51 protein-coding genes are annotated in these 56923 nt (G+C 64.3%); 23 read left to right on the forward strand and 28 right to left on the reverse strand.

What is annotated here, in order from left to right; genetic code table 11:
• Positions 1-259: 259 nt before the first annotated feature.
• The 9 genes from F3J45_RS18080 to F3J45_RS18120 form a co-directional block, all read right to left on the reverse strand.
• Positions 260-1453: an efflux RND transporter periplasmic adaptor subunit gene (locus tag F3J45_RS18080; RefSeq protein ID WP_167065632.1), complete on the reverse strand. Its 1194-nt coding sequence runs from the start codon at positions 1451-1453 to the stop codon at positions 260-262.
• 16 nt (positions 1454-1469) lie between these two features.
• Positions 1470-2915 carry a TolC family protein gene (locus tag F3J45_RS18085; protein ID WP_167065635.1) on the reverse strand — a complete coding sequence of 482 codons (1446 nt, stop codon included), beginning with the start codon at positions 2913-2915 and terminating at the stop codon, positions 1470-1472.
• 10 nt (positions 2916-2925) lie between these two features.
• A complete protein-coding gene (locus F3J45_RS18090) occupies positions 2926-4095 on the reverse strand; it encodes an ABC transporter permease (protein WP_167065638.1) in 1170 nt (389 codons plus the stop codon).
• Positions 4088-4753 carry an ABC transporter ATP-binding protein gene (locus F3J45_RS18095; protein ID WP_167065641.1) on the reverse strand — a complete coding sequence of 222 codons (666 nt, stop codon included), beginning with the start codon at positions 4751-4753 and terminating at the stop codon, positions 4088-4090. Before F3J45_RS18095 ends, F3J45_RS18090 begins: the two co-directional genes overlap by 8 nt.
• Complete coding sequence (locus tag F3J45_RS18100) at positions 4750-5535, reverse strand: hypothetical protein (RefSeq protein ID WP_167065644.1); 786 nt, start codon at positions 5533-5535, stop codon at positions 4750-4752. The genes F3J45_RS18095 and F3J45_RS18100 overlap by 4 nt, the downstream gene beginning before the upstream one ends.
• Positions 5536-5630: 95 nt before the next feature.
• Positions 5631-6071, reverse strand: coding sequence for a hypothetical protein (locus F3J45_RS18105; protein ID WP_167065647.1), 441 nt, complete (start codon positions 6069-6071; stop codon positions 5631-5633).
• A 150-nt stretch (positions 6072-6221) separates the two neighbouring features.
• The gene (locus F3J45_RS18110) at positions 6222-6506 is read right to left on the reverse strand and encodes an ATP-binding cassette domain-containing protein (protein ID WP_370526407.1); all 285 of its coding nucleotides are present in this window, start codon (positions 6504-6506) and stop codon (positions 6222-6224) included.
• The gene (locus tag F3J45_RS18115) at positions 6503-7294 is read right to left on the reverse strand and encodes a hypothetical protein (protein WP_167065649.1); all 792 of its coding nucleotides are present in this window, start codon (positions 7292-7294) and stop codon (positions 6503-6505) included. The genes F3J45_RS18110 and F3J45_RS18115 overlap by 4 nt, the downstream gene beginning before the upstream one ends.
• Positions 7295-7377: 83 nt before the next feature.
• The gene (locus F3J45_RS18120; RefSeq protein WP_240164648.1) at positions 7378-7806 is read right to left on the reverse strand and encodes a hypothetical protein; all 429 of its coding nucleotides are present in this window, start codon (positions 7804-7806) and stop codon (positions 7378-7380) included.
• 946 nt (positions 7807-8752) lie between these two features.
• On the opposite strand from F3J45_RS18120, the gene F3J45_RS18125 reads away from it, so the two are divergent.
• The 14 genes from F3J45_RS18125 (at position 8753) to F3J45_RS18190 (ending at position 26438) form a co-directional block, all read left to right on the forward strand.
• Positions 8753-10069: a nucleotide sugar dehydrogenase gene (locus F3J45_RS18125; RefSeq protein ID WP_167065654.1), complete on the forward strand. Its 1317-nt coding sequence runs from the start codon at positions 8753-8755 to the stop codon at positions 10067-10069.
• 74 nt (positions 10070-10143) lie between these two features.
• Positions 10144-11625: a mannuronan synthase gene (gene alg8, locus F3J45_RS18130; RefSeq protein WP_205300577.1), complete on the forward strand. Its 1482-nt coding sequence runs from the start codon at positions 10144-10146 to the stop codon at positions 11623-11625.
• Positions 11626-11662: 37 nt separating this feature from the next.
• On the forward strand, positions 11663-12829 hold the full coding sequence (locus tag F3J45_RS18135; protein ID WP_167065660.1) for a PilZ domain-containing protein: 1167 nt from the start codon (positions 11663-11665) through the stop codon (positions 12827-12829).
• Between the two features lie 90 nt (positions 12830-12919).
• Positions 12920-14362 (forward strand): alginate biosynthesis TPR repeat lipoprotein AlgK, encoded by a 1443-nt coding sequence (gene algK, locus F3J45_RS18140; protein ID WP_205300578.1) that lies wholly within the window; start codon positions 12920-12922, stop codon positions 14360-14362.
• A complete protein-coding gene (locus tag F3J45_RS18145; RefSeq protein ID WP_167065666.1) occupies positions 14359-15837 on the forward strand; it encodes an alginate export family protein in 1479 nt (492 codons plus the stop codon). Before algK ends, F3J45_RS18145 begins: the two co-directional genes overlap by 4 nt.
• Before the next feature lie 16 nt (positions 15838-15853).
• Complete coding sequence (algG, locus tag F3J45_RS18150) at positions 15854-17413, forward strand: mannuronan 5-epimerase AlgG (RefSeq protein WP_167065669.1); 1560 nt, start codon at positions 15854-15856, stop codon at positions 17411-17413.
• A 13-nt stretch (positions 17414-17426) separates the two neighbouring features.
• Positions 17427-18869 carry an alginate O-acetyltransferase gene (locus tag F3J45_RS18155; RefSeq protein ID WP_167065673.1) on the forward strand — a complete coding sequence of 481 codons (1443 nt, stop codon included), beginning with the start codon at positions 17427-17429 and terminating at the stop codon, positions 18867-18869.
• A gap of 8 nt (positions 18870-18877) precedes the next feature.
• Positions 18878-19969 carry a mannuronate-specific alginate lyase gene (locus F3J45_RS18160; RefSeq protein ID WP_167065676.1) on the forward strand — a complete coding sequence of 364 codons (1092 nt, stop codon included), beginning with the start codon at positions 18878-18880 and terminating at the stop codon, positions 19967-19969.
• 188 nt (positions 19970-20157) lie between these two features.
• On the forward strand, positions 20158-21615 hold the full coding sequence (locus F3J45_RS18165; protein ID WP_167065679.1) for an MBOAT family protein: 1458 nt from the start codon (positions 20158-20160) through the stop codon (positions 21613-21615).
• A gap of 10 nt (positions 21616-21625) precedes the next feature.
• Positions 21626-22783 (forward strand): alginate O-acetyltransferase, encoded by a 1158-nt coding sequence (locus F3J45_RS18170; RefSeq protein ID WP_167065683.1) that lies wholly within the window; start codon positions 21626-21628, stop codon positions 22781-22783.
• 20 nt (positions 22784-22803) lie between these two features.
• Positions 22804-23451: an alginate O-acetyltransferase AlgF gene (locus F3J45_RS18175; protein ID WP_167065686.1), complete on the forward strand. Its 648-nt coding sequence runs from the start codon at positions 22804-22806 to the stop codon at positions 23449-23451.
• Positions 23452-23483: 32 nt separating this feature from the next.
• Complete coding sequence (locus F3J45_RS18180; RefSeq protein ID WP_205300579.1) at positions 23484-24941, forward strand: mannose-1-phosphate guanylyltransferase/mannose-6-phosphate isomerase; 1458 nt, start codon at positions 23484-23486, stop codon at positions 24939-24941.
• 144 nt (positions 24942-25085) lie between these two features.
• The gene (locus tag F3J45_RS18185; RefSeq protein ID WP_167065689.1) at positions 25086-25550 is read left to right on the forward strand and encodes a multidrug transporter; all 465 of its coding nucleotides are present in this window, start codon (positions 25086-25088) and stop codon (positions 25548-25550) included.
• 75 nt (positions 25551-25625) lie between these two features.
• The gene (locus F3J45_RS18190) at positions 25626-26438 is read left to right on the forward strand and encodes an SDR family oxidoreductase (RefSeq protein WP_167065692.1); all 813 of its coding nucleotides are present in this window, start codon (positions 25626-25628) and stop codon (positions 26436-26438) included.
• A 111-nt stretch (positions 26439-26549) separates the two neighbouring features.
• Here F3J45_RS18190 and F3J45_RS18195 read toward each other — a convergent pair whose 3' ends face one another.
• The 5 genes from F3J45_RS18195 to F3J45_RS18215 all read right to left on the reverse strand — a co-directional run bounded on the left by F3J45_RS18195 (position 26550) and on the right by F3J45_RS18215 (position 32665).
• Positions 26550-27344, reverse strand: coding sequence for an SDR family NAD(P)-dependent oxidoreductase (locus F3J45_RS18195; protein WP_167065695.1), 795 nt, complete (start codon positions 27342-27344; stop codon positions 26550-26552).
• Positions 27345-27513: 169 nt separating this feature from the next.
• The gene (locus F3J45_RS18200; protein ID WP_167065698.1) at positions 27514-28953 is read right to left on the reverse strand and encodes an efflux transporter outer membrane subunit; all 1440 of its coding nucleotides are present in this window, start codon (positions 28951-28953) and stop codon (positions 27514-27516) included.
• Positions 28950-30011 (reverse strand): HlyD family secretion protein, encoded by a 1062-nt coding sequence (locus tag F3J45_RS18205; protein ID WP_167065701.1) that lies wholly within the window; start codon positions 30009-30011, stop codon positions 28950-28952. The genes F3J45_RS18200 and F3J45_RS18205 overlap by 4 nt, the downstream gene beginning before the upstream one ends.
• A 27-nt stretch (positions 30012-30038) precedes the next feature.
• On the reverse strand, positions 30039-31580 hold the full coding sequence (locus F3J45_RS18210; RefSeq protein WP_167065703.1) for an MFS transporter: 1542 nt from the start codon (positions 31578-31580) through the stop codon (positions 30039-30041).
• A 176-nt stretch (positions 31581-31756) separates the two neighbouring features.
• Complete coding sequence (locus tag F3J45_RS18215) at positions 31757-32665, reverse strand: LysR family transcriptional regulator (RefSeq protein WP_167065705.1); 909 nt, start codon at positions 32663-32665, stop codon at positions 31757-31759.
• A gap of 234 nt (positions 32666-32899) precedes the next feature.
• Between F3J45_RS18215 and F3J45_RS18220 the strand changes: the two genes are divergently transcribed.
• From F3J45_RS18220 to F3J45_RS18230, 3 genes are all read left to right on the forward strand, one after another.
• Positions 32900-33346 (forward strand): universal stress protein, encoded by a 447-nt coding sequence (locus tag F3J45_RS18220; protein ID WP_167065707.1) that lies wholly within the window; start codon positions 32900-32902, stop codon positions 33344-33346.
• Between the two features lie 94 nt (positions 33347-33440).
• The gene (locus tag F3J45_RS18225) at positions 33441-33767 is read left to right on the forward strand and encodes a type II toxin-antitoxin system PrlF family antitoxin (RefSeq protein ID WP_167065709.1); all 327 of its coding nucleotides are present in this window, start codon (positions 33441-33443) and stop codon (positions 33765-33767) included.
• On the forward strand, positions 33764-34246 hold the full coding sequence (locus F3J45_RS18230) for a type II toxin-antitoxin system YhaV family toxin (protein WP_167065711.1): 483 nt from the start codon (positions 33764-33766) through the stop codon (positions 34244-34246). Before F3J45_RS18225 ends, F3J45_RS18230 begins: the two co-directional genes overlap by 4 nt.
• Before the next feature lie 6 nt (positions 34247-34252).
• On the opposite strand, the gene F3J45_RS18235 is transcribed toward F3J45_RS18230, so the two are convergent.
• The 4 genes from F3J45_RS18235 to F3J45_RS18250 are packed head-to-tail and all read right to left on the reverse strand — an operon-like array spanning position 34253 to position 39032.
• Positions 34253-35113, reverse strand: coding sequence for an HlyD family secretion protein (locus F3J45_RS18235; RefSeq protein ID WP_167065713.1), 861 nt, complete (start codon positions 35111-35113; stop codon positions 34253-34255).
• 10 nt (positions 35114-35123) lie between these two features.
• Positions 35124-35324 carry a DUF1656 domain-containing protein gene (locus F3J45_RS18240; protein WP_008097766.1) on the reverse strand — a complete coding sequence of 67 codons (201 nt, stop codon included), beginning with the start codon at positions 35322-35324 and terminating at the stop codon, positions 35124-35126.
• 4 nt (positions 35325-35328) lie between these two features.
• Positions 35329-37506, reverse strand: a complete 2178-nt coding sequence (locus tag F3J45_RS18245) for an FUSC family protein (RefSeq protein WP_167065716.1) — start codon at positions 37504-37506, stop codon at positions 35329-35331.
• Positions 37503-39032 (reverse strand): efflux transporter outer membrane subunit, encoded by a 1530-nt coding sequence (locus F3J45_RS18250; protein ID WP_167065718.1) that lies wholly within the window; start codon positions 39030-39032, stop codon positions 37503-37505. The genes F3J45_RS18245 and F3J45_RS18250 overlap by 4 nt, the downstream gene beginning before the upstream one ends.
• Positions 39033-39223: 191 nt before the next feature.
• Between F3J45_RS18250 and F3J45_RS18255 the strand changes: the two genes are divergently transcribed.
• Complete coding sequence (locus tag F3J45_RS18255) at positions 39224-40171, forward strand: LysR family transcriptional regulator (RefSeq protein ID WP_167065721.1); 948 nt, start codon at positions 39224-39226, stop codon at positions 40169-40171.
• 80 nt (positions 40172-40251) lie between these two features.
• Entirely contained in the window at positions 40252-41226 is a 975-nt protein-coding gene (locus F3J45_RS18260) for a D-glycerate dehydrogenase (RefSeq protein ID WP_167065724.1), read from the forward strand.
• A 120-nt stretch (positions 41227-41346) separates the two neighbouring features.
• Here the strand turns inward: F3J45_RS18260 and F3J45_RS18265 are convergent, their stop codons facing one another.
• From F3J45_RS18265 to F3J45_RS18280, 4 genes are all read right to left on the reverse strand, one after another.
• Positions 41347-42282, reverse strand: coding sequence for a glycosyltransferase family 2 protein (locus F3J45_RS18265; protein WP_167065727.1), 936 nt, complete (start codon positions 42280-42282; stop codon positions 41347-41349).
• Positions 42279-42647: a GtrA family protein gene (locus F3J45_RS18270; protein ID WP_167065730.1), complete on the reverse strand. Its 369-nt coding sequence runs from the start codon at positions 42645-42647 to the stop codon at positions 42279-42281. Before F3J45_RS18270 ends, F3J45_RS18265 begins: the two co-directional genes overlap by 4 nt.
• Positions 42644-44071 (reverse strand): glucosyltransferase domain-containing protein, encoded by a 1428-nt coding sequence (locus F3J45_RS18275; protein ID WP_167065733.1) that lies wholly within the window; start codon positions 44069-44071, stop codon positions 42644-42646. The genes F3J45_RS18270 and F3J45_RS18275 overlap by 4 nt, the downstream gene beginning before the upstream one ends.
• A gap of 159 nt (positions 44072-44230) precedes the next feature.
• Positions 44231-45130: a DMT family transporter gene (locus F3J45_RS18280; protein ID WP_167065736.1), complete on the reverse strand. Its 900-nt coding sequence runs from the start codon at positions 45128-45130 to the stop codon at positions 44231-44233.
• 263 nt (positions 45131-45393) lie between these two features.
• Here F3J45_RS18280 and F3J45_RS18285 point away from each other — a divergent pair, with 263 nt between their 5' ends.
• On the forward strand, positions 45394-46269 hold the full coding sequence (locus tag F3J45_RS18285) for an AraC family transcriptional regulator (protein WP_167065740.1): 876 nt from the start codon (positions 45394-45396) through the stop codon (positions 46267-46269).
• Positions 46270-46406: 137 nt separating this feature from the next.
• Here F3J45_RS18285 and F3J45_RS18290 read toward each other — a convergent pair whose 3' ends face one another.
• The 6 genes from F3J45_RS18290 to F3J45_RS18315 form a co-directional block, all read right to left on the reverse strand.
• Complete coding sequence (locus tag F3J45_RS18290; RefSeq protein WP_167065743.1) at positions 46407-48797, reverse strand: TonB-dependent receptor; 2391 nt, start codon at positions 48795-48797, stop codon at positions 46407-46409.
• Between the two features lie 199 nt (positions 48798-48996).
• Positions 48997-49977 (reverse strand): FecR family protein, encoded by a 981-nt coding sequence (locus F3J45_RS18295; RefSeq protein WP_167065746.1) that lies wholly within the window; start codon positions 49975-49977, stop codon positions 48997-48999.
• Complete coding sequence (locus tag F3J45_RS18300; protein ID WP_167065749.1) at positions 49974-50531, reverse strand: sigma-70 family RNA polymerase sigma factor; 558 nt, start codon at positions 50529-50531, stop codon at positions 49974-49976. Before F3J45_RS18300 ends, F3J45_RS18295 begins: the two co-directional genes overlap by 4 nt.
• Positions 50524-50850 carry a DUF3325 domain-containing protein gene (locus F3J45_RS18305; protein ID WP_167065751.1) on the reverse strand — a complete coding sequence of 109 codons (327 nt, stop codon included), beginning with the start codon at positions 50848-50850 and terminating at the stop codon, positions 50524-50526. Before F3J45_RS18305 ends, F3J45_RS18300 begins: the two co-directional genes overlap by 8 nt.
• Positions 50850-52421, reverse strand: coding sequence for a PepSY domain-containing protein (locus tag F3J45_RS18310; RefSeq protein WP_167065754.1), 1572 nt, complete (start codon positions 52419-52421; stop codon positions 50850-50852). Before F3J45_RS18310 ends, F3J45_RS18305 begins: the two co-directional genes overlap by 1 nt.
• Positions 52418-52723, reverse strand: a complete 306-nt coding sequence (locus F3J45_RS18315) for a DUF3649 domain-containing protein (protein WP_167065757.1) — start codon at positions 52721-52723, stop codon at positions 52418-52420. Before F3J45_RS18315 ends, F3J45_RS18310 begins: the two co-directional genes overlap by 4 nt.
• 160 nt (positions 52724-52883) lie before the next feature.
• Between F3J45_RS18315 and F3J45_RS18320 the strand changes: the two genes are divergently transcribed.
• The 3 genes from F3J45_RS18320 to fecA all read left to right on the forward strand — a co-directional run bounded on the left by F3J45_RS18320 (position 52884) and on the right by fecA (position 56716).
• Positions 52884-53378 (forward strand): sigma-70 family RNA polymerase sigma factor, encoded by a 495-nt coding sequence (locus F3J45_RS18320; protein ID WP_167065760.1) that lies wholly within the window; start codon positions 52884-52886, stop codon positions 53376-53378.
• Positions 53375-54304 (forward strand): FecR domain-containing protein, encoded by a 930-nt coding sequence (locus tag F3J45_RS18325; RefSeq protein ID WP_167065763.1) that lies wholly within the window; start codon positions 53375-53377, stop codon positions 54302-54304. Before F3J45_RS18320 ends, F3J45_RS18325 begins: the two co-directional genes overlap by 4 nt.
• A gap of 81 nt (positions 54305-54385) precedes the next feature.
• Positions 54386-56716: a TonB-dependent Fe(3+) dicitrate receptor FecA gene (gene fecA, locus F3J45_RS18330; protein ID WP_167065766.1), complete on the forward strand. Its 2331-nt coding sequence runs from the start codon at positions 54386-54388 to the stop codon at positions 56714-56716.
• Positions 56717-56923 lie beyond the last annotated feature (207 nt).

Genomic DNA, 56923 nt, shown 5'->3' on the forward strand with positions numbered 1-56923 from the left:
GCCAAAAGCCAAGACCGCCAGCTCCGGGCTTTGCTGCGCAAAGCCCGGAAACTGGGGTATCAACTTGTCGCTGCCTGAGTGCCTTAAAAATCAGTGGGTTGCATTTTGTTTGATGAGAGCGGGCTTGCCCCGCGAACACCGGCGAAGCCGGTGCCATACACCGCGGTGCCTTCTTCGCGGGGCAAGCCCGCTCCTACAGACATTTCCATTCAATCGGCCGTTGGAACGAGCGCTTCCTGCGCAAGGCCTGGGTTTGCACTCACGGTAACAGCACGAAGCCTGCCTTCAGGCCAACCGCTTCCACCCCTTCAAGCACCGCCAGGCCGGGGGTCACCTCAACCTGGCGTGGCAGTTGCTCGATGTGCTCACGAAACAGCACATACGCCTTGCCTGCCTCATCGCGCTGCAGCGCCTCGACAGGCACCACCACTGCCTGCTCGCGCCGGGCCACCACTGCGGTCAACTCCGCGCGCATGCCCAGGCGCAACGGCAACTCACCGGGCTTTTCAGGCAAGCGCAGCCCCACCAGCACGTCGTACCAGGCCACAGGCCCTGTGTCGCTGCGAGCCTGCTGGCCAATCTGCTCGATCTGCCCCGCGAGCACCTGCCCGGCGATGACGACTTCAACTTCAAGCCCCTCGCGCACCTTATCCACATCTTGCTCTTGCACCTTCGCCGCCACGTTCAACTGCTCAAGATCGACAAGCACCATCATCGGCATGCCTCGGCTCATCGCCTGCCCGACCTGCACGGGCCGTGAACCCTGGGCCGCGTCGCTGGCCACGCCCTCCAGCACGCCGGTAAAGGGCGCACGGACCACCCTGCGCGCTCGCATCATCATCAACCCGCTCCAGCGCGCCTCGGCGTTGGCCAGCTCCATCTCGGCAATCCGCAGGGCATCGCCTTGGCCGCGTGCGCGGGTCAGCAGCAGTTCCTGCTCGGCATCCCGCAACGCCTGGCGCTGCGCCTGCAACATGAGTTCGAGGCTATCCACTTCCATGCGCGCGACAATACCGCGCTCGAACAGGCGCCGGGTTTCAGCCAGGCTTGCCGCGCTGGCAGCTACCGCCGCACGGGCGGCACCCAGGGCGCGAACGCTCTGCGACACCTGCGGCCCGCTTTGCCATGCACGCAACTGGCGCAACTGCTCGCGGGCCTTCAAACGCTCGGCTTCAGCTTCGCGCAGCTGAATATCCAGCTGGGCGGTGTCCAGCGTGAACAAGGGCTGGCCCGCTACCACCTGCTGCCCATCCTTCACGAGCACAGCAGCCACCACCCCGTCGAACGGTGCATGCAAGGTTTCCTCCCGCGCCGCCTGCAACCTGCCCACCAGCCCAAGGCGGCTTTCGAGCAACTGCGGTTCAACGCGCACCCAGCGCTGTGGGCTGGCGGGCGAAACCTCGGGCCAGGCTTGCCAGAACAGCGCCAGCAGCAGGCCGGCTGCGACCAACAACGATAACCACCGCCACCTAGTCATTGAGTGCCACCTGCCAGCGTTCGAGCGTTGCGCCCAGCACCTGGTCCAGCATCACTTGCGCCTCCAGGTAATCGAGGGTGGCATCGAGCAGCGCACCCTGCGCGTAACGCAGGTCGCTTTCGAAACTCAACACCTGAAAGTTGCTGGAGCGCCCGGTCGCCAGCTTTTCTCGCTCGATGGCCAGTTTGCGCTGGGACAAATCCTGGGCACGCTCGGCAATTTGCAGTTGCCGCCAGCGCACCTGGATATCCCATACAGCGCTGGTGACCTCACGCTGCAACTGCTGCCGGGATTCGGCCTGGCTCAGGCGCTGCTGCTCCATGCCGACTTGCGCTCGCAGCAAGGTTTGACGCCGGCTGAGGTCGCCAATCGGTATTTCCAGCTCCACCGCCACGTAGTGTTCCCACGCCAGCGCATGCCCGGGCCGCTCGCGCAACTGGCTAGCCCCGCCGACCAGCGACAGATCCCACCACTGCGCGTTCTGCGCTACCCGCAGTTCAAGGGCGGCCTGTTCACCTGCCACCAACTGCATCAAATACGCCGGCTGCAAGGCTTGTGCCTGCGTCAGGGCCTGGTCGGCGTCGATCTGCAGTTGCGCGACATGCAACGACTCCACCGCCTTGAGGGGCGTTGACAGGTCCAGTGCCAACAGCTGTGCCAGCGCCAGGCGGCTCTGCTGCAACTGGTTGCGGCTGCCCTCGCGCGCCAGTTCCTGGCTGGCGACTTCGGCTTCGGCCTGGACGATATCGAACGCTGCCATGCGCCCGGCTGCGATCAGCGCCCGGTTGACATCCACCAGTTGCCGGGCACGCAGCAACCCATCATCGGCAATACGCAGTTGCTCCTGGGCGCGCAGCAGGTTGCGGTACAGGTTGATGGTGCGGGTGATGACCTGCGCCACGTTGTCCTTGAGGGCGAGCCGGTTAAGCTGTTCGCTGAGTTGGGCCTGGCGCAAGGGGGCATCGGCAATACCGCGCCCAGCGCCGCGTAGCAACGGCTGGATGATCGCCAGGTTAGCGCCATCGCTGTAACGTCGCCCTGCCCCATTGGCACGGGTATGCGCGTAAGCCCAATCCAGGCTCAGGCGGGTGCCGTAGGGTGTTAGCAGGCTGGCTGACGGGCTCAGTTGCCCTTGCCGATAGCGGTCGGCGTGGTTGCGGTTGGCCAGGTAGCGGCCCTTGAGCGCCAGTTGCGGGGCGAAGGCATCACGGGCGACGCGCAGGTCGAATTTCTGTGCGATGCGCTCAAGGTACGCGCTACGGATTGCCCGGTTGTCGCGCAGCGCCAAGGCGACGGCGTCACCCAGTTCCAATGCCACGGGCTCGCCACCTGGCACCGACCGTGCGCTGACGGGCGCAACCCGTTGCACAGTCGCATGGGAGCGGTGCTGCGCGTTGTCGGCCATGGCCAAGCCCGCTACCGTTAAAGCCCAGGCCATCGCCAAGCACCTAGTCATCCCGCAGCGCCACTACCGGTTGCAGCCGCGCCGCCGCCCGCGCGGGCTGCAAGCCGAAGAACAGCCCGAGCAGCAACGAGGTTCCCATGCTCAGCGGCACAGACCCTGCCGAGAAGGAAAAACCCCAACCGGACGTGATCGCCAACAACCAGGCGGCCGCCAAGCCCAGCATCACCCCCAACAGCGCACCGGCCACCGACAGCAACAACGCTTCGAGCAGGAACAGCCAGGCGATATCGCGCCCTCGTGCGCCCAACGCCAGGCGCACGCCGATCTCCCGGCGGCGCTGGGCCACGTTCATCACCATGACGTTCATGACCCCGACCCCGCCGAGCACCAAGGCGATGGCGGCGGTGCCGGCCAGCATCCAGGCCATGACTCGCGATTGCCCGGCCATGCTTTCCAGCATCTGGCGGGGCAGTTGCACATCCACTTCATGCCGTGGAAGCTGGGCCTGGAGGTAATCGCGCAGCGCACTGGCGGCTTGGCTCAAGGTCGCAGCATCCGTGCCACGGGCGATGAAAGTCGCAACCTGCGGAGCAGGATTGAGCCGCTGCATACCGGCCAGCGGCATAAGCAGCAGGTTGTCGAAATTGACTGGCAGCATGGGGTTGTAGCCCTGCGGCGCCAGCACGCCCACCACGTCGAACACGTAGGCCCCCACCTGCAGGCGGTCGCCGCTGCTGGCCCGCAACTCATGGGCCAGCGCTGCGCCCAGCACTGCATGTGGGGCTCTGTCGTCGAACTGGGACAGTAACCGGCCATTGCCCAGTTCCAGCTTGAGCACTTCGTTCAGTTGCGCGGAGCTGCCGGTCACCATCGTTTCGACACCCAGCGCGTTGAGCTGAACGGTCACGATGCTGGACGCCAAAGGGGCCAGCGCAAGCACTCCCGGCGGCAGCGTAGCCAGGTCCAGGCGCACGGCGCCGCTGCCTTCATCGGCGCCCTCCAGGTTGACGACCATCAGCTCGCTGCCCATCCCTTGGAACATCCGCTGAGTGTGTTGCGTGGCGCTGTGGCCGATATTGATCAACGCCACCAACGCGGCGCAGCCCACGGCTATGCCAAGTAACGCGAGCCAGGCCCGGGTGCCGAGTTGGCTCACACTGCCCTGCGCTTCCCTCAGCCGTTGCGGCCAACGAGGCCCGTAGGCATCAGGCATCGAACACCTCACCTTGGCTGACCTGCAGGCGCCGATCCATGCGCAGGGCGATGGTCGGGTCATGGGTGACCATGAGCAATGTCATGCCTTGATCGCGGTTCAATGACATCAACAGCGCGATGATCCCTTGCGCGGTTTCGCCATCCAGATTTCCGGTAGGCTCGTCGGCCAACAGGATGCGCGGCTCGGTAACCAGCGCCCGGGCGATGGCCACACGCTGGCGCTGGCCACCGGACAACTCGGCAGGCAGGTGAAAGGCCCGGTGAGCCAGGCCCACCTGTTCCAGGCAGGCGCTCGCGGCCTGCCGCGCTGCCTCCTTGGGCATGCCTCGGTAGCTCAACGGCAGCGCGACATTGTCCAGGGCAGTAAGGCGCGGCAGCAGGTTGAAACTCTGGAACACGAAGCCGAGTAGGCAATTGCGGGTGATGGCTCGCTGGTCACCAGTGGCATGGGCCATGTCTTTGCCGTCTAGTGCAAGATTGCCAGTACTGGGCCGGTCGAGCAGGCCGATCAGGTTCAGCAACGTGCTTTTACCAGAGCCCGATGCCCCGACCAGGGCACAGGCCTGGCCAGGGGCTACGTTGAACGAGACGTCGCGCAGAATGGCCTGGCCGTTCAACACACGACCGATACCGGCCAGGGAAACGATAGGCGTCATGACTTTTCGGTTCCTGGCTCCGCTTCGTCTGTTGCCTGAGCGGGATCAGGTTGGGTCAGATCCTCCTTACCCCATTCATTGGCGAGCATGTCCACTAGTGACGTGTTGAATTCTGGCCATTCAACTTCATGCATGGACAGTTGCATCATGATGTTGGCTTCGTAATTTCCATACTCGGCCACTTCTATAGGCGGCAATGAATTGTAATAGGTGAGAATCTCACGCAGCCCATTATCACTACGGCCAGTTTGCTGGTGCTCGGCATTCATTCTTCGAATCATGTCTTGCGCCCATGCATTATGCAGATCCGTCTTCACCGATCGTGCAGCCCGCCTTTCATTGACTGTGAAGGCACCGCTTTCGTCGTGAACGATTAAGCTAAGTTGCTCACGACTAAAACCTTCAAAGGGGTTAGGGCCTTTGCCTTTGGAAAAATCATTAGCCTGGCGGGCACGCTCCAGCCACTCCTGGTCTTCAGTATCAGGCAGTTGGGAGTCATAAAAATCCTTAGCCCAATAGTAAGATGAACCGCCAAGCCTATCGAGAATCTTGGACGCCAAATCGGCCAATTCCTTGCGCGAAAGCTTGCTATCGCGCTCAGCTGCGCGCTCTGCAGCGGCACTTAGCTTTTTTGCCAGGCCCGAAAGCTGCTCATCTTCACTCGCGTGCTCACCCCCTGTTTCCAACGCTACCGAACTGCTTAGTTTTTCTTCTGATCGCTTGACAGTTGCCAGTGCGGCCGACGCGCTGCCAGCCGTGAACAGACCATTGATAGGACTCATCAAATACTCCTTTTATAGGTTCAACTACAGATCACTTACCTCAGCCACACTTCTGTACTTGCAAGCCAGAAATGCAGCCATCGGTTAATGTGCTCTTACTTCATGGTGAACTCTGTTTTCCAGGAGTAGTCAGCCGCAGTCCCAGTGATAGTCGCCGTGCAGGACGCTCCGCCACTTGGCGTTGCTTTTTTGGTCCACTCCGGCTGCTTCATGCCATTGGACAATGTTCGCAACTGGAATGTCGTACTAAATACACAGGTCTTGCCGCCCATCGTGTATCGAATCATTGCCGCGTTCACGTCTGGGCTCACCACCCTTTGAACGCGCATGAAGGTTGATGCACCTTTTTCGATCTTTTGGTCGGGTTGAGGATTGGCTATTTGGTAAGTACTGGTCTCATTGGAAGTCATCAGCTTCATAACCGCTTGCTGGCTCCCAAGGTTCTTGATGGTCACCTCCACGAGGGGCCCCGCCTCCACCATCCCCACCAGCAGCAACGAAGCACCGCCCAATACGACCTGCATTGTCTTTTTCATCAGCTGACTCTCATCTCTTCCATGTGTTTATGGATGAGACGCCCTCACTGGCCATCGGCCCGAGGCTGCCCAAGACGCTCCTTCGTTCATGGACAGCCTCCACAGGGCGTCCTCAGGGGGTTAACGGCCGCCTGGGCTAAAACCTTAGCTTTAGTAAGGTCTTGGTGTGTTTCCGGATGTGTGGAGCAGGCGGTTGCGGGTGACGGCTCGCGTGTCTGTATCGGCATTGGAGATATCGCAACCGTCCAGTAGCAGCTTGCCCTGGCAGGGTTGATCGAGCAGGCCAATGATGTTCAACAAGGTACTTCTGCCTGAGCCAGACGCGCCGACAATGGCGCAAGATCCGCCTTGAGTCACGGCTAAGGACGAACCCTGCAGGACGGGATGACCGATTAGCTGTCGACTGACGCTTTGCAGCTCAATGATCGGGGTCACAGGGATTTGTCCTGCACCGACCCTCTGTCGAACGTAACGTCTTCGTGGGCCTTGGAGGGTTGCTCCCGTTTACCCCAATCATTTGCCATGATATCGACCAATGATGTTTTGAACTCAGGCCACTCAACTTCTTGGCGATTCAACAGCATCATGAAGTCAACTTCCCAGTTACCTGGAATTTGAGCTTCCTCTATAGCAGGTAGTGCTCTGTAGTAATCAATTATTTCATGAATACCTTGGTCTGTGCGGCCGCTCTGCTGGCGTTCAATATCCATTTTCTGAACAATATACACACTCCAAGCTGCGCGTTGCCCGCTCAATTCAAAACTGGCTGCTCTTCGTTCATTAACGGTGAAATCACCACCTTCGTCATAGGCAATCAAACTTAACTGATCGGTTGAAAGCCCTGCGAAGGGGTTCGCCCCCTTGCCGTTCGCAAAGGCCGTTGCTTGCCTAGCCCGCTCAAGAAGCTCAGCATCATCTGTATCTGGTAAGAAAGCATCGTAGGATGTTTTGCTAAACGCATAACTACCCCCTGAAAGCTTGTCATTAATCTTTGAAGCTAACGCTGCCAACTCTGAGCGGGACAGCTTCGCATCTCGCACTGCGGCCCTCTCAACCGCCGCCGCAAGCTGGCGCGCGAGGTTCGAAATCTGCTGCTCCGACGAGTTTTCCTCACGCACTACTGTCAACCCTGACTCATCCGAACCAACTACGGGCTGCTGCCGTTCCACAGGGGAACCGCGAGTAACAACAGCAGAATTATTCAAAACTTTCTGAATATCCATTCCTCAAATCTCCTGATGCACTGAGCTATCTAATAGCAGCCACACATCAGGCTCAGCGCGATGTGCGGCCACTGGGACAGCTCTTAATTCATGGTAAATTCAACAGCCCATGAATAGTCAGCATTCGTTCGAGTTATAGTCGCCGTACAATTAGCCCCTCCGCTCGGCGTGGCGGTTTTGGTCCACTGGGGTTGCTTGATTCCTCCGGGCAACATTTTCATCTGAAATGTGGTTCCGAACGCACACGTTTTGCGACCTTGGACATAACGAACCATGGCCGCATTGACATCCGGGCTCACTGATCGCTGCACGTCGAAACTGATGGTTTCTTTGGGTTTGACCGTCGCTTTAGGTTTTGGGCTTGCAACTTGGTAGGTACTGCTTTCATTGGTCGTCACCATCTTGAGCACAGCGTCTTCGCTACCCAGATGTTTAAACGTCACAGCGACGTTCGGCCCCGCCTCCACCATCCCCACCAGCAGCAACGAAGCACCACCCATCACGACCTGCATTGTCCTTTTCATCAGCTGTCTCTCATCTCTTCCATGTGTTTTATGGATGAGACGCCCTCACTGGCCATCGGCCCCGAGGCTGCCCAAGACGCTCCTTCGTTCATGGACAGCCCCGCAGAGCGTCCTCAGGGGGGGTTAACGGCCGCTGCGTCTAAAACCTTAACTTTCGTAAGGTCTTGGTGTGTTTCCGGATGTGTGGAGGCCAACGCCCCGTTTCAGGGCAAGGGTTCAAATTGCCATCAAGCCATATTTACGACGCCAAAAAAACGACATGCACAGGGTTATCGCCAAACGCCATAAGACCGTTCGTACCTTTTTTGACGGATTTTGAAAAATATTTTCACGTGATGGCATAACAACACCGCCTCTCAGTTTCGTCCTTTATAACCGGGGGTAAAACTCCGACGTGCTATCAAATTGAAAGTATTTGCCACTGAAAAATTATTTAGAAATCTTTCATCGAAGCGGAACCCACCCAGGAACTTCTCCCGCTTGCCATCGCTCATAGTGCCGTAACGAATTTCACGCTGTTACTGTGTGAGAGATGACTTACAGATGACAAAGCGGCAGGTATCGATACCCGCCTTCAGCATTCAACAGTCGCAACGGAACTGCCCGAGGCCCTGTATATCAAGGAGTAACGCGCCCTTCAAAAATCGTCCTAGTGGTTGATTTCAAAGGATTTTTCCACTTGAAAGAACAAGCACAGCATTGCGCCATGTAGCGCAGTGCAATAAAGACGGCTGCAATACGGGGCACGCCTTTTAATTATTGGCCGATGGCTGCCATTTATTAGTGCACAACTTTGTGCGCGACGGTTTCATTCATGCCTGCGCTCGGCGAAGTGTGCATTCGCCATGGACCCGTGCGCCCAAAAACTGTTGTTAATCAACCCAGCTCGGCACTTCCCGGAGGTGCCGGCGTGATAACACACGAGGTGATAGCGATGCGTATCAGCATCTTTGGTTTGGGTTATGTGGGTGCGGTCTGTGCAGGCTGCCTGACGGCACGTGGCCATGACGTGATTGGTGTGGACGTGTCCAAGACCAAGATCGACCTGATCAACCAGGGCAAGTCGCCCATCGTCGAACCTGGCCTGGAAGCACTGCTGCAGCAAGGCATCGCCAATGGCCGCCTGCGCGGCACCACCGACTTCGCCGAAGCCATCCGCGCAAGCGAAGTGTCGATGATCTGCGTCGGCACCCCGAGCAAGAAGAACGGCGACCTGGGCCTTGAGTACATCGAGTCGGTGTGCCGCGAAATCGGCTATGTACTGCGCGATACCAACCGCCGCCACACCATCGTGGTGCGCAGCACCGTGCTGCCTGGCACCGTCAAGAACGTGGTGATCCCGATCATCGAAGACTGCTCGGGCAAAAAAGCCGGTGTCGACTTCGGTGTCGCGGTGAACCCTGAGTTCCTGCGTGAAAGCACTGCGATCAAGGACTACGACCACCCGCCCATGACCGTCATCGGCGAACTGGACCAGGCCAGCGGCGATGTGCTGCAGGCGCTGTACGAAGAACTCGACGCGCCGATCATCCGCAAGCCGATCGAAGTGGCCGAGATGATCAAGTACACCTGCAACGTCTGGCACGCCACCAAGGTCACCTTCGCCAACGAGATCGGCAACATCGCCAAGGCCGTGGGTGTCGATGGCCGCGACGTGATGGACGTGGTGTGCCAGGACAAGGCCCTGAACCTGTCGCAGTACTACATGCGCCCAGGCTTTGCCTTCGGCGGTTCGTGCCTGCCCAAGGACGTGCGCGCCCTCACCTACCGCGCCGCCAGCCTCGACGTGCGTGCCCCGCTGCTCGATTCGCTGATGCGCAGCAATGAATCCCAGGTGCAGAACGCCTTCGACCTGATCGAAAGCCACGACAAGCGCAAGGTCGCCCTGCTTGGCCTGAGCTTCAAGGCCGGCACCGACGACCTGCGCGAAAGCCCACTGGTGGAACTGGCCGAACGCCTGATCGGCAAGGGCTACCAACTGGACATCTACGACGAGAACGTCGAGTACGCCCGCGTACACGGGGCGAACAAGGAATACATCGAGTCGAAGATCCCCCACGTCTCGTCGCTGCTCAACGGCGACTTCCAGAAAGTCATCGACAACGCCGACATCATCGTCCTGGGCAACCGTGACGAGCAGTTCCGCGCCCTTGCCCAGCAAGCGCCGGTCGGCAAGCAAGTGATCGACCTGGTCGGCTTCATGAGCAAGTCGACCTGCGCCACCAGCCGTACCGAAGGCATCTGCTGGTAAGCCCTCGGCCGGGCGACGCAGGCCTCCCCACCTGCGTCGCCCAACCTTTCCCGAATTCTCGACGGATGCTGAACATGCAAAGGCTCCAGACCGTGCTGTTGCAGTGCGCCGGGTGGCTGCTCTACATGAGCCTGCTCATGCTGATCGCCCTGGCCCTGCCAGCCGATATCTTCGATTCGCAGTCGAAGCACTTCATCTTCCTGGTCGGCGCAGTCGGCATCTGGCGCTACTCCATGGGCGCCACCCATTTCATCCGCGGCATGATCTTCCTCTACGGCGTGTACCCCTACCTGCGGCGCAAGGTGCAGAAGATGGGCAAGGCCGCCGCCCCGTCGCACGTGTACCTGATGGTCACCAGCTTTCGCATCGAGGCGCTGACCACCGCCCAGGTGTACAGCTCGGTGATCCGCGAAGCGATCGACTGCGGCTACCCCACCACCGTGGTCTGCTCGTTGGTGGAGATGTCCGATGAGCTGCTGGTCAAGAGCCTGTGGGCCAAGTACAACCCGCCCGAGCGCGTCACCCTGGACATCGTGCGCATCGCCGGCACCGGCAAGCGCGATGGCCTGGCCTACGGCTTTCGCGCCATCTCGCGGATGTTGCCGGACGAGAATGCCGTGGTGGCAGTGATCGACGGCGACACCGTGCTCGCCGAAGGCGTGGTGAACAAGACCGTGCCCTGGTTCAAGCTCTACCCCAACGTCGGTGGCCTGACCACCAACGAATTCTGCGAAGTGCGCGGCGGCTACATCATGAGCGAATGGCACAAGCTGCGCTTCGCCCAGCGCCACATCAACATGTGCTCGATGGCCCTTTCCAAGCGCGTGCTGACCATGACCGGGCGCATGTCGATGTTCCGCGCAAGCGTGGTCACCAACCCCGAGTTCATTGCCGACGTCGAAAGCGACTCGCTGATGCACTGGCGCCTGGGCCGCTTCAAGTTCCTCACCGGTGACGACAAGTCGAGCTGGTTCAGCCTGATGCGCCTGGGCTACGACACCTTCTACGTGCCGGACGCCGCCATCAACACGGTCGAGCACCCGCCGGAGAAGAGCTTCCTCAAGGCCAGCCGCAAGCTGATGTACCGCTGGTACGGCAACAACCTGCGGCAGAACTCCCGCGCCCTGGGCCTTGGCCTGCGCCGCCTGGGCCTGTTCACCAGCATCGTGTTGTTCGACCAGCGCGTGTCGATGTGGACCAGCCTGTTGGGCCTGACCATGGCGGTGATCGCCAGCCTCAAGTTCGGCATGGCGTTCCTGCTGGTGTACCTGCTGTGGATCGGCATTACCCGGTTGATCCTCACCATCATGCTGCTGTGCTCCGGCCACAACGTAGGCCCGGCCTACCCGCTGATTCTCTATTACAACCAGATCGTCGGCGCGCTGATGAAGATCTACGTGTTCTTCCGCCTCGACAAGCAGTCCTGGACCCGCCAGCCCACTGCCCTCAAGCGTGACCTCGCCAGTTTTCAACAATGGTTCAACACCTGGTCCTCGCGGACCATGACCTTCTCGGCTGCCAGCATCTTCGTCGCTGTGCTGTTCATGGTCGTGTGAGCCCAACCCGGATCGGAACTAACAGGAACAACACCAGATGAATACCGCCGTGAACGTCAACGTCGTGCATGAGTCCGAAGCCCAGCGCCAACACGCCCGGGTACGCATCCCGGCCAAGCTGCGTTTTCTCGACAGCGAGCGCCAGGCCCACGATGTGAAGGTCGACGACCTCTCCGCCGGTGGCCTGAGCTTCCACACCAAACAGCCCCTGAACGTCGGTGACGTGCTGCGCGGTCGCCTGCAGTTCACGGTCGACAACCTCGGCCTGTCGATGGACATCGAGTTCCAGGTGCGCGCCTACCAGAGCGGCAGCGGCCGCACCGGCGCGCAGTTCCAGAACCTGGAGCCGCGTGACATCGCCACCCTGCGCCACATCATCACCACCCACCTGTCCGGTGAGCTGATCAGCGTGGGCGATGTGCTCAGCACCCTGCAGCGCGACAACTTCACCAAGGCGCGCAAGCAGAAGGACGGTGGCAGCGGCCTGTCGGCGTTTGGCCGGCTCAAGGCCGTGACCGTGACCCTCGGGGTGTTCGTGGTCGGTGTGGCAGCCTTCGGCTTCGTCGCCAAGTCGTTGTACGGCATGTACTTCGTCAGCCATGCCGAAGCCGGTGTGGTGGCGGTGCCGACCAGCAACGTCACCATGCCCCGCGACGGCACCGTCAGCAGCCTGGTGCAAACCGGTGGCCAAGTGGCCAAGGGCGCGCCGCTGGCGACTTTCACCACCAGCATGCTGGACATGCTCAAGGGCAGCCTGGACGACTCGCAGCTGGAGCCGGCGAAAATCGAGGAGCTGTTCGGCAAGCAGCTGTCCGGCACCCTCACCAGCCCCTGCGATTGCGTGGTCGCCCGCCAGCTGGTGGACGACGGCCAGTACGCTGCCAAGGGCCAACCGATCTTCCAGCTGGTGCCGCGCACCACCAACCCAACGGTCGAGGCGCGCTTCAGCTACCGCCAGTTCGACGAGGTCAAGCCAGGCACCCGGGTCAACTTCCAGGTCGCCGGCGAAGACGACGTACGCACCGGCAAGATCGTCAGCAGCGCCAGCCTCAACAGCGAAGACCTGGCCTCCGACATCCGCGTGCAGATCAAGCCTGACGATGGCCTGCCGGCAGAACTGGCCGGGCGCCCGGCGGCGGTCAACAGCGACCGTGGCCCGTCGCTGAACTGGCTGATCGACAAAGCCGTGGCCCGTGGCCTGTAAGAGGATCGGACAATGATCTCTGACATCAACGCGACCCCTGTGGGAGCGGGCTTGCCCGCGAAGAGGCCAGCAGGATCAACGTCGTCGGCAGTGCCCATTCGCGGGCAAGCCCGCTCCCACAGGTGCCGATCGAACCTTGGAATCTGTGCCCTGGCTGCCGCCATCACCCTGGCCGGCTGCTCAGGCCTGCCCGACCAGCGCCTGGCCAACGAAGCGCTCAAGCGCGGCGACACCGCCCAGGCCGAACGCAACTACCAGGCGCTGGCCGACCTGGGCTACAGCGACGCGCAAGTGGGCCTGGCCGATATCAAGGTATCGACCGGCGACCCTAGCCAGTTCAAGCAGGCCGAAGCCACCTACCGCGCCGCCGCCGCCACCTCGCCTCGGGCCCAGGTACGCCTTGGCCGCCTGCTGGTGGCCAAGCCCGACAGCACCCAGGCCGAACGCGAAGAAGCCGAAACCCTGCTCAAGCTGGCCGCCCAACAAGGCGAACAGAAAACCCTGATTCCCCTGGCGATGCTGTACCTGCTGTATCCGCAAAGTTTCCCCAAGGTCAACGCCCAGCAACAGATCGAGCAGTGGCAAGCCGCCGGCTACCCGGAAGCCGGCCTGGCGCAGATCCTGCTCTATCGCACCCAGGGCACCTACGACCAGCACCTGGACGACGTGGAAAAGCTGTGCAAGCAAGCCCTGAACAGCATGGACGTGTGCTACGCCGAGCTTGCCACCGTGTACCAGAAACGCGGCCAGGCCGACCAGCAGGCAGCGCTGCTGCAGCAGCTGCAGTCAGCCTATGCCCGCGGCGCGGTGCCCGCCACCCGAGTGGACAACGTGGCGCGGGTGCTGGCCGACCGCAGCCTCGGCCAAACCGACGAGAAAACCGCCAAGGCCCTGCTCGAACAGGTTGCCCCGGCCAACCCGGCATCCTGGGTCAGCCTGGCGCAGGTGCTGTACGACTTCCCCGAGCTTGGCGATACCGACCAGCTGATGGCCTACATCGACAAGGGCCGCGAAGCCGAACAACCGCGCGCCGAGTTGCTGCTGGGCCGCCTGTACTACGAAGGCAAGACCGTGCCGGCCGATGCCGTGAAGGCCGAGCAGCACCTGCAGGCCGCCGCCGACGCCGGTGAAATCAGCGCCCACTACTACCTCGGCCAGCTGTACCGCCGCGGATACCTGGGCGAGGTGCAGCCGCAAAAAGCCGTCGACCACCTGCTCAGCGCCGCCCGAGGCGGCCAGAACAGCGCCGACTACGCCCTCGCCCAGCTGTTCAGCGAAGGCCACGGCATCCGCCCGCAACCCAGCAACGCCTGGGTATTCGCCCAGCTGTCGCAGGCCAGCCCGACAGCGCAATCGGCCGAGCTGCTGCAGCAACTCGATCAACAACTCACACCCGAGCAGCGTACCCAGGCCCAAGGCCTGCTCGCGCAGGAACAGCAGGCCCGCGGCAGCATGGCCCAAGGGCGTCGCACCCTAGCACTCGATGCCCTGCAAGACGAAGACCCCGAAGTAGAAGCCGAGGACTCGCTATGACGCTCAACCCCTTCGTGAAAGCCGGCATCGGCCTGAGCTTCGCCCTGCTGTGGTCCTGCCCGACCCTGGCCGACATCACCGCCCAGAAGAACTTCGGCCTGGAAGTAAAAATCACCGGCCAGTCCGAGGACGACCGCGACCTGGGCACCCGCCCAGGCGGCGACGTCAACGGCCTGGGCCTGGACCTGCGCCCCTGGGTGTACGGCGAACGCGGCAACTGGAGCGCCTACGCCATGGGCCAGGCGGTGGCGGCCACCGACACCATCGAAACCGACACCCTGCGCCAGAACGACGACGGCACCACCACCGACACCGGCAGCGACAGCCGCCAGCCCGACAAAAGCTACCTGGCCATGCGCGAATTCTGGGTTGGCTACAGCGGCCTCACCGCCTACCCCGGCGAACAGCTGCGCCTGGGCCGCCAGCGCCTGCGCAGTGACGACGGCATGTGGCGCGACACCAACATCGAAGCGCTGAACTGGACCTTCGACACCACCCTGCTCAAGGCCGACCTGGGCGTGGCCCAGCGCTTCAGCGAATACCGCACCGACCTCACCCAGCTGGCCCCGCAAGACAAGGACCGCACGCACCTCTACGGCAACGTTGCCGCGCAATGGACGCCCGGCCACTGGGTCGGCCTGCGCGCCCACCACACCCATGACAGCGGCAGCCTGAAGAACCCCGGCGAAACCGTCGACGCGCTGGACAAGACCCGCACCGGCGACCTCACCTGGCTGGGCCTTGAAGCCAACAGCGACGCCTACAACTGGCGCAACGACCACACCGTCAACTACTGGGGCAGTGTCACCTGGCTGACCGGTGACCGCGACAAGCTCAGCACCGAGCAAGTGGGTGACGACCAGGTTGCCACCGGCAAGCAGAGCGGCAACGTCAACGCCTGGGCCACCGACCTCGGTATTCGCCTGCGCCTGGACCCACAGTGGCAGGTGGGCGCGGCCTACGCCCGTGGCAGCGGCGGCGGTGGCGACGATGGCTCGAACAACTTCGAGCAAACCGGCCTTGAGAGCAACCGCTCCAACTACACCGGCACCCGCTCGCGCGTGCACCGTTTCGGCGAGGCCTTCCGTGGCGAGCTGGGCAACCTGCAGGCCGCCACCCTGTTCGCCTCCTGGCAGCTGCGCGAGGACTACGACGCAAGCTTCATCTACCACAAGTTCTGGCGTGTCGACGGCAGCCAGAACATCGGCTCCAGCGGCATCAACGCGGTGGTCGACGACAACGGCGTAAACCGCCAGTTGGTCGATGGCGAGAAAGACCTCGGCCAGGAAATGGACGTGGTCGTCACCAAGTACTTCAAGCAAGGCCTGCTGCCGGCCTCGATGAGCCAGGCGATCGACGAGCCGTCGGCGCTGGTGCGCCTGCGTGCCGGCGTATTCAAGCCTGGCGACGCCTATGGCAAGGAAGCGGATTCGTACATGCACCGCGCCTTCGTCGACGTGATCTGGCGCTTCTGAGGCCGGGAGAAACCTGATGAACCTTCACCCGCACATCCGTCACAGCCTGTTGGCCAGCGCCCTGCTGCTGGCCAGTGGGCTGGCCGCAGCCGCAGAGCCCCAGGTGCACGCCAAGGAACTGCAGCAGGCCAAGACCTACACCGTGGCCAGCGCGCCCATCGAGCCCTTGCAGATGGACCCGCCGAAGCTGCCCGACCTGAGCGGCTACACCGCCGCTGCCGTGCAGCGGAAGATCGACCGCAGCCACACAGGCAAGGTCAGCCTGCGCCGCATGTTCCAGGAAGACACCCTCAAGGAATTCGTCGGCGGCGACAACAAGGCCGCCGAGTGGGTGCAGCGCCAGCATGGCATTCCCCAGGCGATCTTCATCGACGACGGCCACGTCGACCTGGCCGAACTGAGCAAGAAGGTGCCCCGGCAGTACCTCAGCGAAGTGGAACCTGGGGTGTACCTGGCGCGCCTGCCGATCGTGGTCGGCAACAAGGGCATTCTCGAAATCGACGGCAAGGTCAAGCAGCTGCGCCTGTCCCAGGAAGGTGGCGCGTTCCTGGTCAACGACGGCAAGCTGTTCATCACCGACACCCAGGTGACCGGCTGGCGCGAGAAGGACAACGGCCCGGCGACCTTCCGCACGCCGAAGGAGTTTCGCCCGTTCCTGCTGTCGTGGGGCGGCACCGAGACGTACATCGTCAACACCACGATGGCCAGCTTCGGCTATGCCAAGTCCAAGTCCTATGGCGTGAGCATTTCCCAGTACACGCCGAACATGTCCAAGCAGAAAGGCCGCGCCGAACCCACCGGCTGGATCCTCGGCTCGACCTTCAGCGACATGTGGTACGGCTTCTACTGCTATGAAACCGCCGACTTCGTGGTCAAGGACAGCACCTACCACGACAACATCGTCTACGGCATCGACCCCCACGACCGCTCGCACCGGCTGATCATCGCCGGCAACACGGTGTACGGCACCAAGAAAAAGCACGGCATCATCGTCTCGCGTGAGGTCAACGACAGCTGGATCATCCACAACAAGAGCTACGACAACAAGCTCTCGGGCGTGGTGATCGACCGCAACAGCGTCAACAACCTGGTGGCCTACAACGAGATCTACCGCAACCACACCGACGGCATCACCCTGTACGAAAGCGGCGACAACCTGATCTGGGGCAACAAGCTGATCAACAACCGCCGCCACGGCATTCGCGTGCGCAACAGCGTGAACATTCGCCTGTACGACAACATCGCCATGGCCAACGGCCTGGTGGGCGTGTACGGGCACATCAAGGACCTGTCCGACACCGACCGCGACATCGCCCTGGACCCGTTCGACGCCAAGGTGTCGCTGATCGTGGTCGGTGGCGAGCTGGCGGCCAACGGCTCCGGCCCCCTGTCGATCGACTCGCCGCTGTCGGTGGAGTTGTACAAGGTGTCGATGCTCGCCCCGCGCAAGGCCAGCGGCATCAGCCTCAACGGTGTGCTCGGCGAGCGCCAGGACGAAATCCTCGACCTGCTGGTGCGCCAGCAGAAGGCCGTGCTGATCGACCCGGTCGAACGCCAGACCGAAATGCTCGATTAAGGAAGCCCAGACCATGACTCCACACCTGATGAAACTGCTGGGCCTGTCTGCCGCCCTCCTGGCCATCAGCCAGGGCGTGCGCGCAGCCGACGTGAAGGCGCCAACCTTCACCGCCGAGCCTTGCTGCCAGCTGTGCCCCGAAGCGCACGATGCCAGCCGCTACACCACCCGCTACCAGCAGAACTTCACCACCCTGGTACAAGCCCAGGGCGACTGGCTGTTCCGTACCCGCGAAGACCTGCGCACCGAATTCAACACCACCCCCGCCGGCTACAAGCGCCTGCAGCAGGTGCACGATGCGTTCAAGAAACGCGGCGTGGAACTGGTGGTGGTCTACCAGCCCACCCGTGGCCTGGTGAACCGCAACATGCTCAAGCCCGAAGAGAAAGCCGCCTTCGACTACCAGAAGGCCCTGGGCAACTACCAGGCCATGCTCAAGCGCTTCGCCAGCATGGGCTACAACGTGCCCGACCTGTCGCCGCTGACCAACGAACAGCTGGCCGCCGCCGACCAGGGCAAGGACTTCTACTTCCGTGGCGACCAGCACTGGACGCCGTATGGCGCCGAGCGCGCAGCGAAGATCGTGGCCAACACCGTGCAGCAGATGCCGGCCTTCGAAGGCATCCCGCGCAAGGCATTCGAAACCCACAAGTCCGGGCGCATGGGCAAGACCGGCACCCTGCACAACGTGGCCGGGCAACTGTGCGGCACCAGCTACGCGGTGCAGTACATGGACCAGTTCGCCACCGAGCCGAAAGGCGCCAGCGGCGGCGGCGACGACCTGTTCGGCGACAGCGGCAATGCGCAGATCACCCTGGTCGGCACCAGCCACAGTGGCAAGAACTACAACTTCTCCGGCTTCCTGGAGCAGTACATCGGCGCCGACGTGCTCAACGTGGCCTTCCCCGGCGGCGGCCTGGAAGGCTCGATGATCCAGTACCTGGGCAGCGAGGAATTCCAGAACCACCCACCGAAGATCCTCATCTGGGAATTCTCGCCACTGTACCGCCTGGACCAGGAAACCATCTGGCGGCAGATCCTCGCCCTGCTCGACGACGGCTGCGACGCACGCCCGGCGCTGATGAGCGCCAGCACCACGCTCAAGCCCGGCAAGAACGAGTTGATGGTCAACGGCAAGGGTGGCGTGATCAAGAACCTGGTCAACCGCAACCTGCAGATGGACGTGAAGTTCGAAGACCCGTCGGTGAAAGTGCTGCAGGCCACCCTGTGGTACCTCAATGGCCGCCACGAAGACATCAAGCTGGAAAAACCGGAAACCTCCGACACCGACGGCCGCTTCGTCTTCCAGATGCGTGAGGACGAGGACTGGGCCAGCCAGAGCCTGCTGGCCTTCGAGGTACAGGGCCCGGAAAGCGGCACCCAGAAGGTCGAGGCCAAGCTCTGCAAACGCAACAACTTCGCCGTGCCCGCGCAAACTGCGCAGGCCGGCCAGTGAGGCGCCCCATGACTGCAATCAAGCGAATCTTCAGCCCTGCCCTGCTCACCCTGGCGCTGTTCGGCGGCGCCGCGCACGCGGCGCTGGTGCCGCCGCAGGGCTACTACGAGGGCATCGAGAAAATGAAGACCGGCGACGGCAACTTCCGTTGCGCGCCGGCGCCCAAGCCCTTCACCGGTGCGCTGCAGTTCCGCAGCAAGTACGAAGGCTCCGACAAGGCCCGGGCGACCCTCAACGCCGCTTCGGAAAAAGCCTTCCGCACCTCCACCGAAGACATCACCGGCCTTGAGAAAGGCGTCAGCAAGATGGTCGGCCAGTACATGCGCGACGGCCGCCCGGCGCAGCTCGACTGTGCCCTGACCTGGCTGGGCACCTGGGCCCGCGCCGATGCGCTGCTGTCCACCGACTTCAACCACACCGGCAAGTCCATGCGCAAATGGGCGCTGGGCAGCATGAGCGGTTCGTGGCTGCGCCTGAAGTTCTCCAACTCCCAGCCACTGGCCGCGCACCAGGCCGAGGCCGAGTTGATCGAGAAGTGGTTCGCCCGCCTGGCCGAACAGACCGTGCGCGACTGGAGCGGCCTGCCCCTGGCGAAGATCAACAACCACAGTTACTGGGCGGCCTGGTCGGTCATGGCCACCGCCGTGGCCACCGACCGCCGCGACCTGTTCGACTGGGCGGTGAAGGAATACAAGGTGGGCGTGAACCAGGTCGACGAGCAGGGCTTCCTGCCCAACGAGATCAAGCGCCGCCAACGTGCCCTGGCCTACCACAACTACGCCCTGCCGCCGCTGGCGATGATCGCCAGTTTCGCCCAGGCCAACGGCGTGGACCTGCGCGCGGAAAACAACTTCGCCCTGCAGCGCCTGGGTGAAGGCGTGCTGGCCGGCGCCCGCGACCCCAGCCACTTCAAGGAACGCGCCGGTGAGCAGCAGGACCTGACCGACCTCAAGGTCGACAGCAAGTACGCCTGGCTCGAACCCTGGTGCGCGCTGTACCACTGCGTGGGCGACACCCTGCAGCGCAAGCAGCACATGCAGCCGTTCAACAGCTTCAGGCTCGGCGGCGATGTAACACGGGTCTATGACCCGAAAAAGTAACGCAAACCCCTTGTAGGAGCTGGCTTGCCTGCGATGCAAGGCGAAGCCTTGCCATGGCCGGGGGCCGTTTCACGGCCCATCGCAGGCAAGCCTGCTCCTACAAGGGGATCTAGGTAGCCCTCCACAATTGCGTGGGGGGTTTGGGGGGCGCTGTGCCCCGGATGCTGTGAACAAAAAGGAGAACCGGGATGGTCTTCTCGTCCAACGTGTTCCTGTTCCTGTTCTTGCCGGTTTTCCTCGGCCTTTACTACTTGAGCGGGCAACGCTATCGCAACCTGCTGCTGCTGGTCGCCAGCTACATCTTCTACGCCTGGTGGCGGGTCGACTTCCTCGCCCTGTTCGCCGGCGTCACCCTGTGGAACTACTGGATCGGCCTGAAAGTCGGCGCCGCCGGCGTACGCAGCAAACCGGCGCAACGCTGGCTGCTGCTGGGCGTGGGCGTGGACCTGGCGATCCTCGGCTACTTCAAGTACGCCAACTTCGGCGTCGACAGCCTCAACGCGATCATCACCTCGTTTGGCCTGGAGCCATTCATCCTCACCCACGTGCTGCTGCCGATCGGTATCTCGTTCTACATCTTCGAGTCGATCAGCTACATCATCGACGTGTACCGCGGCGACACCCCGGCCACCCGCAACCTGATCGACTTCGCCGCATTCGTGGCGATCTTCCCGCACCTGATCGCCGGCCCCGTGCTGCGCTTCAAGGACCTGGTCGACCAATTCAACAACCGCACCCACACCCTGGACAAGTTCTCCGAAGGCTGCACCCGCTTCATGCAGGGCTTCATCAAGAAAGTGTTCATCGCCGACACCCTGGCGGTGGTCGCCGACCATTGCTTCGCCCTGCAAAACCCCACCACCGGTGACGCCTGGCTCGGTGCCCTGGCCTACACCGCGCAGCTGTACTTCGACTTCAGCGGCTACAGCGACATGGCCATCGGCCTGGGGCTGATGATGGGCTTTCGCTTCATGGAAAACTTCAAGCAGCCGTACATCAGCCAGTCGATCACCGAGTTCTGGCGGCGCTGGCACATCAGCCTGTCGACCTGGCTGCGCGACTACCTGTACATCACCCTGGGCGGCAACCGCAAAGGCACCTTCAACACCTACCGCAACCTGTTCCTGACCATGCTGCTCGGTGGCCTGTGGCACGGCGCCAACTTCACCTACATCCTCTGGGGCGCCTGGCACGGCATGTGGCTGGCGATCGAGCGGGCGCTGGGCATCGACACCAACCCGCAGCGCTTCAACCCGGTGAAGTGGGCCTTCACCTTCCTGCTGGTAGTGGTCGGCTGGGTGATCTTCCGCGCCGAGAACCTGCACGTCGCCGCCCGCATGTATGGCGCCATGTTCAGCTTCGGCGACTGGCAGCTGTCGGAACTCAACCGCGCCCAGCTCACCGGCCTGCAGGTAGCGACCCTGGTCATTGCCTACATCACCCTGGCGTTCTTCGGCCTGCGCGACTTCTACCGCAACGCCCGGCCAGCCGCCACGGCTACACCGCTGCAGCTCAACGCCGACGGCTCGCTTGGCCTGGACTGGACCCGGGTGATGTCCCGCGCCCTGATCCTGCTGCTGTTCGCAGCCTCGATCCTCAAGCTTTCGGCGCAAAGCTACTCGCCGTTCCTGTACTTCCAGTTCTGAGGTGGATGCGATGACCCGGACATTACGTGTCACCTATTCCCTGTCGTTCCTCGGCCTGCTGGTGGGCATGGGCGCCTGGTCCACCGCTGGATTCGAAAGCTTCCAGCGCACCGAGCACATGACCCTGCTCAACGGCAAACTGGCCAAGGCCGCCGAAACCCACTACGACGACCAGTTCCCGATCAAGCGCCTGGGCACCAACCTCTGGGCCGCGCTCGACTTCAAGCTGTTCAACGAAGGCCGCCCAGGCGTGGTGCTGGGGCGCGACCAATGGCTGTTCAGCGACGAAGAATTCAAGCCCAGCGCCGGTGCCGAGCAACAGATGCAGGACAACCTGGCGCTGATTCGCGGCGTGCGCGACACCCTGCAAAAGCACGGCAGCCAGCTGGTGCTGGCGATCATCCCGGCCAAGGCGCGGGTGTATTCCGAGTACATCGGCAAGGAGCAACCTGCCAGCCTGCATGACGACCTGTACAACCAGTTTCATGCCCAGGCGCGCCAAGCGAACGTGTTCGCCCCCGACTTGATGGCCGCCATGGAACAGGCCAAGGCCCGCGGCCAGGTGTTCCTGCGCACCGACACCCACTGGACACCGATGGGCGCCGAAGTGGCGGCCCAGGCACTGGCCGAAGCGGTCAGCCGCCAGAGCCTGCTCAACGGTGACCCGCAGACCTTCATCACCGAAGCCGGCAGCACCGCCCCGTACAAGGGCGACCTGACCAACTTCCTGCCCCTGGACCCGCTGTTCAGCAACCTGCTGCCAACCCCGGACAACCTCCAGCAACGCACCACGCGCCCAGCCTCGGCCGATGCCGAAAACGGCGACGCCCTGTTCACCGACACGCAGATTCCAGTGGCCCTGGTGGGCACCAGCTACAGCGCCAACCCGCACTGGAACTTCCTCGGCGCGCTGCAGCAGGCGCTGCGCAGCGACGTTGCCAACTACGCCGAGGACGGCCATGGCCCGCTGCTGCCAATGCTCAAGTACCTGCAAAGCGATGCCTTCAAGAACGCCCCGCCACAAGTGGTGGTGTGGGAATTCCCCGAACGTTACCTGCCCATGGGCAACGACCTCAGCAGCTTCGACCCGCAGTGGATCGCGCAGCTGAAGCACTCCCGTCAATCCGAAGAAAACCTGGCCTTGTCGTCCACCCGGGCGAACCACTGATAGAAAGAGAGGAAACGCACATGACTACCAAGACTTCCATTGCCAAAGCCCTCACCCTTGCGGCCGGCCTTTCCCTTGCCTCGATGCAGGCCTTCGCCGGCGCCGACGCCGCGCTGTATGGCCCGAGCGCGCCAAAAGGCTCGACCTTCGTGCGCCTGTACAACGCCGCCAGCAGCCCGGCTGCGGCCAGCGTCGGCAACACCCAGATCAAGCAGGTGGGCGCCCAGGCCAGCAGCGACTTCAGCTTCCTGCCAGGGGGTGACTACACCGCCCAGGTTGGCGGCAAGAGCGTGCCGGTGAAGCTGGCCGCCGACAAGTACTACACCCTGGTCAACAGCAGCAGCGCCACCCCCCAGCTGATTGAAGAGCCGCCGTTCAAGAACAAGCAAAAAGCCCTGGTGCGGGTGCAGAACCTCAGCGACCAGGCCGTGACCCTGAAGACCGCCGACGGCAAGACCGAAGTGGTGCCGTCGGTGGCCACCCAGGGCCGTGGCGAGCGTGAAATCAACCCGGTCAAGGTCAACCTGGCCCTGTTCGAAGGCAACAAGAAAATCAGCGACCTGAAACCGGTCGCCCTGGAGCGTGGCGAAGCCGCCGTGCTGTACGTAACGGGTTCCGGCAGCAACGTGTCGCCGGTGTGGGTAACTCGCCCCGTGGCTAGCAACTGATCCCCCTGCCTCATAACGACTATTGGAGAAACATGATGATCCCGGTAATTCTCTCTGGTGGTAGCGGTTCGCGTCTGTGGCCTTTGTCGCGCAAACAGTTCCCCAAGCAGTTCCTGGCCCTGACCGGTGAACACACGCTGTTCCAGCAAACCTTGTCGCGCCTGGTGTTCGAAGGCATGGACAGCCCGATCGTGGTCTGCAACAAGGACCACAAGTTCATCGTCCAGGAACAGCTCGCTGCGCTGAACCTGCAAACCCAGGGCATCCTGATGGAGCCATTCGGCCGCAACACCGCACCGGCCGTGGCCATGACGGCCATGAAGCTGGTCAACGAAGGCCGTGACGAGCTGATGCTGGTACTGCCCGCCGACCATGTAATCGACGACCAGAAGGCCCTGCAGCGTGCCCTGGCCCTGGCCACCGTGGCCGCCGAGCGGGGCGAGATGGTGCTGTTCGGCGTGCCGGCCAGCAAACCGGAAACCGGCTATGGCTACATTCGCTCCAGCCAGGACGCCCTGCTGCCTGAAGGTATCGCCCGGGTGGCCCAGTTCGTCGAGAAGCCCGACGAGCAGCGCGCCGCCGAGTTCGTCGCCGCCGGGGGGTACTTCTGGAACAGCGGCATGTTCCTGTTCCGGGCCAGCCGCTTCCTGGAAGAACTCAAGCGCCACGATTCCGACATCTACGACACCTGCCTGCTGGCCCTGGAGCGCAGCGAGGAAGACGGCGATGTGCTGAGCATCGACGAAGCCACCTTCGAATGCTGCCCGGACAACTCCATCGACTACGCGGTGATGGAAAAGACCCAGCGCGCCTGCGTGGTGCCGATGTCGGCTGGCTGGAGCGATGTGGGCTGCTGGTCGTCGCTGTGGGAAGTGCACGACAAGGACGCCGATGGCAACGTCACCAAGGGCGACGTGGTGGTGCAGGACAGCCGCAACTGCATGATCCACGGCAACGGCAAGCTGGTGTCGGTGATCGGCCTTGAGAACATCGTGGTGGTCGAAACCAAGGACGCGATGATGATTGCCCACAAGGACAAGGTCCAGGGCGTCAAGCAGATGGTCAAGACCCTGGACGAACAGGGCCGCAGCGAAACCCAGAACCACCTGGAAGTGTATCGCCCGTGGGGCTCGTACGACTCGGTGGACATGGGCGGGCGCTTCCAGGTCAAGCACATTACCGTGAAACCGGGCGCCAGCCTGTCGTTGCAGATGCACCACCACCGTGCCGAGCACTGGATCGTGGTGTCCGGCACTGCCGAGGTCACCTGCGACGAGAATGTGTTCCTGCTCACCGAGAACCAGTCGACCTACATTCCGATCGCCTCGATCCACCGCTTGCGCAACCCGGGCAAGATTCCGCTGGAGATCATCGAGGTGCAGTCTGGCAGCTACCTGGGCGAGGATGATATCGAGCGCTTCGAGGATGTGTATGGGCGTACGTCCACACCTGTTGAGCGCGGCGTTTCGGTGAAGACCATCGCCCAATAAGTGAGGCCCATTCGCGGGGCAAGCCCGCTCCTACAGGCCTTGTAGGAGCGGGCTTGCCCCGCGAATGGAGGGCAAAGCCCTCCCCCCTTCCCGCCATTTAAGGCTACGATGGTCAAACCTGCGCAACCTAGGTCTGAGCACGCCATGATCATCGGTGCCTTTCTCATTCTCACCTGGCTGGTGTTGCTGCTGCGCTACCCAGCCAAGGCCCTGCCGATTTCCCTGGCGGCCGTCTGTGGCCTGGGCCTGGTGGCCCTGCTGGTGATCTGGCAGGACAGCCGCGAAGCCTCGCAACTGGCACGCCTGGACCTGCGCCTGAGCTACGCCCCCGAACACTGCCCCGCCGACCGCGCCCTGCAGGTGCACATGAAAAACGGTAACAAGGCCCCGCTCACCGAGTTGCGCTGGCGCGTGGCGGCGTATGCGCCGGGCGATACCGTGAACCTGGCCGAGAACACCTACAACGCACCGCGCTACCGTGGGCCGGGTGAACTGCAACCGGGGGCCGAGTGGAAAGACTGCCTGCCGTTGCCGCCGCTGCGCTCGGGGTATCGGGCGCAGACACTCGAATTCCGTGCTGAGCATCTGCAAGGTACATTTGCCAATTGATCTAGCGCCTGTGCTTGCCCCGCGAAGAGGCCGGCACAGGTCCACCCACACCTCACCTGCCAACAGGCCCCCACCATGCCCACCGTCCTGATCACCGGTTGTTCCAGCGGCATCGGCCGCGCCCTGGCCGACGCCTTCCGCGATGCCGGCCACCACGTCTGGGCCACCGCCCGCAAGCCTGAAGACGTCGAGCGGCTCCAGGCCGCCGGCTTCACCGCCCGGCAACTGGACGTAAACGACAGCGAGGCCTTGGCCCGCCTGGCCGATGAACTGGAAACCCTCGATATCCTGATCAACAACGCCGGCTACGGTGCCATGGGCCCGCTGCTCGATGGCGGTGTCGAGGCGATGCGCCAACAGTTCGAAACCAATGTGTTCGCCGTGGTCGGCGTCACCCGCGCGCTGTTCCCGCTGCTGCGCCGCTCGCGAGGGTTGGTGGTGAACATCGGCAGTGTGTCGGGGGTGCTGGTCACCCCGTTCGCCGGGGCCTACTGCGCATCCAAGGCCGCCGTGCACGCCTTGAGCGATGCCCTGCGCCTGGAGCTGGCGCCGTTCGGTGTGCAGGTGATGGAAGTGCAGCCCGGGGCGATTGCCTCGCAGTTCGCCAGCAATGCCCAGCGCCAGGCCGACCAGGTGCTGGCGGCGGACTCGGCGTGGTGGCCGTTGCGTGAGCATGTGCAGGCGCGGGCACGGGCCTCGCAGGACCAGCCGACCTCGGCGGCGGCGTTTGCCCAAGGGGTGTTGGCGGCGGCTGGCAAGGCGCCGGTGCCGGCGCTGGTCAGGCTGGGCAATGGCAGCACGGCGCTGCCGTTGATGGCCCGGTTGCTGCCTGGGCGGCTGCTGGACTGGGCGTTGCGCAAGCGCTTTGGGTTACTCCGCCCCCTCTGATATCGGTGTCGGCCTCTTCGCGGGCAAGCCCGCTCCCACATTGTCCGCGTTGTTGCAGGTCCTTGTAGGAGCGGGCTTGCCCCGCGAAAGGGCCGGCCCAGGCGAGCACAATCAGGCAATCGAGCGCAGCACCCCGCCATCCACCCGCAAGGCAGCCCCGGTCGTTGCACTGGCCTGCGTCGACGCCAGGTAAACCACCATGTTCGCCACCTCTTCCACCGTCGCCAGCCGCTTGATCAGCGACGTCGGCCGGTGCTCGGCCAGGAAGTTGGCCTCCAGCTCATCGCTGGAAACGCCCTGCTCCTGCGCCAGCTTGGCGAAGAAATCACCCACCCCTTCCGAGCGGGTCGGCCCCGGCAGCACCGCGTTGACGGTGACCCCAGTGCCCGCCAGTGTTTCGGCCAGGCCACGGGACACCGCCAGCAACGCGGTCTTGGTCATGCCGTAATGGATCATTTCGGTCGGGATCTGCAAGGCCGACTCACTGGACAGGAACAGCACCCGCCCCCATTTGCGCTCGGCCATGCCCTGGGCGTAATGGCGCGACAGGCGCACGGCGCTGAGCACGTTGACGTCGAAGAAGCGCTGCCAGTCGGCATCATCGATCTCGAAGAACGGCTTGGGTTCGAAGATGCCAAGGTTATTGACCAGGATGTCGGTGTGCGGCACCTGATCGAACAGCTGCTGCGCGCCGGCCGGGGTGCTGAGGTCGGCGGCGATGCCGATGATGCGCGCCTGGGGCAGGCGCTCGCGCACGGCCTTCAGGGCTTCGTCGACACGGGCCTGGGTGCGGCCGTTGAGCACCACTTCGGCGCCCGCCTCGGCCAGGCCCATGGCGATTGCCAGGCCGATGCCGGCGGTGGAACCGCTGACGATGGCGCGCTTGCCGTTCAAGGAAATGTGCATCTGTGCCTCCTCGCTGCTCTGGGGATTTGTTGGGGCCGCCTTGCGGCCCATCGCGACCTACGGTCGCTCCTACAGGGGATTCGATCGGCCCGGTAGGAGCGACCGCAGGTCGCGATGGGCCCGGTAGGAGCGACCACAGGTCGCGATGGGCTGCGCAGCAGCCCCCGCCTTACGCTTTCTCGTCAAACGCCTGCCAGCCACCGCCCAGGGCCTTGTACAACCCCACCAGGGCCTGCGACACCGCCGCCGAGCTGTCGATCCACTGCTCTTCGCTGGCCAGCAACGCGCTCTGCACGGTCAACACATTGAGAAAGTCCACCGCCCCTTCCACATACTGGCGCTGGGCCGTTTCCAGGGCGATGCGGTTCTGCCGCACCGCCTCTGCCAAATGCTCGCGACGCAATTGGCTGGCGTTGTACAGGCGTAGCACATCATCGATTTCATGCCAGGCGCCGAGCACCACCTTGCGGTAATTCAACGCCGCTTCCTGCTGCTGCGCCTCACGCAGCTGCAGGTTGCCCTTGAGCCGGCCACCCTCGAAAATCGGCAACGACAACTGCGGGCCAAAGGCGAAACGGCGCGAATCCCAGGCACCGAAGTCCGACAACTGCATGGCCTGGAAGCCAACACTGCCAGACAGGCGGATGCTCGGGTAGAAATCGGCCTTGGCCACGCCAATGCTGGCGGTGGCGGCGTGCAGGCGGGCCTCGGCCTGGCGAATGTCCGGGCGCCGCTCAGCCAGCTCGGACGGCAGGCCAATGGCGAATGTTTGCTGCGGGGCCGGCAGCTCACCGCCCTGCAGCAACTGGGCCTGCAGGCTGCGTGGTGGCTCGGCGGCCAACAGGCTGAGGGCGTTGATCAAGTCGTCGCGCCGGGCCTCCAGGCTCGGCAGGCGTGCTTCGATGGACGCGACCTGGGCGCTGGCCTGGGCCACGTCCAGGCGGGTCGCCACGCCTTCGGCCTGGCGGTCTTCAGACAGCTTCAGGCTGTGCCGGGCAACCTTGAGGTTGTCGCGGGTCACCTCCAGGGTGTGCTGCACGGCGCGCAGCTGGATGTAGTTGCCGGCCGTTTCCGAAAGCAGCGCCAGCAGTACCCCACGGCGGTCGTTCTCGGCCACTTCGACACTGGCATCGGCCGCTTCTACCTGGCGCCGTACACGGCCCCACAGGTCCAGCTCCCAACCTGCCACCAGGTCACCCTGCCAGAGGTTGAACGCTTCCTTGCCGGCCTTGCCGGAAGGGTCGCTCAGGCCCTCGGCGCTGTTGCGGGCCCGGCTGTAACCGGCGCTGGCACCCAGCGACGGCGACTCGTCGGCCGCCACCGTGCTGCGCAGGGCGCGGCTCTGCAGCAAGCGCGCACTGGCCATTTGCAGGTCGAGGTTGTTATCGGCCACGCGCTGGATCAGCGCGCTCAGCTGGGCATCGTGGAAGGTTTCCCACCAGCGCAGCTCCAACGGCTCGGCCTGGGGTTGGCTGGCGGCAGCCTCACCTTGCAGCGCGGCCCACTGGGCAGGCGCCTGGCTATCGGGCCGCTGGAAATTCGGCCCGAGGGTGCAGCCGGCCATCAGCACGGCCAGCAACAACGGGCTCAAACGAATGGCAGGGCTCATCGGGCACTTACCTCTTTGCCGGCCAGTGGCTCGCCCTGGGTGTCGATGGTCGCTTCCACCGACATGCCCACGCGCAGGCGTTCGAGCAGCGGCTGGCCGTCATCGAAGACGATCTTCACCGGAATGCGCTGCACCACCTTGGTGAAGTTGCCGGTGGCGTTGTCCGGCTTGACTGCGGCGAAGGTCACCCCCGTGGCCGGGGCGATGCTCTCGACATGGCCCTTGAGGGTTTCGCCGGCGAAGGTATCGACGCTGATGTGCACTGGCTGGCCTGGTTGCACGTGGGTCAGCTGGGTTTCCTGGAAGTTGCCGACCACGTAGGCATGCTGCAGCGGCACTACCGACAACAGCCGCGCCCCCGGGTTGACGAAAGCCCCCACGCGCAGCGCCCGCTCGCCGACCATGCCGTCCACCGGCGCCGTGATGCGCGTGTAGGACAGGTCCAGCTGGGCCTTTTCAAGGCCCGCTTCGGCGCGCTTGAGCTGGCCATCGGCGCTGGCCACCTGGGCCGTGAGGATGTCCACCTGCTTGCGGGTAGCCACCAGCGCGGCCTGGGCGTTGGCCAGGCGGGCCCGGGCCTGGTCGACGCGGCTGCGCGCCTGCTGGGCATTCTGCACGGTGCCGGCGCCCTGCTCGGCCAGGCGGCTGTAGCGGTTGACTTCGTGGTCGGCGAACGACGCCTCGGCCTGGGCCGCCGCCACCGCCGCCTGGGCCTGGGCAATCAAGGCGGCCTGGCGTTCGAGGGTGGCGCGGGCATCGGCGCTCTGCGCCTTGGCCACCAGCAGCTGGGCCTGGGCGGCGTCCAGCGCCGCCTGGTAGTCGCGCGCATCGATGGTGGCCAGCAGCTGGCCCGCCTGGACTTGCTGGTTGTCTTCAACCAGCACTTCCTTGATGAAGCCTGCGACCTTGGGCGCGACCACGGTGTAGTCGGCGATCACATAGGCATCGTTGGTACTCTGGCGCTGGTCGCTGCCAAACAGCCAGGGGCCGACGATACCGGCCAGCACGGCAACGCCGAGCACCGAGCCGATCAAGAGGGTTTTGCGGTTGTTGGTCATGTTCAGCGTCTCGAATTCATCCAGGGTTCAGGCCACCGCGCGCGGCGGATAGACCCGGGTAGGCACGAAAGGAATCAGGCAGATCAGCGCCACGGCGATGCAGGCCATGACCAGGTACAGGTCGGCCGAGGTCAGTACCAGCGCCTGGTTGTGAAGGCGCTTGGCCAGGCCTGCGGCGTTGTCGTCGATCAGCGGGGCGTTGCCCAGGCTGTCCACCAGGTGGTTGGAGTGAAAATGCCGGCGCAGGGTGCCGAGGGCGTCCAGCAGGCCGCCGGCGATCACGGCGGCCAGGCCTTTGACGGTGTTGAACCAGCTGGAGGCGAACGGGCCTTCCTGCGGGGTCATGCCGTTGGTGGAGAGCATCAGCAGCGGCAGCACCGCCATGGGCTGGCCGAATACCTGCAGCAGGTAGAACGGGTAGAAGTCGCCACGGATCCACTGGCTGGTCAGCAGGCTGCTGCCCAGGCAGGACACCGCCAGCATGGCCAGGCCCGTGGCCAGTACCCAGCGGCAGTCCACTGCGCGCAGGTTGCACAGCGCGGCGGTCAGCGGCAGGGCGAGCAGTTGCGGCATGGCCACCAGCATCATCAGCGGGCTGGTTTGCGCCGGGCGGTAGCCTTGGATCTGCGCCAGGTAGGCCGACGGAATGCTGGCAACGCCGGAAAGCACGATCAGCACCCCTGCCAGGGTCACCAGGGCAAAGCTCAGGTTGCGCCGCTGCAGCATGCGCAGCTGGAAGAACGGCAGCGGCTCGGACCATTCGTTGAACATGAACAGCACCAACAGCACTACACCGCCGCCCAGCAGCCAGCAGATCAGCGGCGAATCGAACCAGCCCCAGCGGTCACCGAGCGACAGGCCGAGCACGATGCTGCTGATGGCGGGCAGGCCCAGCAGCACGCCGCGCCAGTCGAACTGCTTGAAGCGCTCCAGGCGCAGCGGGTCCTGGGGCAGGCCCCAGCCGACGCAGAACATGGCCAGTGCCGAGGGCAGAATGATTTGCCAGAACGCCCACTGCCAGCCGACGTACTCGGTCCACAGCCCCGCCAGTGGTGTGCCGAGGTTGGGGCCGAAGGTGGCAGTCAGGGCGTAGCAGGCCAGGCCGTAGACCTTGATGCCCGGCGGCAGGAAGCGCAGTGCCACGCTCATCAGCATCGGCGGCAAGGCGCCCGAGGCGAAGCCCTGGAGGATGCGCAGCAGCATCAGGCTGTGCAGGTTGGGGGCGAACGGCTGCAGCAGGCCAAGCACGGCGAACAGGCCGACCGCGCTCATGGTGAAGCGGCGCAGGGAAAAGGTGGTGGCCAGCCAGGGGGCGAAGGCCATGGCCGAAACCGAGGCGGCACTGTACACCGCGAGCAGCCAGGCGCCTTCGTCGGCGCCAATGCCCATGGCACCGCGAATGTCGGCCAGGGAAATCTTGGTGACCGACTCGTTCAGGCCGGCGCAGAGCACGGCCAGCAGCACACCGAACAGCCCGACCACCACCCGCAGGCCAAACGCCGTCTGCACGGGGGCGGCCGGCGCAGGGGCGGCGGCAATCGCGGCAGAGGGGGCGGACAGGGAACTCATGGGCAGACATCTCCAGCAACAAATTTGCGACTGGAGCCAGTCTAAGAAGGTCGAATGCTGACGAAAACTGACTTATTGGCAGTTTTATATTGCGTGGGGCGCAATCGTGGTCGAGATCGAGTCGCCTGCTTCGCGGGGCAAGCCCGCTCCTACCCCGCGAAGCAGGCGGTGCGGCCTCAAGGGTCGACACTGCAGCAGGCTTTCAAGGTCTGCCGCAACCAGCGGTGCGCCGGGTCGTTGTGAAAACGCGGGTGCCAGGCCTGCAGCACGTTCACCCGCTCCAGCGGCACCGGGATCTCGAACGAGCGCAAAGGCAGGCCGAGCTTGTATACGCTGTTGAGGATATTGGCCGGCATTGGCAGGATCAGGTCCGAATCCGGCAGCGAGAACAGCGCCGAGTGAAAGCTTGGGGTAATCAGCGCCACCCGCCGCTGTACCTTGAAATGGGCCAGCTCCACATCGATCGGCCCATTGGCCCGGCCACGGCGGGACACGCTGATCTGTGGATAACTGGCAAAGCTGTCCGGCGTGATCGGCTCGTCGAAGATCGGGTGGTCGCGCCGCGCCAGGCCCACGTAATAGGTCTGGAACAGGCTCTGCACCTTGATCTCTGGCCCCAGGTCGACGGTGGAGCTGATGATCAGGTCGGTGCGCCCGTCGCGCAGCACGCTGTCGTCATCGCCCCCTGGGCTTTCTGGCACGAAACGCAGCACGGTGCGCGGCGCCTGCTCGTGCATGCGCCGCAGCAGCTGGGCGCCGTACAAGGCAATGAACAGGTCATTGGTGCGAATGTTGAATGCGCGGTCGAGCCGGGGCAGGTCGACTTCATCGGCGCTGCGGAACACCTCGCCGGCCTGCTCCACCAGCGCCGCCACCTGCTCGCGCAGGGCCAGGGCCCGCGGCGTGGGCACCAGGCCACGGCCGGCGCGTACCAGAATCGGATCACCGAGGGCATCACGGATGCGCCCCAAGGTCCGGCTCATGGCTGCCGGGCTCAGGTTCATGCGCTGCGCCGCACCCACCACGCTGCCCTCATCGAGCAAGGCATCGAGGGCGACGAGCAGGTTCATGTCCGGGAGTTGCATGGCCAGGTTCCGTTACAGCTGCGGGAAAAGGCGATGGTAGCAGGTTGGCGGATTGCACCAGACGCAATGCGCTCGTGCGTGGTGGGGCATTTATTCCCAGGATGGATTGAGCCAAGAATCATGCATGGCAGGCCAGCCCCTTTCGCGGCTAAACCCGCTCCCTGTAGGAGCGGGCTTGCCCCGCGAAAGGGCCAGACCTGCAAAAATGCCTACCTGCTACATTAAAGGATCCCCATGCCCAGCTCCGTCCTGATCGCCATCGACGCCTCCCCCTCTTCCAACGCCCTGCTCACCCTGGCCCGCCGCTACTGCCGCCCGGGCGAGCACGAACTGCACGTGCTGCTGGCCATCGACTCGACCTTCGCCGTGCACGACAAACCCGCCCCCTACACCGCCGAGGAGCTGGAGGAATACCCCGCCGCCTGCGAAGAGCAACGCCTGGGCGAGCGCGCCGTGGCCGAGGCCGTGGAACAACTGCGCCAGGCAGGCTTCAGCAGCCAGGGCTGCATGCTCGCCGGCCAGCCGGTAGACGCCATCGTGGCCAAGGCCCAGCAACTGGGCTGCGAGCTGATCATCATGGGCCACCGCCACCTGTCGCGGCTGGGCCGGTTACTGGACCCATCGATCAGCGCGAAGGTGATCGATCAGGTAGGCATGCCCGTCTTGGTTTGCGCAGCCTGAACCGCTTGTCCGCTCGGTAATGCAACTGCATTGACCAGACAATGCATTCGCATTACCTTCAAGAGCATTGCTGCAACCCAAGGATACCGGGCCAATGGCTACTCACTTCGACGTCGAGTCCACCCTGACCGATCGCTACCAGACCACCGTTCCCGAAACGGTGCGCCGTGCGCTGGGTTTGAAAAAACGTGACAAGATTCACTACTCGATTCGCCCGGACGGCAAGGTGATACTCACCCGCGCAGAGGCAACCGAGGACGATCCCGTGCTAGGCCAGTTCCTGAGTTTTCTGGCCCACGACATCGTAGCCAATCCTCAACGATTGCAGGTTGTCGATGCCGACCTCATCGCTCGCCTCGACAAGCTTGTGGGTGCTGCAGAGGTCGATCTGGATCAACCTCTCTCGGCGGACGATGAATGAGTGATGCGAGCAAGAAGCCGCTGGTAATTCATGGATGGACAGTGTTCGCCCACCCGCTGTTCCTGGCCAAGCTCGAAGCGCTCAGTGCACAGGTTCAGGCGCAGATGCAGAAAGACCCTGCGGGCTACACGAAAAAGAACGCGTTCAAACGGCTGGCAGCAATCAAACGTCTGGCGTTCGATGTGATCCCCCAAGATCCAACCAAGGTGGAGTACCGGCTGGGTGCAACACTGGGCGGTGAACACAAGCATTGGTTCAGAGCGAAGTTTTTCCAGCAATACCGGTTGTTCTTTCGCTACCACACACCCAGTCGGATCATCGTGCTGGCATGGGTCAACGACGATTCGACCAAGCGGGCCTATGACAGCAGCGATGACGCTTACAGGGTCTTCGGGAAGATGTTGCTAACCGGCCACCCGCCAGACGACTGGGATCAGTTGCTGCGCGAGTCAGGGCCCGCGCAACTAAAGCCTAGCTAGCACAGCTCATTCCTCGCCCGGTTTCACCACCACCGTACAGGTTGTCCCCGCCGCCAGCAGGAACCCTTCTGGCACCTCATCGATATGAATCCGCACCGGCACCCGCTGCGCCAGCCGTACCCAGTTGAAGGTCGGGTTCACGTCGGCAATCAGCTCGCGGCTCTGTGGGTTGTCGCGGTCGTAGATGCCGCGGGCGATGCTCTCCACGTGGCCCTTGATGCGCTCGCCGCTCATCATCTGCAACTCGGCCGGGTCGCCCACGTGCACATGGGGCAGCTTGGTTTCCTCGAAGAACCCATACACCCAGAACGACTGCTCGTCGACCACCGCCATCACCGCTTCACCGGTGCGCGCATAGTCGCCCTTGTGGATGTTCAGGTTGGTCACGTAGCCATCCACCGTGGCGACGATATGGGTGCGCTGGAGGTTCAGCTCGGCTGCCGCAAGCCCCGCCAGGGCCTGCTGGTATTCGGCCTGGGCGGCGTTGGCGATGTTGCTGGCGTCGTCGCGGTTTTCCCGGGAGATCACCAGGTTGTCCAGGTCGGCGCGGCGCTTGGCGTTGACCTTGCGCATGTCCCAGGTGGCCTTGCGCGAGGCCACCAGCGCCTTGGCCTGGTCGACCGCCAGTTGGTAGTGCTCGGGGTCGATCTGGATCAACAGGTCGCCCTTCTTGACCCGCTGGTTGTCCTTGACCGGTACGTCGACCACATAACCCGGCACGTCGGCGGCAACGTTGATGATGTCGGCGCGCACACGGCCGTCGCGGGTCCAGGGCGTTGTCATGTAGTGCAGCCACAACTGGCGGCCGATCACCACGGCAGCGGCCAGCACCAACAGGGTGGCGATCAGGCTGAAAAACTTTTTCATCGATGGATTCTCACCAGTAGAGCGATAGCGCCAGGGCGCCGAACAGGCAGACGAACAGGCTCAGGCGCAGCAGCGCCGGGTGCCAGAAGAAGCGGTAGCCATCATGGCTGGCAATGAACCGATCAAGGCCCCAGGCCAGGCCCAGGGCGAACAGGAACATCAGGGTCATGGTGGGCATGTACACGCCATGGAAGGCGATTTCACGGGGCATGGCATTACTGAACATGGTGCGTTCCTTTCGCCGGGGCCAGCGGCGACTGTGGGTCCAGCAGGGAAGAACGGATGAAGTGCAGGTAGCTCTGCGCCCGGCGCAGCACCGAGGTGTCGAAGTGCCGGGCAAAGGGCTCGTCGGTGGCCTGCACACGGGCGATGGCGTGGTCCACCGCCACCAGGGCGCGCTCGTGGTTGCTGGCGCTCGGTTGCAGGAACAACCGCGCCAGGGCCCGGCCCATCACGCGGATCGCCTGGCGCCAGGGCTGCGACTCGGCGTAGGCCGGGTGCACCGGCGCCCGCGCCTGCTCCTTGCGCAGCTCGATGATCGCGTGGCCGATCTCCAGCACCGTGAACATCCAGCCCATCAGCTGGCTCTGCACCTGTGGCTTGCCCGCCGCCAGACCATAGGCCTGGTGCAGCAGGTCGCGGGTGCGGCTTTCGAATGCGCTGCCGAGGCCACGCAAGCGCCCGCTGATGGCGAACAGCACCTGGCCGCGCAGCTCCTGTTCCAGGCGGCTCCACAACCAACGGCTGTTGGGCGGCAGGATGATCGCGCCAGCAGCGGCGCAGACGAACATGCCGATGACCATGCCGATGTAGTCGTTGATGAAGCTGTACGGGTCGTAGACGGTGAGGTTGTTCGGCACTGAGCCGATGGCGAAGAACACCAGCAAGCCAATGCCGTAGCCCGCGTAGGCCGGGCGCGACGACAGGAACGCGCCGAGTGCCAACACCGGCGCCAGGACCATGCACAACAACGCGAAGCCGTCGATCCAGGGGAACACGAAGAAGGTTTCGAAAAAGCCGACGAAGGCGCCGATGGCCGTGCCACAGGCCATCTGGAACGACATGCGCTTGGGATTTGGCGATGCCGCCGACAGACCCACGGTCACCGTGGCGATCAGGGTCATCATGGCGCCGCTGGGCCAATCGCTCATCAGCCAGTAGCTGCCCAGCAGCAGCAGCACCGCCGAGGCGCGCACGCCAGCGGCCAGCGACACCAGCCAGCTGGTCTGCGCCACGTAGGGCTCGTCCCACTGCTCGCGCTGGTGATTGTGCGCGGCCAGCGAGGCGTGGGTTTCGGCGTAGCTGTACATCTCGTCGACGAAGCGGTAAAGCAGCTCGAAGGCGGTATGGAAGTCCAGCTGGTCCGACTCGCTCGGCCCGGTGGCCAGGTAGTCGGCACGCAGGCCACGTACCTGGGCCTGCAGGCCCTCCTTGTAGGCGCCCAGCTCCAGCGTCAGGCGCAGGGCATCGGCGTCGGTGAGCGCCCGGCCGACATAGGGCTGCAGCAGTTCGACCAAGGTGCCAAGGCCAGGCTCGATGGCGCTGACGATCTGCAAGGGGCCGCGGGCGCGCAGGCGTTCCAGCAGGCGATGCAGGGCGTTGAAACGGGTGGTGATGGCCATGAACTCGCTGTTCATGCGCACCAGCCGGCCCGAACGCCGGCGCATGTGCGGGTCTTCGAAAGCGGTTACGTTGCGCAGGCTCTCCAGGCCCACCGCCTCGGCAACGAAACGCACGTTGCTGGTTTCGAAGCGGTCGCGCTGGCTGTCGCCGCGCAGGGCTTCGACCACCACACCTGCGAACACGCCAAAGCGCTGGTACAGGGCGTTGCGCATGGCGGCGCTGGCCGACTGGGGCAGGATCGCGGCGCTGACGAAGGTCGACACCAGGATACCCAGGGCAATCTCCAGCACCCGCCACACGGCGGCCATGAACGCCTGGTCGGGGTGCTGCAGCACCGGCAGGCCGATCATCGCTGCGGTGTAACCGGCCAGCACGAAGCCGTAGGCGCGGAAGGTGCGGTAGCGCATGGCGCCCGCCGAGCACAGGCCCACCCACAGCGCAAGGCTGGGCAGGAACAGCTCGGTGTTCTGCGGGAAAATGGCAATCAGCGCCACCATCATCGCTGAGCCTGCCAAGGTGCCGAGCACCCGGTAGAAGCTCTTGGCGAACACATGGCCGCTCTGCGGCTGCATGACGATGAACACAGTGATCATCGCCGTGCGCGGTTGCGGCAGCTCCAGGCGCATGGCCAGCCACAGGGTGATGAACGCCGCGGCCAGCACCTTGAAGATGTACACCCAGGTCACCCCGTCGGTACGCGCCCAGGCGAAAAAGCCCCGGCGCCACTCCAGGCGCTGCAGCCAGCGCACGGGCAAACTGCAAGCGCTCATTCGGCGTTACCCGGCTGCTGGTCGAACAGGGCCAGGCTGGCCGGGGTTTTCGGCGCGGCCTGACGCTGTTCGTCCGGCACGTCCTTGCCCGCCTGCAGGCCGCCGCCCAGGGCGGTGACCAGCTCGGCATGGGCAATCAGGCGCGCGGCCTGCACCTGCTGTTGCACCTGTTGCTGGCGAAACAGCAAGGTCTGGGCATTGAGCACATTGAGGTAGTCGGTCAGGCCGCGCTGGAAGGCGACCGTGGCGATGTCGTAGGTTTTCTGCGCAGCGGCCACCGACTCGGCGGCAAAGTGCGCCTGCTGCTGCATCGACTCACGGCGAATCAGCTGGTCGGAGATGTTCTTCAGCGCACCGACCACGGTCTGGTTGTAGCGCGCCACGGCCACGTCGTAACCCGCCGCGGCCACGCCCAGCTGCGAGCGCAGGCGGCCACCGTCGAAAATCGGCAGGCTGATCGCCGGGCCCACGTTGTAGTTGAACTTGCGCCCGGTCAGGAACGCCAGCGGGCCACCGCCGGTGGCCATGAAACCCAGGCTGCCGACCAGGTCGACATTGGGGAAGAAACCGGCATGGGCAACGTCGATGCCGCGGGCCTGGGCAGCCACCTGCCAGCGGCTGGCAACCACGTCGGGGCGCTGGCCGACCAGTTCGGCGGGCAGGTTGGACGGCAGCTTCAATGGCGCGGCCAGGGTCAGGCTCGGGCGCTGCAGTTGCGCGCCCTCCCCCGGGCCCTTGCCAGCCAGGGCGGCCAACTGGTTGCGGGCCAGGGCGATTTCTTCATCCAGGCTGTCGAGCTGGCGGTGGGTTTCAGGCAGCGGCGCCTCGGCCTGGCTGACTTCGAAATGGGTGCCGATGCCACCGGCCAGGCGGCGCTTGGCCAGGGCCAGGATCTGCTCTTGCTGTTCGAGTTCGGCCTTGACGATGTCGCGCTGGGCAAAGTGCAGGCTCAGCTGGATATAGGCGCGCACCACGTTGTTCTGCAATTCGAGTTGGGCCTGGCGGGCCTCGGCCACGCTCATATGCGCCTGGTCCACGGCCTGCTCGCTGGCATTGCGCTCTCGGCCCCACAGGTCCAGGGCGTAGCTGAAACCGATGGCGGCGTTGTTGTCCCAGGTGTTGGCCCCCGACAATGCGCCGGGGCCGTAGAACTGGTCCTCCGGCCAATTGTGCCGTTTGAGGCTGGCCTGGCCGTTGGCCTGCAGCTGTTCAGCCGACTCGACCACCCCGGCCATGGCCTTGGCCTCGCGTACCCGCGCCGCCGCCATGGCCAGGCTCGGGCTACCGGCCACGGCAAGGTTCACCCAGCGGTTCAGTTGCGGGTCGGCATAGGCCTGCCACCACTGTTGGTCGGGCCAATGGGCATCGCTGGCTGCCTCGCGAATGGCGGCATCAGGGGTCAGGGAATTGGCTTGCAGGGTCTTGCTTTGCGGGGCAATGCCCCAGGTTCCGATACAGCCGCTCAAGGTGAGACTAAGGGCACAGGCACTGAACACTTGAAGCGTTCTGATGATGCGACGCGGCACAGCTGCGATTTCCCGAGGAAGAGGTGGAGGGGCCGGGCAATTCTAGGGGGCAGCCGCACTGGCGATAAGCGCATATTCCTGCGAATCTTTGTTACCGAAACAGCGATAATCCGCCTTTGGTCGAAGGCAAGTTTTCATAACTTTTGCGTTACTTCATGACACAATTTTGTCCTCTATATCGAGAGTGACCCATGGACACCCTGCAAAACATGCGTGCTTTCAGTTGCGTAGCCCAGCTAGGCAGCTTTACCGCCGCCGCCGCGCAACTGGATACGACCACCGCGAACGTGTCGCGGGCGGTCTCCAACCTGGAAGCCCATCTGCAAACCCGGCTGCTCAACCGCACCACCCGGCGCATCGCCTTGACCGAAGCCGGCAAGCGATACCTGATGCGCTGCGAGCAAATCCTCACCTATGTCGAGGAAGCCGAGGCCGAGGCCAGCGACGCCCATGCCCGGCCTGCCGGGCAGTTGAAAGTGCACTCGATGACCGGGGTCGGCCAGCATTTCGTGGTCGATGCCATCACCCGCTACCGCGAATCGCACCCGGACGTGACCTTCGACCTGACCATGGCCAACCGCGTGCCAGACCTGCTCGAAGAGGGTTATGACGTGTCCATCGTGCTCGCCACCGAGCTGCCGGACTCCGGTTTCGTCTCCCAGCGCCTGGGCATCACCTACAGCATCGTCTGCGCCTCGCCCGACTACGTGGCGCGCAACGGCTTCGCGCACAAGCCGCTCGACCTGCTGCAGCACGCGTGCCTGCGCATGGTCAGCCCAGTGATTCCGCTGGAGAAGTGGTTGTTCGATGGCCCGGAAGGCCAGGAGCTGGTCAACATCACCAGCTCGCCGTTCCAGGTCAATTCGGCAGACGCGATGAAAACCGCGATCCGCAGCGGCATGGGCATGGGCGTGCTGCCGATCTACTCGGCAATCGACGGCCTGCGCGATGGCAGCCTGGTGCGGGCGCTGCCGGACTACCGCCTGCAGGAGCTGAACCTGTACGCCATCTACCCCTCGCGCCAATACCTGGATGCCAAGATCAAGACCTGGGTCGAGTACCTGCGCAATTCCCTGCCAGAGATTCTGGCGGCCCATGAGGCGGACCTGAAAACCCATGAATTGCTGATCGCCAACTGAAAAAGCTGCTGCACGGCGGCGGTGGACAATGGTAGGTTGCTAAGCAACAAACCCGACCCACCGCCTTGAGAAGTTGCCCGATGAAAAAGACCGTCCTGGCCTTCAGCCGCATCACCCCGGCCATGGCCGAGCGCCTGCAGCAAGACTTCAACGTGATCGTGCCAAGCCCCAAGCTCGGTGATATCAGTGCCCAGTTCAACGAAGCCCTGCCCGAGGCCCACGGCCTGATCGGTGCCGGGCGCAAGCTTGGCCGTGCGCAACTCGAAGGTGCGGGCAAGCTGGAGGTGGTGTCCAGCGTCTCGGTGGGCTACGACAACTACGATGTCGACTACTTCAACGAACGCGGCATCGCCCTGACCAACACCCCCGACGTGCTCACCGAAAGCACCGCCGACCTGGGCTTCTCGCTGATCATGGGTTGCGCCCGGCGCACCGCCGAGCTCGATGCCTGGACCAAGGCCGGCAACTGGCAGGCCACCGTTGCGCCGTCGCACTTCGGCAGCGATGTGCATGGCAAGACCCTGGGCATCGTCGGCCTGGGCAACATCGGCGCGGCCGTTGCCCGCCGTGGCCGCTTCGGTTTCGGCATGTCCATCCTGTATGCCGGCAACAGCCGCAAGGCGGCGCTGGAGCAGGAGTTGGGCGCGCAGTACCGCAGCCTTGAGCAGTTGCTGGCCGAATCGGACTTCGTTTGCCTGGTGGTGCCGCTGTCCGACGCCACGCGCAAGCTGATCGGTGCCCGCGAGCTGAAGCTGATGAAGCCCAGCGCGTTTCTGATCAACATCGCCCGCGGCCCGGTGGTGGACGAGGCGGCGTTGGTCGAGGCGCTGCAGAACGGCACCATTCGCGGGGCCGGGCTGGATGTGTACGAGAAAGAACCGCTGAGCGAATCGCCCTTGTTCCAACTACCCAATGCACTGACCCTGCCGCACATTGGCTCGGCCACGGCGGAAACCCGCGAGGCCATGGCCAACCGGGCCATGGAGAACTTGCGGGCGGCGCTGCTGGGTGAGCGGCCGCGGGATTTGGTGAATCCACAGGTTTGGAAGGGGTGATGGTTTTTTAGCGCTTGTGGTGGCTTCTTCGCGGGGCAAGCCCGCTCCTGCATCGCCAGGCCTGTGATGTACCTGTGGGAGCGGGCTTGCCCGCGAAGAGGCCGGGACAGGCAATAGCGATTACCGCTGGCGCCGCCGGCCCAGCACCTTGCGCACCACATACCGGGGGCGGTGCTTGGTTTCCTGGTAGATCCGCCCGATGTACTCCCCCAGTATCCCGATGCCGATAAGCTGCACCCCGCCGAGAAACAGGATCGCCGTCATGATCGACGGGTAGCCTGGCAAGTCGTTGCCGTGGAGCATCTTGTCCACCAGCATGTACACGGCAAAGGCAAAGGCGAACAGCGACACGCCCGCCCCTACGTAGCTCCACAGCCGCAACGGCACGGTACTGAACGAAGTGATGCCGTCCAGGGCCAGGTTCCACAGCCGCCAGAAACTGAACTTGCTGTTGCCCGCCACCCGCTCCGGCCGGTCGTACTCGACGATCACCGTGCGAAAACCCACCCACGACAGCACGCCTTTCATGAACAGTTGCTGCTCGGGCAACTGGCGGATAGCAGCCACCACCTTGCGGTCGAGCAGCCGAAAATCGCCGACGTTCTCTTCGATATGGGTTGAAGCAATGCGGTTGTGCAGGCGGTAATAAAGCCGTGCGCTCCAGCGCTTGAACGGCGTATCGGCAGTGCGGCTGCGGCGCTTGGCCAGCACCACATCGGCCCCCTGCTGCCATTGCTCGATCATCTGTGCAATGAGCGACACCGGGTCTTGCAGGTCGACATCGATCGGCACCACGGCATCGCCTTCGGCGTACTCAAGCCCGGCGAACAAGGCCGACTCCTTGCCGAAATTGCGCGAGAAGTTCACCACCGATACCCACTCGTCCCGCGCCGCCAGGGCCGCGCAGATGTCTTCGCTGGCGTCATCGCTGCCGTCATTGACGAACAGGATTTCCACGGTCGTGCCCTGCAGGGTCGGCTCGTTGCGCACGGCCTGGTAGAACCGCTCCAGGGTGTCCTGTTCGTTGTATACCGGTACGATCAGGGTGATGTTCATGGCGTGTTCCGTCTGAAGACCACGGTGTGCGAGTAGCAATAGCCTGCCACCAGGCTGACTGCCGAAAAGGCCAGCAGGGTCAGCCAGGGTGATAGCCTTGCCCAGTCCGCCATGGCCCCCAAGGCCAGGCTCAGCGCTCCCATGCCCAGCATGAACAGCAGGTAGCGTGGGCCGGAGGGCCTGACCGCGAAGGTATAGTGGGCGTTGGCGTAGTAGGAAAGGGTCGCTGCCACGGCGAATGCCAGCAGGTTGCTCGACGCCTGGCGCAGCCCCAGCATCAGGTGCAGGCCAAGGAACACCAGCCAGTGCACCAGCGTGTTGCCGATGCCTACCAGCCCGTAACGGGCGAAACGGTGCCAGGTCACTGGCCGTAGCCCTCGGGTGGCTTGATCAGCACGTAGACGTCGTCAGCCACCCGGTAGAGGTCATAGAGGCGGCTGGAAAGCACGGGCGTGGGGCTCTGGGCCATCACTTGCTGCCGGTTCAATGGAGGGGTCTGGTAGAAACTGTGCAGGTCGTCGATGCCGGCCCGGGGCAACATTTCTGGCAACACGATGAAGTTGTAGGCATGAACCATGGCCATCGCTGGCATGGCCTCCAGCGTGCCAGCGGCGGCTGGAATCCACGGCCGCTTGAGCCAGAAATCGAGCACATAGAAGTGCTTTGCCTGGTTGAGCTGCGGTTGTGACTGCAGGTCGTGAACCAATGACTGAGTGACCGCTTGATGCAACTCCTTCTGCAGCAGCATGACCCGACCATAGGCGAACGAAAACGACAACATGAACAGCACTGGCACCCCAAGCACGAGCACGCGAACACGCGGCCAGCCAGCAAGGGCTGCATACGCCAGGTACTGAATCAGCATCAGCAGGACGCCCAACCCCATCAGTACCCGCACCGCCTTCTCGAACGCAGCCAGGAACAGGATCAAGCCTGGGACACATAGCACAACGGTCAGCGTGCCCAGCAGCAAGGCAATCGACAGGCTCAGTGGCCCGCCAATCCCAACGTCAGCCCGCCACAGCCGCATCAGCTGGTGCAGCAAGCAGGCAACGGCCAGGGCCAACAGGGTAATGAAGACCCAGGCACTCCAAGGTGTAACCAGCAAACCGACCACCTCGGCCGTTGCTTGCAGGCGCTGCGTTACCTCCTCTAGCCATTGCGAATTCAACGGCAGCATTTCGCCCCGCGTGGAAGTGACCATCCAGGCACTGCTTGCGTAATAAACCAGCAGCCCTCCCAGCAGTTGCCCAACACGGGCCAGCGCGTGCCGATACACATGCACCGCCCTGTCGCCGTTCATTACGTTGAGCATCGCCTCCATCCCACACAGGCCGATAAATACATTGACGCTGGGCTGGTAGAGCGCCGCCGCTGCGGCCACCAGCGCCATGCCTGCTGCATGGCTGCCCAAGCGCCCGACCTTGGACATCACCGCCCACAGTGCCGCACTCAGGGACAGCGCCATGGCTGCACCGTCGTACTGGTAGGAAAGGTTCTGCAGGAAATACGGTTGCAACCACAGCGGCAGCACCACCCACACAGCACTCACTGTTGGCGCTGGAAACCAGCCAACCACCAGGCGGGCGAGGGCAAATCCGGATACCACCACAGCCAGCAGCAATGGCAGCGGGTAAAGGTCGACTGCACCTGGCCCGAAACTCAGCGCCGCAAACAACGCAACCATCAGGGGCCGGCCGAAATAGCTCCAGTCATTGCGGGCCATTTGCGCACGGGCGTAGTCATCGAGAAACGGGTGGTCAGCCATCAGCAGCGGCAGAATGTGCACGAGCAAGGCCGCCGTGCATAACAACCGGAGTTGCGCCTGCGTGAGTGGCCTGTTCCATATAGACACTGCAGCCATCTGGCTTCCCCGGGCAAGAACTCCCAGCCAAGTCTAGCCAGATGCCCGCTGAGCGCACCTGGCATTTTTGCCAGGCGCTGGGCCTCAGGTGCGTGCCAGCGCGCCAGTGGCCTTGTTCACGGGTTTTCTGAATACCAGCACGTTGCCCATCATGACCGCCACCAACCCCAACAGTGCCGGGCTGGTCCACTGATACCCCTCGGCAAACGCCGAGATGTTCAGCGCCACCAGCGGGAACAGCACCGTGCAATAGGCGGCGCGTTCCGGCCCCATGCGCCCGACCAGGGTCAGGTAGGCGGTAAAGCCGATCACCGAGCCGGGAATGACCAGGTACAGCAGCGAGCCGATGTAGCGGCCGTTCCATTCCATGGCGAAGGGTATGTCGCTGGCCAGGCAGTACCCGGCCAGCATCGCCGCGCCATAGAGCATGCCCCAGGCATTGGTGGTCATGGGCTTGAGGCCGGCTTTCTGCTGCATGCTCGACAGCATGTTGCCGGCCGAGAAGCACAGCGTGCCCAGCAACGCCAGGCCCAGGCCGTAGAGGGTTTCAGGGCTGGCGGCGTGGTGCGACAGTTCCGGCCAGAACAACAGGCCGAGCCCCAACAGGCCCAGCGCGCCCCCGCCCAGCACGTTGCCGGCAATTTTCTGGCCGAAGAAGATCCGCGCGTTCAGGGCGTTCCACAGGGTGGCGGTGGAGAACACCACGGCGATCAGGCCGCTGGCGATCCACTGGCTGGCGGTGAGGAAACACATGAAGTTGACGCAGAACAGGCAAAGGCCCTGGGCCAGGCAAACCAGGTGGCCGCGCCGGTTCATCGGCTGCAGGCGGCGGGTGAGCAGGAGGATGGCGAACAGGATCAGGCCGGCCAGGGCGAAGCGGTAGACGATCGACACGGGAATGGCGACCACGCCCAGTTGCAGTTTCAGGGCGATCCAGGTGGTGCCCCAGATCAGGACGGTGAGCAGGTACAGAGACAGGTTCATGGTGGTGGTTCCTTGGGCCTTTCAAGATCGGTTCCCGGCGCTTCGCGGGCAAGCCCGCTCCCACAGGTACGGCAGCTCCCTTGCCAGCGGCGCGGTCCCTGTAGGAGCGGGCTTGCCCCGCGAATCGAGGGCGCAGCCCTCGCCGGAGCCACCAGTGTCCCCCCTGCCCCCCCCCCACCGCTTGCACAAACTTGCGCTTTTCCTGCCCAACCAGCTGTCACCGCCCCCCAGGCGCAGTACGATGGCAGCCAGAGGACCCAGCCATGACCCCACTCAGCCAACTGCAAGTGTTCAACGCCATGCACGCCTCGCCCAACGCCCGGCTGGAGCTGAGCGCGCAGCTGGGCGACGGCCTTGCCGCAGCGCTGTGGAGCAACCGCGACGACGCTCGCGACTACCAGGCGCCAAGCCACCACACCCTGTCGTGCTACATCGCCGACGGCACCGGTACCTTCCGTCGCCAGCGCCCGGCGGACAAGGGCGCGCCGAACAAACTGTGCATCATGCCGGCGGGCTTTGAGTCGAACTGGGTGGTCAACGGCGCCATTCGCCTGGCGCACCTGTACGTCAGCGAGGCGCAATTCGCCCTGGGCTGCGTGCGCCTGCTCGACCGCGAGCCGCGCGAGTTGCAGCTGCACGAGGCAACCTTCATCGACGACCCGCAGCAGTCGGTGCGCTTTCGCCAGTTGATCGGCCTGGCCTGGGACGAACCTGCCGAGCGCCTGCTGGCCAGCAGCCTGGCCCACGCGATCGTCGACCACGCCGTGCTCAGCCAGGTGGGGTTGCGCCAGGGGGTGCGGCTCAAGGGCGGGTTGGCACCCAGCCTGCGCCGCCAGTTGGTGGATTACCTGGAGGCGAACCTGGACCAGCCGATCACCCTGGGTGAACTGGCACTGCGCTGCAACCTGTCCGAATACCACTTTGCGCGGATGTTCCGCACCAGTTTCGGCCTGCCGCCCCACCAGTACCTGCTGGCGCGGCGGCTGCACCGGGCTTGCCAACTGCTGCGCCTGGCCGAGTTGCCGTTGGGGCAGGTGGCGCTGCTGTGCGGGTTCGCCAGTGCCAGCCATTTCAGCAACCGCTTCCGCCAGGCGTTTGGGGCAACCCCAGGCCAGTACCGCACGGCCACCTGCAGCTGAAGGACCCACTGCGTCCCACTCCCCGGTAGGAGCGAGCGCAGCTCGCGATGCGCCGCACCCGCGGCGCTGGGCTTCGAAACGAGCACCGCTGGCGCGGCGCATCGCGAGCTGCGCTCGCTCCTACCCTCAGGGGAGCGTCAGAACTCGAAGGTACTGGACAAGCTCACCTGCCGCGCATCACCAATGGCGACGAAATACTGGTTCACCGCCGAGCTGTAGTACACCTTGTCGAACAGGTTCTTCACGTTCAACTGCAAGCGCACCTTGTGTTCATCGAGCTTGGTTTCGTAGCTGGCGAACGCATCTGCCACGGTGTAGCTCGGCAAGTCGAAGGTATTGGTCGAATTGCCTGGGCGTTCACCCACGTAGCGCGCCCCGGCGCCCACCCGCAGGCGGTCGCCGCCGAACAGGCTGCCGAAGTCATACACCGCCGACAGCGAGCCGCTGTGCCGGGCCACGTTCTGCAAGCGGTTGCCCTTGAGGTCTGGGTCCTTGGTCACCTTGGCATCGGTGAAGGCATAGCTGCCGATCAGGCTCCAGTGCTCGCTGAGCTGCCCGGTCAGGTCCAGCTCCACGCCCCGCGAATTGACTTCACCGGCGTTGCTGTACAGCGTCTCGCCCGTGCTGCTGTCGAAGTTGGCCACCAGCACGTTCTGCTTGGTGATGTCGAACAGCGCCAGGGTGCCGCTCAGGCTGCCCGGCATGTCGAGCTTGGCGCCCAACTCCCAGGACTTGCCCTCCTCCGGCGCCACCGACGAGTCCAGCACCACGCCACCGGTCAGCGGGGCAATGCTGGAGTTGGGCTTGAACGACTCGCTGTAGCTGCCATAGAACGACAACTGGTCGTCGACCTTGTAGACGATGCCCGCATGCGGCACCCAGGCCTGGCCGCTGGTGTCGGTGTTGGCCTTGAATGGGCGGCCACGGCCGGCGTACTGGTCGAACTGCTGGAAGCGCGCACCCGCCACCACGATCCAGTGCTCATCCAGGTGCAGCGCATCCTGCAGGAAGATCGCATCGGTGCGCAGCTTGTCGGTCTGGTCGCTGTCGCTGGCCCGCACCGTGCTGCCTTCCACTTCCTGGCCGTACACCGGGTTCAGGTAACTGAAGGTGGACTTGGCCGTCTGGCGAATCAGGTCGCCGCGAAAGATCTTGCGGTCTTCGTGGTCGACCCCGAACAGCAAATCGTGCTGCATGCCGGCCAGTTGCACATTGCCGTTCAGGCTCAGGGTGGCGAACTGGTCGCGGCTCATGGCGTTATGGGTGCCGTCGATGCTGCGGGTCAGGGTGCCCTTGGCCTCGTTCACGCCGGTAACGCGCACTTGGCTGGCGTCGTAAGTTTCGCGGTTGAAGCTGTAGCCGAAATGCAGCTTCCAGTCGTCGGCCAGTTGGTGGTCGACTTCCAGGCGGTACAGGTCGGAGCGCCCTTCCATGTCGTTGAAGGGTTCGTCGAGGCGGCGCGTGGCCGGAATGTTCAGCGGGTGGCCATTGCTGCCGAACGCGGTGCCGCGGTCGAAGGGGTAGAGGAACTCACGGTGCTCGTAGGCCAGCACCACCTGGGTGTCTTCGCCCAGCCAGGCGAACGACGGCGCTACCAGCGATTCACGGTGCACCCCGAAGTTGCGCCAGTAGTCTTCGTCTTCGTGGTCGACGATCAGCCGGTAGGCGAAGTTGCTGCCGCCCAGTGCGCCGGTGCTGTCGAAACCGCCGCCGCTGCCGTTCTTGCCACTGCCGTAGGTGGAGCCGCGCACGGTCAGGGCATTGTACTGCTCCAGTTGCGGGCGCTTGCTGACCACGTTGATGACCCCGCCTGGGTCCTGGATGCCGTACAGCAGCGAAGCCGGGCCCTTGAGCACTTCGACCCGCTCGGTGCTGGCGTTGAGGCTGCGGCCCTGCACCAGCGGCATGCCGTCGCGCATGATCGAGCCATCGCGGTTGTCGCCGAAGCCACGCTTCATCACGGTGTCGGAGGTGCCGCCAAAGTTGTTGCCCTGGGTGATGCCGCTGACGTTGGCCAGGGCATCGTCGAGGTTACGTGGCGCCTGGTCGCGCAGTACCTGGGCCGGCACTACGTTGATGGCCTGGGGGATGTCCTGGGACGGGCCCTGGCCGCGCATGATCGAGGCGCTGGCCGGTGGCTGGTAGCTGTAGTTGTCAAGCTGCGAGGTAACGTTGGTGGCCTGCAGGTTGAGGGCGCCGGAGGTGTCGACGGTTTCCAGCGTCAGGGTGCGGGCATCCAGGCGGCGCCAGGTCAGGCCGCTGTTGCCCAGCAGCTGCTGCAGGGCCTGCTCGGCGCTGAAGTTGCCGTTCAGCGCGGGGGCCTGCACGCCGGGCAGTTCGAGGGTGTAGACCACGCTCTGGCCGGTGGCGCGGCTGAAGGCGTTGAGCGCCTGGGCCAGGGGCTGGCTGGGTTGGGCAAAAGCGTGCAACTGGACCTGCTCGGCGGCCATGGCGAAGGGCGCAGCGGCGAGGGCCGAGCAGGCAGTGAGGCCGAACCAGAGGGGGACGCAACGCGGGGTGAACTTCATGGACGCTGACCTGTTAGAGGGTGATGACTGCGAATGAATCGCACTTACACTCATTACACGGATGTCACATCCAGTTACCTCATCACCCTTTGGAAAATATTTTGCTGGGCCGGCCCTTTCGCGGGGCAAGCCCGCTCCTACAAGGGTACGTGCGGGGTTTGTAGGGCGGGTTTGCCTGCGAAAGGGCCGGTAGAGGCAACTACCTGATGACGGTCAGGCGCCCGAGTAGGGTCTGCCGTGAAAACCCGAGGACCTGGCCCAGCGAGTCCAGCGCCGCCAAGGGCTCTGCAACCGGGAAACTGCCACTGACCTTGCGCCGCCCCAGTTCGCCATCGAGCAGCACGATCCGCCCCGGGTAATAGCGCCCCAGGTCGTCGACTACCTGGGCCAACGGCACCTGGTAGTAATTCAGCCAGCCTTGGCGCCAGGCCAGGCGGCTGTCGCTGTCCACGCTCTGGGTTTCGCCAGCCTGGCCATCGGCGAAGGCCAACTGCTGATTGGCCGTCAGCTCATGGGCCGCCTGCCCCTGGGCCGCCGTTACCGCCACCCGCCCGCTGCGCACGGTCACCTGGGCACCGTCGCCCTGCTCACGGACCTCGAACTGGGTGCCGAGCACGCGCACCTGGCCCTCGCCCGCCTCGACCACGAACGGCTCGCCGGTGTGGGTCACCTGGAAGAACGCCGCACCATGCAGCAAGCGCACATGGCGCTCACCTTGCTGGAAGTGCACGGCGATGGCGCTGCCCGCATCCAGGGTCACCTGGGACTGGTCCGCCAGGGTCACCTGGCGGATTGCCTCGCCGCTGCTGAAGTCGGCTTGCAGGTTCTGCAGCCAATCAACAGGCCGCCACCCCCCTGCCACGCCCATGGCCAGCACCAGGCAGGCCGCAGCGGCCATGCCACAGAGCGCGCGCCAGCGCCCGCTGCTGGCGGGCCGGGCCATTGCCTGCAGGTAACGCTGCAGGTCAGCGTGCTCCTCCTCGGCCATGCGCGCCGCTGGCGCCTCGCTGATCTGCCACAGTAACTGGGCTTCGGCATAGGCCTCGCGGTGCCTGGGGTCGGCAATCAGCCAGCGCTTGAAGTCGGCGCTCTGGGCTGCCTCGGGTTGCTGGTTGATGCGCAGCAACCAGTGCAGGGCGGCGTCGGACTGCACGGCGGTGATCAGGTCTGGATGGCTCATTGGCGGGCGCTCCCAGGCCGGCGTGGGGAAAACGCGGGCTCGGCAACACTGGCCTTGCACGCTTCAAGGGCGCGCATCATATGCTTTTCCACGCTGCTCTGGGACAGTTGCATGGCCTTGGCGATTTCGCCGTACTTGCAGCCGTGGATACGATTGAGCAGGAAAATCTGCCGGGTACGCTCAGGCAGTGCGCGCAGCGCCGCTTCAATGCGCTGCAGGTCGTGATCGGCCTCCAGTGCCTGCTCCGGCGCCGGGGCATCGTCGTCCAGCGGCTGCGAGGCCTCGGCCAGGCGTTCACGGCTGCCCTCGCTGCGCAGGTGGTCGATGGCAAGGTTGCCGGCGCAGCGCAGCAAGTAGGTGTCGAGCGCTTCGACCTTGACTTCGGGGCGGCGCCAGAAGCGCAGGAACAGCTCTTGCACCAGGTCCGATGCCGTGGCACGGCAACCGACGCGGCGGCTGATCAATGCCTCCATGCGCGCCCGCTGGCTCTGGAACACTTGCACAAAGCGGGCGCGGCTGCCGTCACTGTCGGTTTCGCTCAACGCATCACCCACCCAGCAGCGCCAGCAGCGGGCCCAGCACCAGGCTCAAGGCTGCCAGGCCAAGCAGCACCTTTGGCAGGTAAGGCAGGCCGAACACCCACAGGGTGACCCCGGCCATCAGCACCGCCAGCCACTCCAGCAGACCGTGGTCCCAGCCGCGCAGGTGCACGGCAAGCAGCAACGACAGGGCCAGCAACAGCCAGCCGGCGATCCGCAGGTTGCGCAACTGGCCAGGGCCTGGCTTGCGCCCGAGCAGGTCGCTGAAGTGCTTCTCCATGGCCAGGCACAAGGCAACGAAACCGCTGAAACCGATCAAGGCAACGCTGAGCATCAGTGCACCTCGGCCACGTCAGTGGTCGCCTTGGCCGCGCGCGGCGCGCGCTTGGCTGCAGGCTTTGGGGCACGCAGCATCTGCCTGGCAGCCCAGGCGAGGAACAACCCCGTGCCCAGGGCGGTGAGGTCGAACCCGGCCATGGCCCAGTCGGCGGCGGCCAGCGAATGCTCAAGCCCCTGCTCGCTGGTCAGCGAGTTGAGCAGCGGCAGCAGGGCAAAGGCCACCGCACCGAGTGCCAGTTGCTCACCCCAGGCCTTGCGCCCCGGGCGCAGCACGGCATGCACCAGCGCCAGCAGCCAGGCCAGGAAGAACGCGTTCACCTCCCAATCGGCACGGCCTTGCAGCGTGGCGGGCACCAGGCGGTTGGCCCAGAAGAACCCCGCCACGGCCAGCAGCAGGCCGCTCATGCTGGCGATGTTCAGCACCTCGACCAGGCGCAGCTCGCCCGGCAAGCTGGCGCTCTTGGCATGCTTGAGCTGGCGCTTGCCCAGCCACATCACAAGCCCGGTGCCGATCACCGCCGTGCCGGCCACACCAAAGAAGAAGTACAGCCAGCGCAGCCATGGCCCGGCAAAGTTGCCCATGTGCAGGCCGACGAAGCTGAACGAGGTCATCATCGCCGCGCTCTCGGGCTTGCCCTGGGTCAGCAGCGCGCCAGTGGCGCCGTCGAAGCTCCAGTTGGCACTGCGCTTGTAGGCGATGCTGTCTGCCGAGGCCTGGGCGAAGCTGACCCGGGCATTGCTGTCGCCAGGGTTCTGCACCTGGATGTAGCCCATGCGGGCACCCGGCACCTGTTCCTGAACCTTGGCGTACAGGCTGGCCAGCGGCACCAGCGGCGTGGCGACATTGGCCACCTTGGGCACATCGTCGCGGCCGAATACCTCCTTGAAATAGCCGTCGCTGTCGCCGTAGCTGGCCATGATGCTGGCCGGCATCACCATGTACATGAAGATCACCAGGCTGCTGTAGCTGATCATCAGGTGGAACGGCAGCACCAGCACGCCGATCGCATTGTGGCCGTCCAGCCAGGAGCGCTGGCCCTTGCCGGGGCGGAAGGTGAAGAACTCCTTGAAGATCTTCTTGTGGGTGATGATCCCGGTCACCAGCCCCAGCAGCATGATGAATGCGCAGAACGTGGCCAGCCAGCGGCCCCAGGGGTACGGCATCTCAAGCTGGAAATGGAAGCGGTAGAAGAAATCGCCGCCACGGCTCTCGCGGGCCTCCACCGGTTGGCCGGTCTGGGCATCGAGCTTCTTGTTGACGAAGCCGCGCCGGCCGCCGTCGGGGTCGCGCCAACCCACGCTGATCGGCGCCTCGCGCTCGCTGGGCAGGCGGATTATCCAGTTGCTGGCATGCCCGGCATTGGCCTCCAGGTAGCGCTGGGCCAGGCCCAGGCTGGCGACCGGGTCGAGTGCATGGCGGCGCACTTCCGGCTGGGTCCAGTGGCTGATCTCTTCCTTGAAGTACGACAGGGTACCGGTGAGGAAGATGGCGAACAGCAACCAGCCGAAAATCAGGCCGGTCCAGGTGTGCAGCCAGGCCATGGCCTGGCGGAAACCTTCCTTCATGGGTTTTTCATCCAGTAGGCAAACCCGTTGACCAGCGCCAGCAACAAGCTTGGCAGCAGCACGCCGAGCCAGGCACGCCAGGCGCTGCGGCAGGCAAAGCACCAGAGAAAGGCCAACAGGTAGAAAACGAACGATAGCATCATGCCGGTCATGGTCGCGTCCACCTGGGGCAGCGGCGCCAGCAGGGTGATGCAGATGCTCGCCATGGACGCCAGCAGGTACCCGCCCAGCAGCGCGGCGAGGCTGCGCGAAAGCACGCCCAGGCGGTAGCTGATGGGAAGTCCGGCGGCGGTGCGCTTCATGGCTGGGATCCGGTGGAGCTGGGGGATGCAATAGTAATGATTTCAATTCTCATAAGCAAAGCTTCCCAGGCACAGCCAAGGATTGCCGACGAAACGCCTTGCCACTACAATGCGAACAATTCTTACTACCAATTGCGCTGCATGGCGCCGGAGTATTGCGGTGTCCAGCGCCCTCTCTTCCACGGTCGAAGGCCTTTACCACGCCCACCACAACTGGCTGACCGGCTGGCTGCGCCGCCGCCTGGGCTGCCCGCAGAGCGCCGCCGACCTCGCCCAGGACACCTACGTGCGCCTGCTGCAAGCCCGCGAGGCACCGCAGTTGGTCGAGCCCCGGGCGTTCCTGGCCACCGTGGCCAAGCGCGTGCTGTGCAACCACTTCCGCCGCCAGGAACTGGAACGCGCCTACCTGCAGGCCCTGGCCCTGGTGCCCGAGCAGGTAGCACCAAGCGAGGAACAGAAAGCGATCATCTTCGAAACCCTGCTGGAGCTCGACCGCCTGCTCGATGGCCTGCCGGCGCTGGTCAAGCGTGTGTTCCTGCTGGCCCAGGTCGACGGCATGGGGCAAACCGAGATCGCCCGCGAGCTGGGCCTGTCGCTGGCCACGGTCAAGCGCTACCTGAACAAGGCAGCCCTGCGCTGCTACTTCGCCCTATGAACGCCGCGTTCTCCGCACAGGTGGCCGAGCAGGCCGTGCACTGGCTGATCGAGTCGCAGGGCGATGACTTCGACCAGGCCCAGCAACAGGCGCTGCAGCACTGGCTGCTGGCCGACCAGGAGCACCAGCGGGCCTGGGCGCATATCCAGCAGGTCAACCAGCGCCTCAAGGGCGTGGCCTCGCCCGTGGTGCATGCCACCCTGCAGGCGCCGCCCTCCCCGGCCCGGCGCCGGGCGCTCAAGGCCTTGCTGCTGTTGGGCGTGGCCAGTGCCACGGGCCTTGGCCTGCACGGGCACAACCCGGTGCCGGGGCTGCTGGCCGACTACCGCAGCCCGCTGGGCGAACGCCGGCGCATGCGCCTGGACGATGGCAGCGTGCTGCAACTCAATACCCGCAGCGCCGCCGATGTGCGCTTCGATGGCCAGCAGCGCCAGGTGCGGTTGCTCGAAGGCGAGCTGGCGCTGGACGTAGCCAGCGATGCCCGCCCGCTGGTGCTGCGCACCGCGCAGGGCGAACTGCAGTTGGGCAACGGCCACTTCAACGTGCGCGAGTTCGACGGCTTCAGCCTGGTTTCGGTGTTCAGCGGCCAGGCCCGTTTCGCTGGCAATGCCCTGCTCGCCGGCCAGCGCGCCCGCTTCAATGGCCACGGCTGGCAGGCCATCAGCCCACTGGACCCAAACAGCGGCGCCTGGGTAGACGGCATGCTGGTGGCCTCGCACATGCGCCTGGCCGATTTCCTGGCTGAACTGGGGCGCTATCGCCACGGGCAACTGGGCTGCAGCGAGCGGATCGCCGACCTGAAAGTGTCGGGCTCCTACCCACTGGATAACAGCGAACGCATCCTGCAGATGCTGGAAGTGGCGTTGCCGGTGAAGGTACGGCGCTTCACCCGCTACTGGGTAACGCTTGAACCGCGGCTGAGCTGATTTTTTTTCATGCGGCCTGAGCCGATTGGCGAACCTCGCGTGACAGGGAAGGCAGAACCCCTTATTACAGGATCCAGCCCCATGCCCCTGCGCCCCAGCCCGCTCGTCCATGCCCTGCTGCTTGCCAGCAGCCTTGGCCTCACCTCCCAGGCCCTGTTCGCCGCCGAAATGCGCACCTACCACATTCCCGCAGGTTCGCTGGAGGATGCCCTGAACCAGTTCGGCCGGCAGAGCGGTGCGCTGATCTCGTTCGGCTCGCAAGTCACCCAGGGCTTGGCAACCCAAGGCCTGGACGGTGAATACGACACCGCCCAGGGCCTGGAGGCGCTGCTGCGCGGCAGCGGCCTGCAGGCGCGCCAGCAGGCCGACAATGCCTACAGCCTGCAGCCGGTAGGCCCAGCCGCCCCCGGCGCGCCGGTCGAGCTCGGTGCATCGACCGTGGTCGGTGACTGGCTGGGTGAGGCGCAACAGGACAACGTCTTCGAGCACCCCGGCGCACGCGATGTGGTACGCCGTGAGGAATTCGAGCGCAGCGGCGCCAGCACCGCGCGCGAAGTGCTCAACCGCATGCCAGGGGTGAACGCGCCTGACAACAACGGCACCGGCAGCCATGACCTGGCACTGAACTTCGGCATTCGCGGCCTGAACCCGCGCCTGGCATCGCGCTCGACGGTGCTGATGGATGGCATTCCGGTGCCGTTCGCACCCTACGGCCAGCCGCAGCTGTCGCTGGCCCCCGTGAGCATGGGCAACATGGATGCGGTGGACGTGGTTCGCGGCGGCGGTGCAGTGCGCTATGGCCCGCAGAACGTCGGCGGCATCGTCAACTTCGTCACCCGCGCCATTCCCGAGCAGGCCACCTTCAAGGCCGCGATGCAGAACCAGATCAGCCCCTCCTCCAGCCACGATGGTTTCAAGAACAGCGCCAACCTGCTGGTCGGGGGCACCAACGACAATGGCCTGGGTGGCGCCCTGCTGTACTCCGGCGTGCGGGGCGGCGACTGGCGCGAACGCAGCGACACGCAGATCGACGACCTGATTCTCAAGGGCAAGCTGCAACTGGACGAGGCCAACAGCCTGCACGCCATGGCCCAGTACTACGACGGCGAGGCGCAGATGCCCGGCGGCCTGAGCAGCGCCGACTTCGATGCCGACCCGTACCAGTCGACGCGCCTGAAGGACAAATTCTGGGGCCGCCGTACGCTGGTCAACGTCGGCTACGACTACAAGCAGGACGACCGCCAGTTCAGCGTCAACAGCTTCTTCACCAAGACCCTGCGCAGCGGCTACCTCGACCAGGGCAGCTTCGTCTCCCTGTCGCCCCGCGAATACTGGGTGCGCGGCATCGAGACGCGCTTCTCCCAGGGCCTGGCCCTGGGTGACAGCTGGCACGAGCTGGGCATGGGCTACCGCTACGTCAACGAAGCCGGCCACGAGTTGCGCTACCGCGAAGCCACCAGCGCCGACCGCCTGCCAACCACCGCCAGCCGCAACGACCGCGACACCCGTGGCAGTACCGAAGCCCACGCCCTGTACCTGGACGACCGCATCGATATCGGCCGCTGGACCATCACCCCGGGCATCCGCTACGAGATGATCGATTCGGCGCAGAACAACCTGCTCAACGGCCAGCGTTACCAAGGCAGCTACAACACCGCCCTGCCTGCGCTGAACGTGATGTACCACCTGACCGATCGCTGGAACCTCTACGCCAACACCGAGGGCTCCTTCGGCAGCGTGCAGTACAGCCAGATGCCCAACCGCGTCAGCAGCGGTGAGGTGAAGCCGGAGAAAGCGCGCACCTGGGAAGTGGGCAGCCGCTACGACAGTGGCGACCTGCAAGCCGAGGTGGGCCTGTTCCTGATCAACTTCGACAACCAGTACGAGAGCAACCAGACCAACGACTCGGTGATCGCCCGTGGCGAAACTCGCCATCAAGGCTTCGAAACCAGCGTGCGCTACGCCCTGGATGGGCTGAGCCCGGCGCTGGCCGGTTTCGACGTGCATGCCAGCTATGCCTTCGTTGACGCGACCATCCGCGAAGATGGGCCGAACAAGGGCAATCAGGTGCCGTTCTCGTCGCGCCACAAGGGCAACCTGGGCGTTGGCTATACCGACGGCCCGTGGCAGTTGAACCTCGATGGCAGCTTCCAGAGCAGCCAGTACGCCGACAACGCCAACACCCGCGCCGAGAGCGCCGATGGCAGCACCGGGCGCATCCCGGGGTACATGCTGGTCAGCACCCGTGCCGGGTACGACTTCGGGCCACAGCTGTCGAACCTGAAGGTGGCGGTGGGGGTGAAGAACCTGTTCAACCGCGAGTACTACACGCGCTCGTTCGATGACAACAACAAGGGTAAATACGTGGGGGAACCGCGGACCTTGTATGTGCAAACCTCGGTTGAGTTTTGAGGTCGGGGGTTAGGCTGTAGTTGTCCAGCGCCTGTGAGATCGAGCGCCGCCCGCGCGGCGCATCGCAGGCAAGCCTGCTCCTACATCTGTTTCGGGCCAGTTATGCCTGCGCCATCGCGCGCGACCGCCTTGTTCGTTCCATTCGATATCGAGGCATGCGCCGAGGGGGCGCGCGCGAAGGCCACATGAACACTGGCCCGAAACAAA

The sequence above is a fragment of the Pantoea sp. Ap-967 genome (assembly GCF_011752565.1).
In the GTDB taxonomy this organism is placed as follows: Bacteria; Pseudomonadota; Gammaproteobacteria; order Pseudomonadales; family Pseudomonadaceae; genus Aquipseudomonas.

Excerpts from the sequence above, each read along its gene's own strand:
- F3J45_RS18135 (WP_167065660.1), top strand. The coding sequence starts at position 11,663 with ATGAATACCGCCGTGAACGTCAACGTCGTGCATGAGTCCGAAGCCCAG.
- F3J45_RS18100 (WP_167065644.1), bottom strand. The coding sequence starts at position 5,535 with ATGAGTCCTATCAATGGTCTGTTCACGGCTGGCAGCGCGTCGGCCGCA.
- F3J45_RS18145 (WP_167065666.1), top strand. The coding sequence starts at position 14,359 with ATGACGCTCAACCCCTTCGTGAAAGCCGGCATCGGCCTGAGCTTCGCC.
- F3J45_RS18155 (WP_167065673.1), top strand. The coding sequence starts at position 17,427 with ATGACTCCACACCTGATGAAACTGCTGGGCCTGTCTGCCGCCCTCCTG.
- fecA (WP_167065766.1), top strand. The coding sequence starts at position 54,386 with ATGCCCCTGCGCCCCAGCCCGCTCGTCCATGCCCTGCTGCTTGCCAGC.
- F3J45_RS18305 (WP_167065751.1), bottom strand. The coding sequence starts at position 50,850 with ATGCTCAGCGTTGCCTTGATCGGTTTCAGCGGTTTCGTTGCCTTGTGC.
- F3J45_RS18195 (WP_167065695.1), bottom strand. The coding sequence starts at position 27,344 with ATGCACATTTCCTTGAACGGCAAGCGCGCCATCGTCAGCGGTTCCACC.
- F3J45_RS18105 (WP_167065647.1), bottom strand. The coding sequence starts at position 6,071 with ATGAAAAAGACAATGCAGGTCGTATTGGGCGGTGCTTCGTTGCTGCTG.
- F3J45_RS18325 (WP_167065763.1), top strand. The coding sequence starts at position 53,375 with ATGAACGCCGCGTTCTCCGCACAGGTGGCCGAGCAGGCCGTGCACTGG.
- F3J45_RS18210 (WP_167065703.1), bottom strand. The coding sequence starts at position 31,580 with ATGAGTTCCCTGTCCGCCCCCTCTGCCGCGATTGCCGCCGCCCCTGCG.
- F3J45_RS18215 (WP_167065705.1), bottom strand. The coding sequence starts at position 32,665 with ATGCAACTCCCGGACATGAACCTGCTCGTCGCCCTCGATGCCTTGCTC.
- F3J45_RS18185 (WP_167065689.1), top strand. The coding sequence starts at position 25,086 with ATGATCATCGGTGCCTTTCTCATTCTCACCTGGCTGGTGTTGCTGCTG.
- F3J45_RS18085 (WP_167065635.1), bottom strand. The coding sequence starts at position 2,915 with ATGGCCTGGGCTTTAACGGTAGCGGGCTTGGCCATGGCCGACAACGCG.
- F3J45_RS18225 (WP_167065709.1), top strand. The coding sequence starts at position 33,441 with ATGGCTACTCACTTCGACGTCGAGTCCACCCTGACCGATCGCTACCAG.
- F3J45_RS18205 (WP_167065701.1), bottom strand. The coding sequence starts at position 30,011 with ATGACCAACAACCGCAAAACCCTCTTGATCGGCTCGGTGCTCGGCGTT.
- F3J45_RS18260 (WP_167065724.1), top strand. The coding sequence starts at position 40,252 with ATGAAAAAGACCGTCCTGGCCTTCAGCCGCATCACCCCGGCCATGGCC.
- F3J45_RS18115 (WP_167065649.1), bottom strand. The coding sequence starts at position 7,294 with ATGGATATTCAGAAAGTTTTGAATAATTCTGCTGTTGTTACTCGCGGT.
- F3J45_RS18230 (WP_167065711.1), top strand. The coding sequence starts at position 33,764 with ATGAGTGATGCGAGCAAGAAGCCGCTGGTAATTCATGGATGGACAGTG.
- F3J45_RS18090 (WP_167065638.1), bottom strand. The coding sequence starts at position 4,095 with ATGCCTGATGCCTACGGGCCTCGTTGGCCGCAACGGCTGAGGGAAGCG.
- F3J45_RS18180 (WP_205300579.1), top strand. The coding sequence starts at position 23,484 with ATGATGATCCCGGTAATTCTCTCTGGTGGTAGCGGTTCGCGTCTGTGG.
- F3J45_RS18240 (WP_008097766.1), bottom strand. The coding sequence starts at position 35,324 with ATGCCCCGTGAAATCGCCTTCCATGGCGTGTACATGCCCACCATGACC.
- F3J45_RS18255 (WP_167065721.1), top strand. The coding sequence starts at position 39,224 with ATGGACACCCTGCAAAACATGCGTGCTTTCAGTTGCGTAGCCCAGCTA.
- F3J45_RS18280 (WP_167065736.1), bottom strand. The coding sequence starts at position 45,130 with ATGAACCTGTCTCTGTACCTGCTCACCGTCCTGATCTGGGGCACCACC.
- F3J45_RS18120 (WP_240164648.1), bottom strand. The coding sequence starts at position 7,806 with ATGCAGGTCGTGATGGGTGGTGCTTCGTTGCTGCTGGTGGGGATGGTG.
- alg8 (WP_205300577.1), top strand. The coding sequence starts at position 10,144 with ATGCAAAGGCTCCAGACCGTGCTGTTGCAGTGCGCCGGGTGGCTGCTC.
- F3J45_RS18095 (WP_167065641.1), bottom strand. The coding sequence starts at position 4,753 with ATGACGCCTATCGTTTCCCTGGCCGGTATCGGTCGTGTGTTGAACGGC.
- F3J45_RS18315 (WP_167065757.1), bottom strand. The coding sequence starts at position 52,723 with ATGAAGCGCACCGCCGCCGGACTTCCCATCAGCTACCGCCTGGGCGTG.
- F3J45_RS18235 (WP_167065713.1), bottom strand. The coding sequence starts at position 35,113 with ATGAAAAAGTTTTTCAGCCTGATCGCCACCCTGTTGGTGCTGGCCGCT.
- F3J45_RS18220 (WP_167065707.1), top strand. The coding sequence starts at position 32,900 with ATGCCCAGCTCCGTCCTGATCGCCATCGACGCCTCCCCCTCTTCCAAC.
- F3J45_RS18200 (WP_167065698.1), bottom strand. The coding sequence starts at position 28,953 with ATGAGCCCTGCCATTCGTTTGAGCCCGTTGTTGCTGGCCGTGCTGATG.
- F3J45_RS18190 (WP_167065692.1), top strand. The coding sequence starts at position 25,626 with ATGCCCACCGTCCTGATCACCGGTTGTTCCAGCGGCATCGGCCGCGCC.
- F3J45_RS18125 (WP_167065654.1), top strand. The coding sequence starts at position 8,753 with ATGCGTATCAGCATCTTTGGTTTGGGTTATGTGGGTGCGGTCTGTGCA.
- F3J45_RS18175 (WP_167065686.1), top strand. The coding sequence starts at position 22,804 with ATGACTACCAAGACTTCCATTGCCAAAGCCCTCACCCTTGCGGCCGGC.
- F3J45_RS18170 (WP_167065683.1), top strand. The coding sequence starts at position 21,626 with ATGACCCGGACATTACGTGTCACCTATTCCCTGTCGTTCCTCGGCCTG.
- F3J45_RS18245 (WP_167065716.1), bottom strand. The coding sequence starts at position 37,506 with ATGAGCGCTTGCAGTTTGCCCGTGCGCTGGCTGCAGCGCCTGGAGTGG.
- F3J45_RS18165 (WP_167065679.1), top strand. The coding sequence starts at position 20,158 with ATGGTCTTCTCGTCCAACGTGTTCCTGTTCCTGTTCTTGCCGGTTTTC.
- F3J45_RS18265 (WP_167065727.1), bottom strand. The coding sequence starts at position 42,282 with ATGAACATCACCCTGATCGTACCGGTATACAACGAACAGGACACCCTG.
- F3J45_RS18310 (WP_167065754.1), bottom strand. The coding sequence starts at position 52,421 with ATGAAGGAAGGTTTCCGCCAGGCCATGGCCTGGCTGCACACCTGGACC.
- F3J45_RS18295 (WP_167065746.1), bottom strand. The coding sequence starts at position 49,977 with ATGAGCCATCCAGACCTGATCACCGCCGTGCAGTCCGACGCCGCCCTG.
- F3J45_RS18290 (WP_167065743.1), bottom strand. The coding sequence starts at position 48,797 with ATGAAGTTCACCCCGCGTTGCGTCCCCCTCTGGTTCGGCCTCACTGCC.
- algG (WP_167065669.1), top strand. The coding sequence starts at position 15,854 with ATGAACCTTCACCCGCACATCCGTCACAGCCTGTTGGCCAGCGCCCTG.
- F3J45_RS18285 (WP_167065740.1), top strand. The coding sequence starts at position 45,394 with ATGACCCCACTCAGCCAACTGCAAGTGTTCAACGCCATGCACGCCTCG.
- F3J45_RS18160 (WP_167065676.1), top strand. The coding sequence starts at position 18,878 with ATGACTGCAATCAAGCGAATCTTCAGCCCTGCCCTGCTCACCCTGGCG.